This window comes from Bacillus rhizoplanae, from assembly GCF_917563915.1.
GTDB lineage: Bacteria > Bacillota > Bacilli > Bacillales > Bacillaceae_G > Bacillus_A > Bacillus_A rhizoplanae.
The window spans coordinates 1-44,319 of the sequence record NZ_CAKJTI010000029.1; the positions used below are offsets into that span (position 1 = coordinate 1).

The 44,319-nt window shown below is 36.2% G+C and carries 39 protein-coding genes, 3 tRNA genes and 1 pseudogene; 37 read left to right on the plus strand and 6 right to left on the minus strand.

Translation table 11 applies throughout. The features are described 5' to 3' along the window. Nucleotides 1-3 precede the first annotated feature (3 nt). The 3 genes from LRP84_RS18555 (at nt 4) to LRP84_RS18565 (ending at nt 255) form a co-directional block, all read left to right on the plus strand. Nucleotides 4-78 (plus strand) — tRNA-Asn (locus tag LRP84_RS18555). Between the two features lie 8 nt (nt 79-86). After that, nucleotides 87-177 (plus strand) — tRNA-Ser (locus LRP84_RS18560). A 6-nt stretch (nt 178-183) separates the two neighbouring features. Continuing rightward, nucleotides 184-255, plus strand: a tRNA-Glu gene (locus LRP84_RS18565). A gap of 151 nt (nt 256-406) precedes the next feature. Here the strand turns inward: LRP84_RS18565 and LRP84_RS18570 are convergent. Together LRP84_RS18570 and LRP84_RS18575 are read right to left on the minus strand one after the other, a co-directional pair. After that, nucleotides 407-706, minus strand: coding sequence for a hypothetical protein (locus LRP84_RS18570; protein ID WP_230576425.1), 300 nt, complete (start codon nt 704-706; stop codon nt 407-409). Between the two features lie 92 nt (nt 707-798). After that, entirely contained in the window at nt 799-1,023 is a 225-nt protein-coding gene (locus LRP84_RS18575; RefSeq protein WP_230576459.1) for a penicillin-binding protein, read from the minus strand. A gap of 614 nt (nt 1,024-1,637) precedes the next feature. On the opposite strand from LRP84_RS18575, the gene LRP84_RS18580 reads away from it, so the two are divergent. From LRP84_RS18580 to LRP84_RS18605, 6 genes are all read left to right on the plus strand, one after another. After that, entirely contained in the window at nt 1,638-2,582 is a 945-nt protein-coding gene (locus LRP84_RS18580) for an L-lactate dehydrogenase (RefSeq protein WP_230576426.1), read from the plus strand. A 361-nt stretch (nt 2,583-2,943) separates the two neighbouring features. Further along, on the plus strand, nt 2,944-4,881 hold the full coding sequence (gene glgB / locus LRP84_RS18585) for a 1,4-alpha-glucan branching protein GlgB (protein ID WP_437438792.1): 1,938 nt from the start codon (nt 2,944-2,946) through the stop codon (nt 4,879-4,881). Further along, entirely contained in the window at nt 4,829-5,959 is a 1,131-nt protein-coding gene (locus LRP84_RS18590; protein ID WP_230576427.1) for a glucose-1-phosphate adenylyltransferase, read from the plus strand. The genes glgB and LRP84_RS18590 overlap by 53 nt, the downstream gene beginning before the upstream one ends. A gap of 173 nt (nt 5,960-6,132) precedes the next feature. Further along, complete coding sequence (locus tag LRP84_RS18595; protein WP_230576428.1) at nt 6,133-7,164, plus strand: GlgC family sugar phosphate nucleotidyltransferase; 1,032 nt, start codon at nt 6,133-6,135, stop codon at nt 7,162-7,164. A gap of 84 nt (nt 7,165-7,248) precedes the next feature. Continuing rightward, entirely contained in the window at nt 7,249-8,757 is a 1,509-nt protein-coding gene (gene glgA / locus LRP84_RS18600) for a glycogen synthase GlgA (RefSeq protein WP_230576429.1), read from the plus strand. Nucleotides 8,758-8,892: 135 nt separating this feature from the next. Next, a complete protein-coding gene (locus LRP84_RS18605; RefSeq protein WP_230576430.1) occupies nt 8,893-11,301 on the plus strand; it encodes a glycogen/starch/alpha-glucan phosphorylase in 2,409 nt (802 codons plus the stop codon). 263 nt (nt 11,302-11,564) lie between these two features. Here LRP84_RS18605 and LRP84_RS18610 read toward each other — a convergent pair whose 3' ends face one another. Next, nucleotides 11,565-12,287, minus strand: a complete 723-nt coding sequence (locus LRP84_RS18610) for a lipase family protein (RefSeq protein WP_230576431.1) — start codon at nt 12,285-12,287, stop codon at nt 11,565-11,567. A gap of 150 nt (nt 12,288-12,437) precedes the next feature. Then, the gene (locus LRP84_RS18615; protein WP_230576432.1) at nt 12,438-13,220 is read right to left on the minus strand and encodes a TIGR00266 family protein; all 783 of its coding nucleotides are present in this window, start codon (nt 13,218-13,220) and stop codon (nt 12,438-12,440) included. Between the two features lie 288 nt (nt 13,221-13,508). On the opposite strand from LRP84_RS18615, the gene cspD reads away from it, so the two are divergent. Continuing rightward, entirely contained in the window at nt 13,509-13,709 is a 201-nt protein-coding gene (gene cspD / locus LRP84_RS18620) for a cold-shock protein CspD (protein ID WP_035432508.1), read from the plus strand. Nucleotides 13,710-13,989: 280 nt separating this feature from the next. On the opposite strand, the gene LRP84_RS18625 is transcribed toward cspD, so the two are convergent. Together LRP84_RS18625 and LRP84_RS18630 are read right to left on the minus strand one after the other, a co-directional pair. Further along, nucleotides 13,990-14,721, minus strand: a complete 732-nt coding sequence (locus tag LRP84_RS18625) for a yteA family sporulation protein (protein WP_230576433.1) — start codon at nt 14,719-14,721, stop codon at nt 13,990-13,992. Nucleotides 14,722-14,886: 165 nt separating this feature from the next. Further along, a complete protein-coding gene (locus LRP84_RS18630; protein ID WP_230576434.1) occupies nt 14,887-15,840 on the minus strand; it encodes a 1,4-dihydroxy-2-naphthoate polyprenyltransferase in 954 nt (317 codons plus the stop codon). Nucleotides 15,841-16,076: 236 nt separating this feature from the next. On the opposite strand from LRP84_RS18630, the gene LRP84_RS18635 reads away from it, so the two are divergent. The 27 genes and pseudogenes from LRP84_RS18635 to mnmH all read left to right on the plus strand — a co-directional run bounded on the left by LRP84_RS18635 (nt 16,077) and on the right by mnmH (nt 44,138). After that, nucleotides 16,077-17,471, plus strand: coding sequence for an isochorismate synthase (locus LRP84_RS18635; RefSeq protein ID WP_230576435.1), 1,395 nt, complete (start codon nt 16,077-16,079; stop codon nt 17,469-17,471). Then, nucleotides 17,468-19,222 (plus strand): 2-succinyl-5-enolpyruvyl-6-hydroxy-3-cyclohexene-1-carboxylic-acid synthase, encoded by a 1,755-nt coding sequence (menD, locus tag LRP84_RS18640; RefSeq protein ID WP_230576436.1) that lies wholly within the window; start codon nt 17,468-17,470, stop codon nt 19,220-19,222. Before LRP84_RS18635 ends, menD begins: the two co-directional genes overlap by 4 nt. After that, nucleotides 19,219-20,007 (plus strand): annotated as a pseudogene (menH, locus tag LRP84_RS18645) (2-succinyl-6-hydroxy-2,4-cyclohexadiene-1-carboxylate synthase); the annotation flags it as partial. The gene menD and the pseudogene menH, both read left to right, overlap by 4 nt. A 36-nt stretch (nt 20,008-20,043) precedes the next feature. Beyond that, entirely contained in the window at nt 20,044-20,862 is an 819-nt protein-coding gene (menB, locus tag LRP84_RS18650) for a 1,4-dihydroxy-2-naphthoyl-CoA synthase (RefSeq protein ID WP_098306808.1), read from the plus strand. 296 nt (nt 20,863-21,158) lie between these two features. Further along, nucleotides 21,159-21,455, plus strand: coding sequence for a WXG100 family type VII secretion target (locus tag LRP84_RS18655; protein ID WP_098306453.1), 297 nt, complete (start codon nt 21,159-21,161; stop codon nt 21,453-21,455). A 215-nt stretch (nt 21,456-21,670) separates the two neighbouring features. Then, nucleotides 21,671-25,156: a type VII secretion protein EsaA gene (esaA, locus tag LRP84_RS18660; RefSeq protein ID WP_230576437.1), complete on the plus strand. Its 3,486-nt coding sequence runs from the start codon at nt 21,671-21,673 to the stop codon at nt 25,154-25,156. Further along, complete coding sequence (gene essA / locus LRP84_RS18665) at nt 25,128-25,631, plus strand: type VII secretion protein EssA (RefSeq protein ID WP_230576438.1); 504 nt, start codon at nt 25,128-25,130, stop codon at nt 25,629-25,631. Before esaA ends, essA begins: the two co-directional genes overlap by 29 nt. Nucleotides 25,632-25,643: 12 nt before the next feature. Next, nucleotides 25,644-25,895: an EsaB/YukD family protein gene (locus LRP84_RS18670; RefSeq protein WP_230576439.1), complete on the plus strand. Its 252-nt coding sequence runs from the start codon at nt 25,644-25,646 to the stop codon at nt 25,893-25,895. 61 nt (nt 25,896-25,956) lie between these two features. After that, nucleotides 25,957-27,150, plus strand: a complete 1,194-nt coding sequence (gene essB / locus LRP84_RS18675; protein ID WP_230576440.1) for a type VII secretion protein EssB — start codon at nt 25,957-25,959, stop codon at nt 27,148-27,150. Nucleotides 27,151-27,353: 203 nt separating this feature from the next. Then, nucleotides 27,354-31,859: a type VII secretion protein EssC gene (gene essC, locus LRP84_RS18680; RefSeq protein ID WP_437438793.1), complete on the plus strand. Its 4,506-nt coding sequence runs from the start codon at nt 27,354-27,356 to the stop codon at nt 31,857-31,859. Beyond that, nucleotides 31,859-32,284: a YwqH-like family protein gene (locus LRP84_RS18685; RefSeq protein ID WP_230576442.1), complete on the plus strand. Its 426-nt coding sequence runs from the start codon at nt 31,859-31,861 to the stop codon at nt 32,282-32,284. The genes essC and LRP84_RS18685 overlap by 1 nt, the downstream gene beginning before the upstream one ends. Then, entirely contained in the window at nt 32,284-32,571 is a 288-nt protein-coding gene (locus tag LRP84_RS18690) for a TIGR04197 family type VII secretion effector (protein ID WP_230576443.1), read from the plus strand. The genes LRP84_RS18685 and LRP84_RS18690 overlap by 1 nt, the downstream gene beginning before the upstream one ends. 27 nt (nt 32,572-32,598) lie before the next feature. Next, a complete protein-coding gene (locus LRP84_RS18695; protein WP_230576444.1) occupies nt 32,599-34,077 on the plus strand; it encodes a T7SS effector LXG polymorphic toxin in 1,479 nt (492 codons plus the stop codon). Between the two features lie 32 nt (nt 34,078-34,109). After that, nucleotides 34,110-34,883, plus strand: a complete 774-nt coding sequence (locus tag LRP84_RS18700) for a hypothetical protein (protein ID WP_230576445.1) — start codon at nt 34,110-34,112, stop codon at nt 34,881-34,883. 109 nt (nt 34,884-34,992) lie between these two features. Beyond that, nucleotides 34,993-35,454, plus strand: coding sequence for a GyrI-like domain-containing protein (locus LRP84_RS18705; protein WP_230576446.1), 462 nt, complete (start codon nt 34,993-34,995; stop codon nt 35,452-35,454). Then, entirely contained in the window at nt 35,451-35,897 is a 447-nt protein-coding gene (locus LRP84_RS18710; protein WP_230576447.1) for a DUF5085 family protein, read from the plus strand. Before LRP84_RS18705 ends, LRP84_RS18710 begins: the two co-directional genes overlap by 4 nt. 133 nt (nt 35,898-36,030) lie before the next feature. Further along, the gene (locus tag LRP84_RS18715) at nt 36,031-36,495 is read left to right on the plus strand and encodes a hypothetical protein (RefSeq protein ID WP_230576448.1); all 465 of its coding nucleotides are present in this window, start codon (nt 36,031-36,033) and stop codon (nt 36,493-36,495) included. Nucleotides 36,496-36,797: 302 nt separating this feature from the next. Further along, complete coding sequence (locus LRP84_RS18720; RefSeq protein WP_230576449.1) at nt 36,798-37,043, plus strand: hypothetical protein; 246 nt, start codon at nt 36,798-36,800, stop codon at nt 37,041-37,043. A 7-nt stretch (nt 37,044-37,050) separates the two neighbouring features. Then, nucleotides 37,051-37,215, plus strand: a complete 165-nt coding sequence (locus LRP84_RS18725) for a DUF5085 family protein (RefSeq protein ID WP_230576450.1) — start codon at nt 37,051-37,053, stop codon at nt 37,213-37,215. A gap of 68 nt (nt 37,216-37,283) precedes the next feature. Next, on the plus strand, nt 37,284-37,736 hold the full coding sequence (locus tag LRP84_RS18730; RefSeq protein ID WP_230576451.1) for a hypothetical protein: 453 nt from the start codon (nt 37,284-37,286) through the stop codon (nt 37,734-37,736). Between the two features lie 119 nt (nt 37,737-37,855). Beyond that, on the plus strand, nt 37,856-38,632 hold the full coding sequence (locus tag LRP84_RS18735; RefSeq protein ID WP_230576452.1) for a hypothetical protein: 777 nt from the start codon (nt 37,856-37,858) through the stop codon (nt 38,630-38,632). 298 nt (nt 38,633-38,930) lie between these two features. Further along, complete coding sequence (locus LRP84_RS18740; RefSeq protein ID WP_230576453.1) at nt 38,931-39,713, plus strand: polysaccharide biosynthesis protein; 783 nt, start codon at nt 38,931-38,933, stop codon at nt 39,711-39,713. A 193-nt stretch (nt 39,714-39,906) separates the two neighbouring features. Then, nucleotides 39,907-40,254 carry a UCP033725 family protein gene (locus LRP84_RS18745; RefSeq protein WP_230576454.1) on the plus strand — a complete coding sequence of 116 codons (348 nt, stop codon included), beginning with the start codon at nt 39,907-39,909 and terminating at the stop codon, nt 40,252-40,254. A 337-nt stretch (nt 40,255-40,591) separates the two neighbouring features. Then, on the plus strand, nt 40,592-40,831 hold the full coding sequence (locus LRP84_RS18750; RefSeq protein WP_230576455.1) for a hypothetical protein: 240 nt from the start codon (nt 40,592-40,594) through the stop codon (nt 40,829-40,831). A gap of 271 nt (nt 40,832-41,102) precedes the next feature. Continuing rightward, complete coding sequence (locus LRP84_RS18755; protein ID WP_230576456.1) at nt 41,103-41,585, plus strand: UCP033725 family protein; 483 nt, start codon at nt 41,103-41,105, stop codon at nt 41,583-41,585. Between the two features lie 433 nt (nt 41,586-42,018). Continuing rightward, complete coding sequence (selD, locus tag LRP84_RS18760; protein ID WP_230576457.1) at nt 42,019-43,068, plus strand: selenide, water dikinase SelD; 1,050 nt, start codon at nt 42,019-42,021, stop codon at nt 43,066-43,068. A 32-nt stretch (nt 43,069-43,100) separates the two neighbouring features. Next, complete coding sequence (gene mnmH / locus LRP84_RS18765) at nt 43,101-44,138, plus strand: tRNA 2-selenouridine(34) synthase MnmH (protein WP_230576458.1); 1,038 nt, start codon at nt 43,101-43,103, stop codon at nt 44,136-44,138. The last annotated feature ends 181 nt before the right edge of the window (nt 44,139-44,319 follow it).

Here is a 44,319-nt window from a genome sequence, read left to right on the forward strand (position 1 = left end):
TATTCCGCAGTAGCTCAGTGGTAGAGCTATCGGCTGTTAACCGATCGGTCGTAGGTTCGAGTCCTACCTGCGGAGCCATATAATATAGAGAAGTACCCAAGTGGCTCAAGGGGCTCCCCTGCTAAGGGAGTAGATCGCTTACGCGGTGCGAGGGTTCGAATCCCTTCTTCTCTGCCAGAAATTGGCCCGTTGGTCAAGTGGTTAAGACACCGCCCTTTCACGGCGGTAACACGGGTTCGAATCCCGTACGGGTCATACGAAAAGAGATAGCATTATATGCTATCTCTTTTTTATTTGTCTTGTGTTAATGGATAATTAATCCTCAACCTTAATCACATGAGCATTAATTAAAGAAGATAGTTTTTTATTTAAAATACAATTCTTCGGTTTAATATCAATAATAATGCTAAAGCACAATTGCATCAATGCGCTCGCAATTAACGAGGATAATGCGCCCACGTCCATCTATAAATATAGCAAGACCCGTGTTAAAGTGAAATCCTGTGAAATTTGAAACGGCTAATGGTGTGCCATTAACTAAAATTTCGTTTACTTTTTTTCCTAAATTAAAGGTGTTTAAAAGGCAGCAAATACCTTCAAAATGTTTTTGTTTATTTTTTGTATTTGAAGGTTGTTTATGTGTGTCCTTTACTAAATTTGGATTGAATATGCTAGGGATAGCAGTATGATTTATGAGAATTGACATGTTTCTTCCCCTCTTCCTCTTTTGTTTATCTCGGATAGAAATATATTTTGAAATTATAAAAAAGAGCTTTTTTCAAAGCTCTTTTTTATAAACTAGTGTGCCTCAATTCGAAGTGCTTGAATATCACGGCAATCTATAAGAATTACTCCTCCTGCTTCTTCTCCTTCTGTATCTACGAAAGTTGCACAAAAGTTTTCAGGATTAAAATTAACAAAAGTAACATCTTCTATTACGTTTCCGTTTAGAAAAATATCTACTTCTGTACCAGGCTGTAAATCTTCTAATTGTTCACAGACGCATTTTGTATGCTTATTTATATAAACCAACTCCTTTCAAAATAAATTTTTGACTCAATATATTATATTGGTAAGCTGAAAAAAGGTGTGGACAACTTATATAAGGTATATAAACTAAAATAGCTTTCGGCTCTATTAGTTATCAAATTGAATTCCTATCAACGAGAGATGAAGAAATCCGTTATTGATAAAAATTACATTGTACTTATTATGGAACTATTTCCTAATGCTATAATGGGATAAAGGAACTAGATGTAACTGCGGCAACTATTCACTATTTAAACGCCAACTCGTTTTGAAGCGGTTGATTTAAACAGTTCTGGTTGTTTAGGCTCAATCCTTTGTATCCAATACGAACAGACTATAGTGGTGGATAGACTTATGATTTTGAAGGAAATAGTATGTGAATGTAGAATGTGTTTCGCTAAGATTGGGATGGATTCTACACTTGATACTATAATTTTCTCTCATCTGTGAAAAAGTTCACAAATAGGTCATAAATTGTGAATATATTCACAAACAAACGTGCTACAATATGTGTGTAAGGAAGTTAAACAATATAAAATCAGTATTTTAATTATATACTTAAATGACAATGATAATAATGAAATGAAAAATAGAGAGGGGATTTTACCATGAAAAAAGGTATTAACCGCGTAGTATTAGTAGGAACAGGAGCTGTAGGTTGCAGCTATGCATATTCTATGATTAACCAAGGTGTAGCTGAAGAGTTTGTTCTTGTTGACGTAAACGAAGCAAAAGCAGAAGGGGAAGCAATGGATTTAAGCCATGCTGTTCCATTTGCTCCAGCTCCAACAAAAGTTTGGAAAGGCAGCTATGCAGATTGTAAAGATGCAGATCTTGTTGTTATCACTGCTGGATTACCACAAAAGCCAGGTGAAACTCGCTTAGATTTAGTTGAGAAGAATACAAAAATCTTTAAACAAATCGTTCGCGGCATCATGGATAGCGGATTTGATGGTATCTTCTTAATCGCAACTAACCCAGTTGATATTTTAACTTATGTAACTTGGAAAGAATCTGGATTACCAAAAGAACGTGTAATTGGTTCTGGTACAACTTTAGACTCTGCTCGCTTCCGTTACATGTTAGGTGAATACTTAGATGTGGATCCACGCAACGTTCACGCATATGTTATTGGTGAACATGGTGACACAGAGCTTCCAGTATGGAGCCATGCTACTGTTGGTGTACAAAAACTAGAAACAATCTTAGCAAACAATGAAAAGTACAATCAAAGCGATTTAGATGAAATCTTTGTGAATGTACGCGATGCTGCTTATCATATTATTCAACGTAAAGGTGCAACTTACTACGGTATCGGTATGTCACTACTACGTGTAACTAAAGCAATTTTAAACAACGAAAACAGCGTATTGACAGTATCTGCATACCTTGAAGGACAATACGGACAACAAGATGTTTACGTAGGTGTTCCAGCAGTTATCAACCGCCAAGGTGTTCGAGAAATTGTAGAGCTTGAATTAAATGAAGAAGAAGAATTGAAATTTGATCATTCTGTAAAAGTGCTAAAAGAAACTATGGCACCAGTACTATAATCCAAATTGTATAAAACCCTTTCCGGCAGCCCCCTGTATATCCCCCTTTTGCCGGAAAGGGTTTTTTTATGTTTTGCTGAAAGTTAATTACTCTTTAAATGTAATATGTATTTTGCTCTAATAGGAAGTAATGAATCGTAGTAAAATTTCCCCTCTTTTTCACTTAAAAAAATTATTCTAAAATAAAGCGCTTACAATGAATATTCGTCAAAATTCGATATTTTCAGCGGAAATTTATAGAATTACCATGAATTTCCGCTGAAAAAACGTATATTTTTTTAAAAACTCGCAAGGATATTTACATTTATCGAAGAATAGTAATAACATATTTAAAATTCTGTCATCTTGTGAGGTGAACATAGTGATTGTAACAAATTGTAATGAGGAAAAAATGCTATTGTTTCATAAAGAGAAGTTTTACGATAGCTACGAAATATTTGGTGCTCATCTAACGAAGGAAGATGGGGTGCAAGGAACACGTTTTTCCGTATGGGCTCCTCATGCACAAGCTGTGAGTATTGTAGGAGATTTTAATGGATGGAATAATCAAATTCATAAAATGGTGCGAGTGACAGAGGATGGAATTTGGTCTTTGTTCATACCAAATGTAGCTCAGCTGGAATTGTACAAATATGCAATTAAAGCCTCAAACGGGCATACAATTTTAAAAGCTGATCCGTATGCAATGTATGCTGAAGTGAGACCAAATACGGCATCCGTTGTTTATGATATAAAAGGATATAAATGGAAAGATCAGAAGTGGTTTCAAAAAAAGAAACGAAAACCAATTTATAATGAACCGTTAGCAATTTATGAGCTTCACTTTGGTTCATGGAAAAAGAAAGAAGATGAGTCTTTTTACTCTTACAGAGAAATGGCAGATGAGCTTATTCCGTATGTAGTAGAGCATCAATTTACTCATATTGAAATTATGCCGCTTGTTGAACACCCATATGATCGTTCCTGGGGATATCAAGGGACTGGATATTATGCACCGACAAGTAGATACGGAGCACCGCAGGATTTTATGTATTTTGTCGATGAATGTCACAAATATGGGATCGGTGTCATTTTAGATTGGGTACCAGGGCATTTTTGTAAAGATGCTCATGGGCTTTATTTGTTTGATGGAGAACCAACGTATGAATATAGAGATCTTGATGTACAAGAAAACCACGTATGGGGAACTGTGAACTTTGATTTAGGAAAACAAGAAGTACGAAATTTTCTCATTTCGAATGCATTGTTTTGGATGAAGTATTATCATATCGACGGCTTTCGCGTTGATGCGGTTGCTAACATGCTATATTGGGAGCGAAATGGGGGGCAGGAAAGTAATGAACATGCTGTATTATTTCTGCAACAGCTGAATGAAGCAGTATTTGCGGAAGATCCAACTTTCTTAATGACTGCGGAAGATTCAACAGCATGGCCGCTCGTAACTGCACCAACATATGAAGGTGGACTTGGTTTTAATTATAAATGGAATATGGGCTGGATGAATGACATTTTAAAATATATGGAATGTGCGCCGGAGTATCGGAAGTATATTCATGACAAAGTAACATTTTCACTGCTTTACGCGTATTCTGAGAATTTTATTTTACCGTTATCACATGATGAAGTTGTGCATGGGAAAAAGTCACTATTAAATAAAATGCCGGGTGATTATTGGTCCAAGTTTGCTCAGCTTCGTTTATTGTATGGCTATTTATTTACACATCCAGGTAAGAAGCTGCTCTTTATGGGCGGCGAGTTTGGACAATATGACGAATGGAAAGACCTTGAAGATTTAGATTGGGACTTACATGATTTTGAAATGCATAATCGTACGCATGATTACTTTAAGGAGCTCATAGCATTGTATAAGCGCTCTAAGCCGCTTTGGCAGCTTGATCACACAGACAAGGGTTTTCAGTGGATTGATGCGGATAACCGTGAGCAAAGTATTTTTTCGTTTATTCGCCAAGGGGAGAGAGAAGAGGATGTTCTCGTTATCGTTTGTAACTTTACAAATGCGGTATATGAAAACTATAAAGTTGGCGTACCAGCATTTCGCTATTATAACGAAATTTTAAATAGTGATAGTTCTGCATACGGCGGTTCGGGACAAATCAATAATAAGCGATTAAAAGCGATTATGGAACCTTATCATAATCAGCTTGCTCATGTTGAAATGACAATACCACCATTTGGAATTTCAATTTTACGGCCAGTGAAAACACGAAAGGGGAGTAGTAAACAAGATGGTACAAAAGCAGACGTGCGTAGCAATGTTATTAGCAGGGGGAAAAGGTAGCCGTTTAAGCGCCTTAACAAAAAATTTAGCGAAGCCAGCTGTTCCATTTGGCGGTAAATATCGCATTATTGATTTTACATTAAGTAACTGTGCGAATTCTGGTATTGAAACAGTGGGGATTTTAACACAATATCAGCCGTTAGAATTGCATAGTTATATCGGTATTGGAGATGCATGGGATTTAGACCGTGTAAATGGAGGGGTTACTGTACTTCCTCCTTATGCGGAGTCTTCTGGGGTGAAATGGTATACAGGAACGGCAAGCGCCATTTATCAAAATTTGAATTATTTAAAGCAGTATGATCCGGAATATGTTCTCATTTTATCTGGCGATCATATTTATAAGATGGATTATGCAAAAATGCTCGATCATCACATGGAACGAGAAGCAGATGTCTCTATTTCTGTTATTGAAGTACCGTGGGATGAAGCAAGCCGCTTTGGCATTATGAATACGAATGAAGCGATGGAAATTGTTGAGTTTGAAGAAAAACCGCAGTTTCCAAAAAGTAATCTAGCTTCAATGGGCATTTATATTTTTAATTGGGCTATTTTAAAAGAGTATTTAGAAATGGATGCAAGAAATCCAGAATCTAGTAATGATTTTGGAAAAGATGTGATTCCGCTTTTATTGGATGAAGGTAAAAAGCTTGTTGCGTATCCATTTAACGGGTATTGGAAAGACGTTGGAACAGTGAAGAGCTTATGGGAAGCAAATATGGATTTGCTTCGCGAAGATTCAACGCTCAATTTGTATGACCGTGATTGGCGAATTTGTTCTGTTAACCCGAACCAGCCGCCTCAATATATTGCACCGTCAGCTAAAGTGGAAGAGTCGTTAATTAATGAAGGTTGTGTTGTAGAAGGTGATGTGCAGCATTCTGTATTGTTTCAAGGGGTAATCGTGGAGGAAGGCAGCAAGGTTGTAGATTCAGTTATTATGCCAGATGCCAGAATTGGAAAGAATGTTGTGATTGAGCGTGCCATTGTTGGGCCGGGAATGGTCATTGAAGATGGAGCAATCATTCGTCCGGAACGAAATATTGAAGACGTTGTATTAATTGCAGAGGAAAATTAAATGAAGTAAAACTAACGATTAGCAAGGGGAGCTTAATCTTTTCACAAATAGTTAGTGGAAACAATCGAAGCTTTTATGGATAGTGATTCTATTCCTATCTTCTTTGATTTTATAGAAGGTTACGGTGATAATTTTACTGTCTGATAGGGCGTGACGAAAAGGGGATGAGATGAGTGAGAGAATCAATGTTAGGAATTATTAATGCAACAGAGAACTTTCCATCTTTACAGCAAGTAACAAATCATCGATCATTAGCGGTATTGCCGTTTGGTGGGCGCTACCGTTTAATTGATTTTATGCTTTCAAATATGGTAAATTCTCATATTCATAGTGTAGCCATTTTCACAAGTCATAAAAATCGTTCGCTCATGGATCATCTCGGTTCTGGGAAACAGTGGGATTTAGATCGGAAACGCGATGGCTTATTTTTATTTCCTCCAAATTGCCAATGCGATCAGGATGAGTTTGGTTCGTTTGCTCATTTTGGAAGACATATTGATTACTTTTTACGTAGTAAAGAGCAGTATGTTGTGATTACAAACAGTCATGTTGTAACAGCGCTTGATTTCCAGGCTGTATTAGAGCGCCATTTATATACAGAGGCAGATATTACCGAAGTATGTCACCAAGGCGAGTCACTTCAGACATATGTATTAAAAAAGGAGCTATTATTACATTTGTTTGAGACGTATCAAGACATGGGATATTATAGATTACTTGATGTTGTAAAAGAAAAACGAAATACATCATTGCATATTGAAAGTTACGAGCATACTGGCTATGTGGCGGTAATAGATTCAATTGAAAGTTACTATAAACATAGTTTGGAAATACTGCAGCCGCATATTTGGAAGCAAGTGTTTAAGAAAGAAACGCCGATTTTTACGAAAGTAAAGGATGAGCCGCCAACAAGGTACGGAAAAGACGCGAGTGTACATAATGCGATGGTTGCGAATGGCAGCATTATTGAGGGAGAAGTAGAAAATAGCGTTGTCTTTCGTTCTGTAAAGATTGGAAAAGGTTCGATTGTTCGTAACAGTATTATTATGCAAAAGAGCCAAATTGGAGAGAATTGTATACTAGATGGTGTAATTATTGATAAGGATGTAAAAATTGAAGATGGGACGACGTTAACAGGCGGAGCCCATTCTCCATTTGTTGTAGAGAAAGGAACAATACAAAGCAGTAATATAACGATTTACTAAGATGTATATTTGAAAATTGAGAGGAGGAATCTGCAGCAGTAAGCATAGCTTGCCTATGCTTACTGCTGCAGAGAAACAATCGCAGTGAATATTTTATTTGCAGTATCAGAATGTGTACCATTTATTAAATCGGGTGGATTAGCAGATGTAGCTGGAGCACTTCCAAAGGCATTGCAAAAACTTGGAATGAACGTGCGCGTTATGCTTCCGTACTATAGTTTAATTCCAGAGCATGTACGAAAAGAATGTGTGCTTCATAAAGTGATTACGGTTCAGCTTGGTTGGCGTAATCAATATTGCGGTATTTTGAAAATGGAGCATGAAGGAATTACGTATTATTTTATCGACAATGAATATTATTTTAAACGCGATTCACTATATGGTCATTATGATGATGGCGAACGTTTTTCATTTTTCTCAAAGGCGGTATTAGAATGCATTCCGCATATAGATTTTGAAGTAGATGTTCTGCATTGTCATGATTGGCATACAGCGATGGCGAATTTTTTATTACGTGAAAAATATTGTGATCAGCCATTATACGAAAAGATAAAGACAGTCTTTACGATTCATAACTTGCAGTTTCAAGGCGTGTTTCCGCGCATCGTTATGGATGACTTATTGGAGCTTGGTAATGAGTATTTTCATAGTGAACAGCTTGAGTTTTACGGAAACATCAACTTCATGAAAGGCGGAATTGTCGCCTCTGATATGATTACAGCGGTAAGTCCGACATATAAAGAAGAAATTCAATATCCATTTTTCGGAGAGAAGTTAGATGGTTTATTGCGTAAATATAACGATAAACTTGTTGGGATTGTAAATGGAATTGACGGTGTTTTGTACAATCCGAAGAATGATAAAACGATAGCGGCAATGTATGATGCAAATTCACTTCATAAAAAAAGAGATAATAAACGTGCATTGCAGCGTTATTTTGGATTACCAGAAAAAGAAGAGGCACCTATTATTGCGATGGTTACACGTTTAACGCAGCAAAAAGGATTAGATTTGGTGCGTCATGTTTTTCATGAAATGATGCAAGAAGATGTGCAATTTATTGTACTTGGATCGGGCGATAAAGAATATGAACAGTTTTTTGAACAAATGGCATATGAATATCCAGATAAAGTGAAAGTGTATATCGGATTTCATGAAGAGCTGGCACATCAAGTGTATGCCGGGACAGACTTGTTTCTAATGCCATCTTTATTTGAGCCATGCGGCCTTGGACAGTTAATTGCCCTTGCATACGGAGCGATTCCAATTGTGCGGGAAACAGGCGGTTTAAATGATACAGTTCAATCGTACAATGAAGCTATAAATGAAGGAAATGGTTTTAGTTTTGCGAACTTCAATGCGCACGATATGCTGCATACGGTGCAGCGTGCACTGCACTATTATCATGACAAAAAGGTATGGCAGTCTCTTGTGAAACGAGCAATGACAGAGGATTATAGCTGGAAGCAGTCCGCACGTAAGTATAAGGAGCTTTATGAAAGCTTGTTCGAGTCAAATGAGGAACCACAATCTCATGAGGAACAAAAGGAGATTGATGAGAAGCAACCGATTCTTTTTGTTCATCAACAGTAGGAAAGCGTAATTGATACATGTTTCACTGAACGGGTTATATGTGTGAAGGATTCATTCGTTAGAACCGGATTTGGAGGGCTAACCAGCAGCGGGAAATCCACTGCTGGTAGTTTCATTTTGGGAGAGGTGAGAGAGATGTTTTCGAGTACAGAGAGTTTTAAAGCTGCTTTTTTAGAAAAGTTAGAAACGATGTATGGTAAAAGTTTTAAAGATTCGACTGTGCAAGATCAATATAATACGCTCGGACATATGGTACGTGAATATATTAGTCAGCGCTGGATTGAGACGAATGAACGATATCGGACAGACAATCAAAAACAAATGTATTACTTATCGATTGAGTTTTTATTAGGGCGTTTATTAGGAAGTAATGTATTAAACTTGGGAATACGTGATGTATGCGAGAGAGGATTAGAAGAACTTGGGATTTACTTACAAGACCTTGAAGAAATTGAAGCAGATGCTGGACTTGGAAATGGCGGTCTTGGTCGTTTGGCGGCCTGTTTTCTTGATTCTCTTGCTTCATTAAATTTGCCAGGACACGGGTGCGGTATTCGCTATAAGCACGGTTTGTTTGATCAGAAAATTGTGGATGGTTATCAAATCGAGCTGCCGGAGCAATGGCTGCGTCACGGGAATGTTTGGGAAGTACGAAGGCATGATCAAGCTGTGGAAGTTAATTTTTGGGGACAAGTTGATACATTTCAGTCAAAGGATCGTCTTGAATTTCGGCATATAAATGCGGAAACAATTATGGCTGTACCGTATGATGTACCTGTTGTTGGTTATCAGACAAATACTGTAAATACACTGCGTCTTTGGAGTGCAGAGCCGGTTCCATTTCCTCCAAACTGCAAGGATGTATTGAAATATAAACGGGAAACGGAAGCAGTATCGGAGTTCTTATATCCAGATGATACGCATGATGAAGGAAAAATACTTCGTTTGAAACAGCAATATTTTCTTGTGTCTGCTAGCTTACAAATTATTGTTCGGTTGCATCGTGAACGAAATGGCACGCTGCGCAATCTGCATGAGAAAATTGCTATTCATATTAATGATACGCACCCTGTCTTAGCAATTCCGGAATTAATGCGCATTTTGCTTGATGAAGAAAAGATGAGCTGGGAGGATGCGTGGTACATTACAACACATACGATTTCTTATACAAACCATACAACCTTATCTGAAGCGTTAGAAAAGTGGCCGATTCATATTTTTGAGCCGTTATTACCACGTATTTATATGATTGTCCAAGAAATTAATGAGCGTTTTTGTCGTGATTTATGGGAGCGGTATTCGTATGAGTGGGATCGCATTGAAAATATGGCAATTATCGCTCATGGGCTTGTGAAGATGGCACATTTAGCAATCGTTGGCAGTCATAGTGTAAACGGTGTTGCTAACATTCATACGGAAATATTAAAACAGCGAGAAATGCAATTGTTTTATGAGTTTTATCCAGAGAAATTCAATAATAAGACAAATGGAATTACCCATCGGCGCTGGTTATTAAAAGCAAATCCGCAGCTGTCGAAATTAATTTGTGAAACAATTGGCACAGATTGGATGAAGGAGCCAGATCAGCTGCAAGCTTTAGGAAATTATAAGTATGATGCAGCATTTCAAGATGCACTTCACAATGTAAAACAAGTACGAAAAGAATTGTTAATGAAGCGGATTGAAAAACAAACAGGTATTGTTGTTGATCCATATTCTATTTTTGATGTGCAAGTAAAGCGGCTGCATGCATATAAGCGACAATTATTAAATGTGCTGCATATTTTATATTTGTACAATCGTTTAAAAGAAGATTCTAGTTTTTCCTTTTATCCGCGTACATTTATTTTTGGTGCAAAGGCATCGCCTGGTTATTATTATGCGAAAAAGATTATTAAACTTATAAATGAATTAGCAAGAAAAGTGAATGATGATCCGTATGTAAATCAATATATGAAAGTTATTTTTCTAGAAAACTATCGCGTTTCTCTTGCTGAAGATATTTTTCCAGCGGCAGATGTGAGTGAACAAATTTCAACTGCAAGTAAAGAAGCATCAGGAACCGGAAATATGAAATTTATGATGAACGGTGCGATAACGGTTGGTACGCTAGATGGTGCTAATGTTGAAATAAAAGAAACTGTTGGAAATGATGCTATCTTTATTTTCGGTTTAACTGCAGAAGAAGTACTACATTATTATCAAAATGGCGGATACCGTGCTAGCGATTATTATCATCATGATATGCGCATTCAGAAAGTCGTCAATCAGCTGACAAATGGCTTTTTTGAGGATGCGGGTGATGAGTTTGAAGCTATTTTCGATTCCCTTCTTATTCAAAATGATGAATATTTTGTTCTCCGGGATTTTGCACCGTATGCAGATGTGCAAGGAAAAATTGGAAGAACATATGAGAATCGAAAAAAATGGCTTGAAATGAGTACTGTTAATATTGCAAAATCCGGTCATTTCGCAAGTGACCGAACAATCTTACAGTACAGTCGTGATATTTGGAGAATCGCAGAGGGCATGAGAGCGCGGTAAAAGAAAGTAGAGTTTCATCTAAATAGTTTCGAGAAGCGGAACAATTGTTTACTAAAGGAAAACGAAAAAAACGACTTGTAAATATTTCAAGTCGTTTTACTTTGTGGCAGAAGTAGGATAGAACGGTGCATATAATATACCGTGTCCATCGTATTCTGCTGTAGCAAAGTACGGAAATGTAAAGAAACCTGTAAAAACAACAAGCATAACTAGAAAGAATGTAACGATAGCTTTTACTATGTTCGGTCCCCAATATAGACCTTTTAAGAAAGAGCGGCAATTGACGTTTTATAAGTTGTAATGTGATGGTTTTTTGTAATGGAATTCATATTTTTCGTAAAGGTCATACTGCGATGAATATGGGAATATTCCCATTTATTTTCTTCGAATTGTACTTTACGAGGAGGAAGAAGCGGGACGACATCAAATAAATTTACGAAGCGAAAGCTGTTGGCCACTTGCATTTTATAATAATTTCGGAAGGCAATATCTCCGACTTTCGGGGAGCCGAAATTGTAGAGAGTGTAATGAGAGAATGAAGTGTTTACACGGGCGTCTAGTATGTGCAGGGTAGCAAGGGCTCCTCCTAAACTATGTCCAGTAACGAAAAGTGTTTTATGAGAAGGTAAGGAAACGAGGGTGTCCATTATTGTATCTCGACATGATTCGTAAATAGAAAGAAAGCCACTATGAACATTGCCGCTATTTACAGTAAATGGATATGGCTTTTGTTGGACCATCGAATCGGCCATCCAATCACGGTCGGATTGTGTCCCGCGAAAGGCTACAATAATTTGATCTTCTGATTCTAAAATAAATCCAAACCATGTTGTTGTTTGAATGGCTTTTGCCTGAAAGCCTTGTATATATCGAAAACCTTCGGGAATGGTGAAAATGCCATTTTGCTTATATTGCTCATATGTTAGTTCGCAGCATGTAGCTAACAACACAGCGGTATCCTTATGAAAGGATACAGAAGTTGGCATAGAAAAGTCCTCCTCATGATGAAATATAATTCAATATATGAGGAGGATATGGATTTCATTCTTTTACTTAACCCGCTCTAACGGGCAGTAAAGGCTAGGGAAGAACGGGGAAGAAAACTGCCCGTAAGAGCCCGATTGGTTAGTTAAACTTTACTCGTCGCCATCAAGAATGCGTCCAAGTCCACCGAGAATACTGCCTTCTCCAGAATTTTTTGCTCCTGGGCCAGCAATGCGCTGTGCTAAGCGGCTTAATGTTAAAGATTGAACCCAAACTGTTCCCGGCCCTTGTAATGTTGCGAAGAATAGGCCTTCACCACCGAAGATTGCACTTTTTACATTACCGACAAATTGAATATCATAATCAACATCTTGTGTCATGGCAACAAGGCAACCTGTATCAATTCGTAATTTTTCTCCTGGTTTTAACTCACGCTTATAAACCGTTCCGCCGGCATGCATAAAAGCAAGGCCGTCACCTTCAAGTTTTTGCATAATAAATCCTTCGCCACCGAAGAAGCCGCTACCAAGCTTTTTTGTAAATTCAATGCCGACAGAAACACCTTTTGCAGCACATAGAAAAGAATCCTTTTGGCAGATTACTTTCCCGCGATACTCAGTTAAATCAACAGGGATAATTTTCCCAGGATACGGAGCTGCAAATGAAACATGACGTTTTTCATGTCCTGTATTTGTAAATACAGTCATGAATAAGCTCTCACCTGTCACGAGACGTTTCCCAGCACCGACAAGCTTGCCGAAAAATCCACCTGTTTGTGCAGCACCGTCACCAAATACTGTTTCCATTTCAATATTGTCTTCCATCATCATCATAGCACCAGCTTCAGCAACTACGCTCTCTTGCGGATCTAACTCAATTTCAACAAATTGCATATCATCGCCGTATAATTTGTATTCGATTTCATGTGATTTCATGGTTTCACCTCAATTATAAATATGTATATCCATATTTATATTGTACCGAAACATTTTCAAATAGAAAATACAAGTTTTGTTAATTTTCAAAAAAGATATTTCTGTTTTATTTGACGTTTTATTTCGGGCATGATATAGTAAAAGAACTATTGAGCTGCATAATGTGGTACGGAAATAAAGCGTGTTTGTTTCAAAGCATTAGCTTGTGAGGAAATCGTGATGTTTATCTCGACCTTTGTATGTAGTTTCCAATAGATAGATTTCTTTTTTATTTAGGAGGTACATGCAATGCAAACAGGAAAAGTAAAATGGTTTAACGGCGAAAAAGGTTTCGGTTTCATCGAAGTTGAAGGTGGCGAAGATGTATTCGTACATTTCTCTGCAATTCAAGGCGAAGGCTTCAAAACTTTAGAAGAAGGTCAAGAAGTTTCTTTCGAAATCGTTGAAGGTAACCGCGGACCTCAAGCTGCTAACGTTACTAAAAAGTAATGAAGGCAAAAGAAACATTCCTGAATAAGGAATGTTTCTTTTTTTTTATCCCGCTCAAAGGAACAGTAAAGGTGTAAGAGATACAGGGAAGAAACTGTTCCTAAGAGCCCGATTGGTTCAACTAACCATCGGAGAAAGGACACTCCGATGGAAGTTTCACTTTATCCCGCTCTAACGGGCAGTAAAGGCTGGGAAAGAGCGGGGAAGAAAACGGCCCGTCAGAACCCGATTGGTTCAACTAACCATCAGTGAGAAAAGCGTCACTGATGGAAGTTTCACTTTATGGTCTTGAACTTGACTCATCTGAAGAAAGTTCACCGTTAAAGGTTCTTCTTTCGTGGTCATCTAGCATTTGTTCATATTCTTCATGTGCTTCTGTGGCATATACTTGTACGTTTTTTCCGTACATATCTGTTCCAATAAAGTTTTCAAAATCCTCAACATATCCGCGCGGTTCTTCTGCATCTACATACATCTCATTAAAATTTTTAGAGTCGCGGCGCTCTAAATCAGCAGGAGTTTCTGACGTTCCATATAAAGCAACATCTTGCCAAGCATCTTCAGCATCATAACCAATAGCACTATCCATATCATATTTACCAAAAGGAGGCTCAATAAGTTCTTCCTCAATAGGACGTGCACCAAGGATTAGTTTATTATGTGTATGTTCGATACAAGTTGTTGCAGTCGGCATTGCTTCTAAACGTTCAAGTGGAATTGGTTCACCTGATACTTCGCAAATCCCGTATGTTCCAGCTTCTATTTTTTGCAGGGCATGCTTTACATCCGTAAGTTGTTTATGCCAAAATTCGACTAATCCTAAGTCTTTTTCACGTTCATACAATTCTGTTCCCATGTCTCCAGGGTGATTATCATACGCAGAGAGTTCGCCAACTGAATCACGTTCAGAAGCTTGCCCTCGATTTTCATGATTTTGCAGCGTTTGTTCAAGCTCCTGTTTTTGTTTTTGTAGTACAGATTGAAAATGATCCATTTGTTGTGGAGTTAGCATAAAATCCACCTTCCTACAATTCGGTTTCTTTAAGTAGTATGAGCTCAATTACAGGAATTATTACGTCAATATATCGGCGTTTCGACACAGTATAAAGACCCTTTGACAACATGTGACATGAATCCACCACAAAAAAGCGCAAGTGCTTCCACACTTGCGCTTTTCTTATAGGAAATATCCAAGTAATAACCCAATTCCCATTAAAAATCCGAAAATTGTATTCGTTTTTGCTGTGGCAACCATCGCAGGTGCCATTTCCATTGGGATGCTCTTTCCGATAAAACCTTTCGTTGCTTTAAATGCTTTTGGAACGCTTAGAAAGACTACAAGCATCCACGGTGAGGCAATACCGACAATAATAAGGGCAATCGTCCATATATAAGAAATGATAAACATGGATGCTAACACGCTAATTGCATTGTTTCGTCCGACTAAAATGGCTAATGTTTTTCGTCCGTTTTCTTTGTCGCCATCTAAATCGCGAATATTATTGGCAAGTAGAATGGCTCCAATTAAAATAGCGTTTGGAATGGATAGTAATATAACTTCTGATGTTACAGTTCCAGTTTGAATAAAGAATGAAATTCCAATAATAATAACACCCATAAATAATCCAGCTGTTAATTCTCCAAAAGGTGTATAGGCAATTGGAATTGGACCGCCTGTATATAAGTAGGCAACAGCCATACAAACAAGACCGATTGCCGCAAGCCACCAACTGGAGCTCATACAAATGTAAACTCCTAATAAAATTGCGATGCCAAAGAATCCAAACGCTAAGTTTAATACTGTTTTCGGCTGAATACCATCGCGAACAATTGCACCGCCAATCCCAACGGATCCTTCATGATCGAGCCCTCTTTTATAATCGAAATATTCATTAAACATGTTTGTTGCTGCCTGTATGAGAAGGCAAGCAAGAAGCATGCTAAGGAAAAGGGGAAGATTTATTTTGTTAATACCTTCAACATGCATGGCATAAGTTGTTCCAATAAAGACGGGAACAAAAGCTGCAGTTAATGTATGAGGACGTAATAAACTCCACCAAATACGCCAGCCTGTTTGTTTACTTGGCTTTGGCTGCATGGAAGAGGAATTCGTTTCAGCTTTTACTTCCATATGGAATCCTCCTATCTGTCTATAGTGTAAAATAAAATGAGTCCTTAATGCCCATAAGAGCGGGCGAAGTACACAATTAAGTGTAGGAAAAGCGTCATATAGTGTCAACGTTTATTTTCTAGGAATGTGCTCGGATTTTCTCAGAAATGCTAAACATTGACACACCTTTCATTTGAGGTGTATCTTAAAATCAAGCGTATTTATGACTATTTTTCGCCCATAGGGGGGGAGACTGTGTGATTCAAACGAAACAACATGATGTAAAAGATGTGATTCTTACTGCGATTCAGCGCGCGGCTGACGGGCAAGTACTCGTTAGTTTTGTGAAGCAAGTGGAATGGATTGATCCACTCCTTTTTTATGCAGCAGGAACACAATTTGGATATAGAGACAGATGTTATTTTGCAGATCCATCGCAGCACGTTATCTTTGCTGGAGTAGGTTCTGCCTTTACTATAGCAAATTCTTCTAATAAGCGCTTTCAAAATGCTCGTCAAGAGTGGACGCGATTGAAAGACGAAGCAGTAATTCATCGTGATACTTACGAATTTGGAACAGGACCGCTTTTATTTGGTGGTTTTGCTTTTGATCCACGAAAAGAAAGAACAGATTTATGGAAGTCATTTCACGATACAACACTGCAATTGCCAGTCTTTTTGTTAACGGTAAAGAATGAAAAGGCATGGTTAACAGTAAATCGTTTTGTTTCCGGAAATGATTGTGCAGAAAAGATTTATGAGGAATTGCAAAACGCTGAGGAGCAATTGTTGCAGCAAAGCAAGGATTCCTTCGTGGAAGAGCATGTGACCATTCTTTCGAAAGTAGAGGTAGAGCCCGAGAAGTGGCTGCGAGCAATTGAACAAGTACAGAAAGAAATGAAGCGAGGAGCTGTTCAAAAAGTTGTGTTAGCTCGTGAGATGCAACTTGTTATGGATAAAGATGTTGATTCGGCTTCTGTTTTGGCAACACTTCGCATAGGACAACCGGATTGTTATGTATTTGCGTTTGATTATAAAGGAACATGCTTCTTAGGAGCAACGCCAGAAAGGCTTCTTCGTAAAGAGGGAGAAACATATACATCCATGTGTCTTGCCGGTTCGATTGGACGAGGTGCTTCAGAAGAGGAAACGAAAGAGAATGGATATGAACTTTTGCATGATGAGAAAAATTTAGCAGAGCATGATTATGTTGTAAACATGATTCGCAGTGTGTTAACAAGGCATTGTGAAACGGTCGATATTCCATATGAACCGCAATTATTGAAGACGAAAAATTTACTTCATCTATATACACCAGTACAAGCAAATGGAAATGGTGATTTATTATCGATGATTGAAGAACTTCATCCAACACCAGCTCTTGGAGGAACACCGCGAGAAGAAGCGCTGAAATTGATTCGTGAAGTAGAGCTATTAGATCGAGGGTTATACGGAGCGCCAATGGGCTGGGTTGATGAACAAGGAAACGGAGAATTTGCCGTAGCACTTCGCTGCGGATTATTGTCTGGTAAACAAGCTTCGTTATTTGCTGGATGCGGCATTGTCATTGATTCGAAGCCGCATTTAGAGTATGAGGAAACAAGGCTGAAATTTAAGCCGATGCTTTCTGCTTTGGAGGGACTATCTAGATGAGCAATCATATAGAAGCATTATCATATTACTTAGGCGCGTTTGTTGATGAATTGGCGCGCCTGCATGTGCAGGATGTTGTCATTAGCCCGGGGTCGCGATCAACGCCGCTTGCCTTATTAATGGCGCAGCATGAACAAATCCGCACATATTTACACGTGGATGAAAGATCAGCGGCCTTTTTTGCTCTTGGCATTGCGAAGGCAAAAAAACGCCCTGTTGCCTTATTATGTACATCAGGTACAGCGGCAGCAAACTATTATCCAGCTATATGTGAAGCATTTCATTCGCGCGTTCCGCTTCTCGTACTGACAGCGGATCGTCCGCATGAATTGCGAGATGTTGGTGCACCGCAAGCAATGAATCAATTTCATTTGTTCGGTTCGTTTGTAAAACAATTTATTGAAATGGCACTTCCAGAAGCAGCAGAATCAATGTATCGATATGCACGGATGACAGCGGGACGAGGGGTAGCAGCGGCATTACAAACGCCGAAAGGACCCGTTCATGTAAACTTTCCGCTTCGCGAGCCGTTAATTCCGAATTTCTCTTTAGAAAATTTATGGGAAAAAGGCCGCGGAGAATACGAAACAATCGTTCATCAAGGGAAAATAGCGGTGATGGATGAATATGCAGCATCTTTACGAGAGCGCCTTTCGCATATGAAAAAGGGGCTTATTGTATGTGGTGATGATAGCCATCCAAATATTGCAGAAGCTGTCGTGGCTTTTTCAAAAGCATATGGTTATCCGATTCTTGCAGATCCGCTTTCTGGGCTTCGCAGCGGTCTTCACGATAAAGAGACGATTATAGATTGCTATGATACATTTTTACGAAATGAACAACTTCGCGATAATTGTAAGTCAGATGTAATTATTCGCTTCGGCGGCATGCCAGTTTCTAAAGCACTTACGCAATATTTGAAAAAACAAACGGAAGCATTGCACATTGTTGTTGATGAATCTGGAAATTGGCGTGATCCAGCGCTTATGTCCACAGAAGTTGTGTATGCCGATGACGCTAAATTTTGTGAGCAGCTTGTAAATGACGTCAAGCAGCAAAGCAACTATGACTGGCTTCATACGTGGCAACAAATGAATGCCTTAACAAAAGAGAAACTTGTCCAAGTTGAATCGTATGAGCATGCATTTGAAGGAAAAGTGATTACAGAGCTTGTAGATGTTCTGCCAAATGATGCAACTTTATTTGTAAGTAACAGTATGCCAATTCGTGATACAGACACGTTTTTCTTCACAAATGATAAAAATATTGAAGTATTAGCAAATCGCGGTGTCAACGGCATTGACGGCATTGTTTCGACGGCGCTTGGGGTAAGTGTAGCACGTGAGCCGCTCGTATTAGTTGTGGGGGATTTATCGTTCTACCATGATTTAAATGGATTGTTAGCGGCAAAGCTACATGATTTAAATGCGACTATTGTTGTTGTGAACAATGATGGCGGTGGTATTTTCTCATTTTTACCACAGTATGAGCAGAAAGAACATTTTGAAGCGTTATTTGGCACACCGCTCGGACTTGATTATGAACATGTCGTCAAGATGTATAACGGTTCATTCCAGCGCGTAAAAACATGGGAAGCGTTTCGAAATGAAGTGGACAAAGGTACGAGAGAAAATGGACTGCATGTCATTGAAATCCAAACAGATCGTGAAGAGAACTTACAGCTTCATCGTGACATTATGGCAGAGGCAGCAGCCATTGTTTCAGAAGTATTGCAAGGTGAAGGGAAATGAAAGTAAACGTACATGGTGTTTCTTACGAATATGAAGTAATCGGAAGCGGCGAGCCGCTTCTTGTACTTCATGGTTTTACAGGCAGCATGGAAACATGGCGTTCGTTTGTTCCTACATGGAGCGATCAGTTTCAAGTGATTTTAGTCGATATAATCGGACACGGTAAAACGGAAAGTCCAAAGGAAACCCGGCACTATAACATAGAAACGGTAGCTGGGCATCTCATTGCCTTGCTCGATCATTTACAAATTGAGAAAGCGCATATGTTAGGTTATTCTATGGGCGGGCGCCTTGCGCTTACGCTTGCTTGTTTATATCCAGAGCGTGTCTTGTCTCTTTTGTTAGAAAACTGTACAGCGGGACTGATAACAGAAGAAGAACGTGAAGAGCGTAGACAAAAGGACGAACAGCTTGCTGAAAAGATTGAACGAGACGGTGTTGCTGCTTTTGTTGAAAAGTGGGAGAACATTCCGCTCTTTGCCACGCAAAAAAAGCTACCGCTTCATGTACAAGCTCGTGTACGTGAAGAAAGGTTAGCTAATCATCCTGAGGGTCTTGCGAATAGCTTGCGGGGCATGGGGACAGGAGCGCAGCCGTCTTGGTGGCATGAATTGCAACACTTGCAAATGCCGGTCTTACTCATGAGCGGAGAATATGATGAAAAGTTCTTTCACATCTTAACAAAGATGAAAAAACATCTCCCTCATGCTGAATTTGTACAAATTATTGGAGCGGGCCATGCAATTCATGTGGAACAAACGCAAAAGTTTGATACAATAGTAAGGGGCTTTTTGCAAAACATAAAAGGAGGTAGAGACAAAATGACGATTGAATGGGTAAAAGAAGGCAATTACGAAGATATTATTTACTCCACATACAATGGAATCGCAAAGATTTCGATTAACCGTCCTGAAGTACATAATGCATTCCGTCCGAAAACGGTAATGGAGTTAATCGACGCTTTTGCACATGCACGAGATGATGAAAATGTTGGCGTTATCATTTTAACAGGTGAAGGTGGCCGTGCATTCTGTTCTGGCGGTGACCAAAAGGTTCGCGGTCATGGCGGATATGTTGGTGAAGATCAAATCCCACGCCTAAACGTATTAGACTTACAACGTTTAATTCGCGCGATTCCAAAACCAGTTATCGCAATGGTAGCAGGTTATGCAATCGGCGGTGGACATGTTCTTCACATCGTATGTGATTTAACAATCGCAGCAGATAACGCAGTATTTGGCCAAACTGGTCCAAAAGTAGGTAGCTTTGATGGCGGATACGGTGCTGGTTATTTAGCTCGTATGGTTGGCCATAAGAAAGCACGTGAAATTTGGTACTTATGCCGTCAATACAACGCGCAAGAAGCACTTGATATGGGCTTAATCAATACAGTTGTACCATTAGAACAGCTAGAAGAAGAAACTGTGAAATGGGCAGAAGAAATTCTAGCAAACAGCCCGATGGCACTTCGTTTCTTAAAAGCTGCATTTAATGCAGATACAGATGGCCTTGCAGGTATTCAGCAACTAGCTGGCGATGCAACGCTACTATACTACACAACAGACGAAGCAAAAGAAGGCCGCGATGCGTTTAAAGAAAAACGCCGTCCGGACTTTGGACAATTCCCTCGATTCCCTTGATCGGGAAGAGGAACAAAAGAGACTTGAGGAAATTTCCTCAAGTCTCTTTTTTTATGCTTAGCTAGCTTTCTAACATGATTTTCAAAAATCTGTAATAGCTTACAGTCATTATTGAAAAATAATTTATTATTTTATTATATTTATATATAAATTAATAAAACTTTCTAATATTGGATAATTATTTACAAAAAGGTAAATTTTCCTTCTCATAATTTTATCATTATTGTTATAATAGAAATAGTAAAATTAAAATGGTTAATTTTACAATTTTCGCATATTGATAGGGGGAATATTAAATGTCTGGACAAATTCGTATGAGTCCTGAGGAACTTAAAGCTAAAGCAGCTCTATATGGTAGAAGCTCTCAAGAAATTGATAGTATTTTACGCAAGTTGGAAGGGTTACAAAATGAATTAAGAGGTGAATGGGAAGGCCGTGCTTTCCAAGGGTTTGATCAACAATTTAATGAATTAAAACCGAAAGTACAAAGTTTCTCTCAATTATTACATGAGATTAACGTTCAATTAGACAGAACTGCACAAGCTGTTGCAGAACATGATGAACAGTTATCACGTAATTTTGGCTTGAAATAAGAAAGCTTGAATAGTAGAAGATTGATAAATGAGCCATGCGACTTTTGTTGTATGGCTGATTTATATATAAGTGGTTTAATTTTGAAATTTTAATGATAATCATTCTCTCCATTGCAATTATGTTGATGCAGTGTAAGGCTATACATTTGAAAGACAAAAATAAGCTGCATTCTAACAATGGATAAATTATTTCATATTCACAGGAGTGGTAAGTATTGAAGAAAATTCAATGGAGGATTTTGTTGTTTATTGTTTTAGCTCTTGTACTAGCAACGGGAACTTCCTATTTAGCATTAAATCATAAGGTTAAAAAAGAGGATGAAACTAGTGCTAAAAAAATGGCAGTTGCCGTAGTAAACGAAGATCAAGGAACGACGTTTGAAGGGCAGAAAATAAATTTTGGAGATCAGTTTATAAAAAACATTAGTAAAAATGATAAACAACAATGGTATGTAGTAAGTCGCGGAATAGCGGAAAGTGGTTTGAAAAATAATAATTATAACATGATGATTGTTATTCCGAATGATTTTTCGCAGAAAGCTGTTGCTATTAATTCGGATTCGCCAGAAAAAGTAACGATAAGTTACAAAATTAATGCTACTGGTAATAAAGATTTGAAGGCAGAGGCAGAAAATACTGCGGCTTCTATTTTAGAAGAGTTTAATAAGCATATAGTAGATGTTTATTTTGCTAGTATTATTGGGAATTTACAAGGTGCACAAGATAATATACAGGCAATCACCAACAAAGAACAAGCTCAATTGAATGTATATAAGACAGATGTACATAGCCCTTTAGCAAACTATACACAACAGTTTAAAACAGTGCAAGATTATACAGGAGTTTCAATAGATACGTTTAAAGGATTTCAAGGTGTCTTGAATGGGTTTGAACAAAATATTGATGGGACCTCACAATCTAATTTAGCTTTCCAAAATAGTTTTGGTAATTTCCAAAAGACACAAGGGGAAAATAGTTTAGCTGCAAATAATTTCTCTAACCAACTGAATCAATTCAATAGCGATTTAAGTACAGAGGATGTATTAAAAAGGTTAGAAACTTTGGAGTTAACTAACAAAGCGATAGCTGATCAATTCACTCTTGCAGATAAAAATGCTAATATTTTATCAGATTCAGCTGCTATTAAAGATTACTTAACAGATGTTAATGGTAAAATTCGCAGCTACGATGCAGATTTAGCAGAAAAATTAAATTCGGATATTCAAGCGGCGACTCGTGAGAAATTAAAGAAAGACATTTCTGATGAGGATCAAAAAGCTGTATACCTAAATACACTTATGCAGCAACCGAACGATGAAATTAAGAAAAAAATTGAACAGCTAATCAATCACTTACCGAGTGTGAGTATGGAAGAGATAGATCAGCTTTCTTTACCGGATGAAACAAAACGAGAGTTAAAAAACGTTATTCAAGTTACTGGAAAGTACAATACAGAGAATCAATTTAATCCTGAAGGTACAGGACAAACCCCTTTAGGAAATACAATAAAAACCATTAAAGAGGGCCTTGCAACAAATGGAGTCATCTTTAACGATGTCAAAAAAGTACCGAAGATGGATGCTGCTCAAACGTTCACTTTAAATCTTCCGAGTGAGTTTGGTCTATATTCAAATAGTCAGTCATTATTAATTAATGGCAAAGATTATACAGAAGAATTTTTAAGTAAAGGTACAGTTACTTTACCAGCGCGAGAAGAAGGAAATTTAGATGTTCGTGTACATGTTAAATTACTAGATCCGAATGCAAATATAGATGTGTTTACTCCAGTAAATTGGCAGTGGAATTTAGATCATAAGTATGAGAAGAAAACAACTACTGAATCAGGAAAGCCTTCCAATCCTAATGGAAAAGAAGAGGCCGGAAAAACTGGTAATACATCGATAAGTGCAGCCTCACAAAAAGTAACGAAAACAGAACAAACAACGGATACAAATTCAAACAATCTACCTAAAGATTCAAATAACCCTAACAAAGGTGATGGAACGAAGCCAGCTGATCCTAATAAAGGCGATGGAACGAAGCCAGCTGATCCTAATAAAGGCGATGGAACGAAGCCAGCTGATCCTAATAAGGGCGATGGAACGAAGCCAGCTGACCCTAATAAGGGTGATGGAACAACCCCAAGTGATCCTAATAAGGGTGATGGAACAACCCCAGGTGATCCTAACAAAGATAAAACTAAGCTAGAAACAATTGAACGCACGAATGATCGAATCTCACATCAAAAGGCAGAGTATTTATATCCAGATTCAACAAATGTATTAATTAGTGATTCTGTTAAAACAGTACAAGCTTATGAGCAATTGTTAAGTTTGTATGAATTGTATTATGGCTTTGATATGAAGGCAGAAGATTTAGCAACAAAGTTAGAAGAAGGAACATTAAGTGATCAAGCGGCGCCAGATTCTCTTTATTACATTTTAAATAAGCAAGATATCGTAGATGTAATGGCAACCTTTATTGCAAATGAGATTACTGCTGAAATAACGGCAGAAACAAATGATTTAAAGCAAAAAGTCGATACGTATATGCAGTTAGTAGATAATGCAGATCAAAATTCAGAACACTTGGCAGAAGTATTAAAACAAACAACAGAACAAGCTCAAGTTATGAATGCAACTTTAGGAGAATACTTAAAAAATGTAGCAGCATGGCGTGAAAATAGCTTGAAATTAGCAAATGAACAAAAAGTAGTGGCAACTAATCGTGATGGTGAACAAACAGCCGTGTTAGGATTAGATTCCGAGTTTAAATCATTGTTAACGCAAAGCCAAGCTTTAGGTGATATGTCTAAAGGAAATCTATTAGCGGCAGATAACGTGTATAAAACGTTTGATGAAATTAATAATCAGGCAAAAGAAATTCAAGATAGTGGTGTAACGGTTGTATCGAAAGCGAATACATTACTAGATGATTATAGTGAAAAAGTAGCAGATGACAAGGATTTCTCCAAAAACTTTGCGAAAGTACTGTCAAATAGCCGTGTTGGAGAGCGCCAAAATGAAGACTTATATCAATTTTTAGCAAGTCCAGTTCAGAAGCAAAATGATGGTACGATTACAGCTGGAGATGCGTTTACACCGTACTTAATGGTATTGGTATGCTTTATTGTTGCTTTATTTACTTCTTATGCAATCGCACATCAAGAGAAAAGACGTAGTCAAAAAGATGATTTTGCAGAAGAATTGTCTACGATGCTTTCAAATGTACCAATTACTGCAATTACTTTAGGAATTGCAATTGCAGAAGGGATAACTATTGGTATTATTTCAGGACATTTACTAGAATTTGATCAGACACGTAATTTAATGTGGATTGGTTCTATTACAATGATTATGGCTGCTTTAGTTCTTATTTCCACATACTTATTACGTCAGGTAAAAATGATTGGGATGTTTGTATTATTAACGTTCTTTAGTATGTATTTGTTCTTAACAAATGCAGTGGGAATGAATATAGATAAGATGTCGTACTTTGGAAAAATACGTAAATTCTCACCACTTCAGTATCTTGAAACATTTTTAAATAACTTTATAAGTGGTAAAAATAGTGAGCCTGCTATTTTTGGATTTATTATTGGCTTAGCTATTTTTGGATTTATTATCAATCTCTTTGTATGGCATAGAAGAAGAGGAGAGGGACAAGAGTTAGATGATCAAATCACGGAAAGTATTAGTTAATTTATCATTGTTTCTTTTCCTTGGCTCATTTGCCGCGTTACCGATGAGGTGCGCGGCAGAGAGCTACCTCAATGATAATGGGAAAATGGAGTTTAAAGTAGACCGAATAGAACAAACAGATCAAGAGAAAGTGAATAAAGGGGAACAAGAAACGGAATTAGATAAGGCAGGAATAGAATTATTTAATCCAAAAGTAGAAAAAGAAATTGAAGAAAAACAAAAGAAAGAAAAGAAACAGATGCAAGAATTAAGGGAATCCTTATTTCTCAATACAAAAACAAATGATGATATCAAAGATACAAAAGAAAGTTTATTCCAGAAAAACTATGTGGCGCAAATGAGTTCAAGTGAAACAAATAATAATCAAACCACAAAGGAAACACCAATTAGTACAACGATGACGGTACTATTCATCGGTGGGATTCTATTCATTTGTAGTGGTATTTATATCATTATTCGAAAAACTGGGATATAAGGAGAAATATGAATGGCTGTTCAAACACATATTAATGTCAGCGTAGATTTTAGTAAATGGAATGGGGAAACATATGATTTACGCATTCCTAATCATCAATCTATTAAATATTTGTTGAAGAATTTAATAGAAACTTTAAAAATTCAAACTCATGATGGGTCACATTATGTCATAAAAGTTGTTAATAAATCGCTATTACTAACAGACAATGATCGGTTAATAGATTATGAAGTAACTGATGGAGATATTTTACAAGTACTATAACTACTTGGATAAATAGTTTAAGTATGTAGAAATTTATGTATACGATCAAAAGGAGAAGAACATGGTGGAGAAAACGATTCAGATTGATTCGATGAATTATCGATTTGAAATAGGCGAAGGGACTTGGAAATTAGAACTTGCCCAGTCACAAACTCAAGTAAAAGATTTTCGTCAATTTGATTTATTAATGGAGAAGTCAGCAATCTTTGTTCCGGTAGCAGTAGAAGAAACAGAGGATGCCTTTGTCTTTTCATACGAAGTTAGTAAGAAATTAAAGAAGTGGGACGATATAAAAGATTTAGAGAGAAATGAAAAATTACGATTGCTTCGAAATGTCGCTCGTTTTAAAGAGTATTTACATAGAAGAATAACGTTCTTTTTACACCCGGAAAATCTAGTTTTCGATGCTAATTATTTACCTTTTATTGTTCATCGTGGAATTCGAGAGATTGTCCCGCCAACCCCCATTACAGAAGAAAAATTCTTATTACAATATAAATGTTTAATTATTGCATTGTTTTCTAAAAAATATAGCTATGATGAATTGTATAATGGCGTCTTGAAAAATGCAAAAGACACAACATTTGAGCAAAATGTTGTTAGTATGAACAGTTTAGACGAATTAATCCAATTTATTGAAGATAGCTTTGAAAAAGAACAAATAAAAACAGAAAAGAATATGCAAATTGTTCCTAAGAAAAACTTTAAAAGGTTCAAATATATGACATACTCTTTTGTGGCAGCTACGGTTATTTTAGTAGCACCATTATCGTATTACGCGTTTATGAAAGTACCTTATCAAAATACATTGTTAGAAGCAAATAAAAACTTTTTAGCTACTGATTATGATCAAGTCATTAGTAATTTACAAGATGAAGATGCTGAAGGACTCCCCTTAGCTTCTAAATATGAGCTGGCATATTCCTACGTTAAGGGTGAGAAATTAGGGGAACAGCAAAAAGCATCTATTATGAAGAACATCAGTTTAAAGAGTGATGAAAATTATTTGCTGTATTGGATTTATAACGGTAAAGGAGATTTTAACAAATCACTAGATATAGCAAAGCAGATTGATGATCCACAATTAATCATGTATGGCTTAATCAAACAAATAGAGGCTGTGAAAAATAATCCAAAATTGTCGGGAAAAGATCGAGATGAGAAGTTAAAAACATATCAGCAACAGTTAGATGAGTATAAAAAGAAATATAGTGATACATCTGATGAAAAAGATTTATCTAATACGAACAAATAAACAAACTAAGAACGTTAAAAGAAGGAAACTTCTTTTACTTCATGTATCCTGCTCTAATGGATAGTAAAACTCTCACCTCAAAACGTAAAGAAAAGAATCTAGGTGGGAGTTTTACTATCTTTAAGAGAAACAGTACACATATTTTTTTACTATAGAAGCTAACAAAGGAGTAGTGGAGAAGGGTGAAGCAACAACTTCTAGCAGTGAGCTATGGCGATAAATTGTATAAATGTCGCCTAAATCCATCTGAACGTCCCGTTGTAACAATTGGGAATGAGTGGTCAAATACAATTACGAATCTTGATTTAGAAGAATCGCTTACGATGAATTGGGATCTTGAGAATAGTGTATGGAAAATAAAAGATAGAACGATCCATGTTAACAAGGAGAATCAAATTGAACTGAAAAATCATAAATCCCTCCATATGTGGATTACATATGTTGAAGAGGTTGCTGTATATGATATAGCGACGAAGTATTCCATCACGCTTAGCGAACGTGAAGGTGATGATATTACCATTGATGGAACAGGTGCAGACCTCGTATTCATTCGTGACTCATTAGATGAACCATTCAAAGTTAACGTACACGGAGGGCGTGTATTTCATAACCATCAAAAATTAGAAGGTAGTGCTATTTTAGAAAGTGGAGATCAATTATTTTTTGATGGTGTAACAATTCAAATTGGACATGAAGATATTCAATTTGTAACAACTAAAGACAAAGTACAATCAACATTACCTCGTTTACTTGAAGCAGATAGCTATTTTCGTGATGAATATCCAGACTACCATCGTTCACCACGCATTATTTATCGCGAGCCAGTTGACAAAATGACAATTGCAAAGCCACCAAGTGAACCATCAAAACCAACAGAACATTTAGTGCGAATGATCGCTCCGTCCCTTGTTATGATCGTGGTCACTGTACTATTGGCAATCTTTATGTCAAATGGCTTATATATATTTGCCTCATTAGCGATGACTGTAGCAACAGTAATTATATCGGTCACATCGTATATTAAAAGTTTAAAGCAATACAAAATTGATATTGTAGAGCGTGACACAAGTTATAGAGAGTATTTAAAACAAAAGACAAAAGATTTATATGAAGAAACTGAAAAGCAGCGTCATGCACTTCACTATCATTATCCAGATGTTGCAGAAATTCGCAACATGTCTATGCAGGTAAACTCACGCATATATGAAAAAACGATGCTTCATCATGACTTCTTAACATATCGTGTTGGAACAGGTCAGGAAAATACTAGTTTTGAAATTCAATTTAATGAAGAAGAATTTAGTCAAAAGAAAGATGAATTAATTGATGCAGCACGTGAACTAAGACAACAATACCTCTCACTACAAGATGTTCCAGTCGTGACAGATTTAATGAATGGACCAGTCGGATATATTGGACAACGTTCTTTAGTGTTAGAACAACTGCAACTTTTAGTTATGCAAACTTCATTATTTCATAGTTACTATGATTTGCAGTTTATTACATTGTTCCCTGAAGAAGAAAAGAATAAATGGGATTGGATGCGCTGGCTGCCGCATGCAAGTGTACGCGATATTAACGTACGTGGTTTTGTGTACCATGAACGCAGCCGTGACCAAGTACTAAACAGTCTGTATCAAATATTAAAAGACCGCAAAATGAAAATAGAAGAAAAAGGTTCTTCTAATGAAAAATTATATTTTGCACCGCACTATGTTGTACTCATTACAGATGAAAAACTGATCTTAGATCACATTGTAATGGAATTCTTTAATGAAGATCCAACGGAATTAGGGGTATCACTTGTCTTCGTACAGGATGTGATGCAAAGTCTACCAGAACATGTGAAGACAGTCATCGATATAAGAGATTCGAAGAAAGGGAATATCATCTTAGAAAAAGGTGAACTTGTTAACCGTCAATTCGCACTCGATCATTTTTCAAAAGACTTTAACTTAGAAGATGTATCCCGTGCATTAGCACCGCTGAATCACTTGCAAAACTTGAAAAATAGTATTCCAGAAAGTGTAACTTTCTTAGAAATGTATGGTGTCGAGAAAATTCAAGAATTAAACATTACAGCAAGGTGGGAAAAAAATGCAGCCCACAAATCATTAGCTGTACCACTTGGATTACGCGGTAAAGAAGATATTGTAAATCTAAACTTACACGAAAAAGCACATGGGCCACACGGGTTAGTGGCAGGTACGACAGGTTCTGGTAAATCAGAGATTATTCAATCGTACATTTTATCTCTTGCGGTTAATTTCCATCCGTATGAAGTAGCATTTCTACTCATTGACTATAAGGGCGGCGGAATGGCGAACTTATTCAAGGACTTACCGCACTTACTAGGAACCATTACGAACTTAGACGGTGCACAAAGTATGCGTGCTTTAGCATCTATTAAAGCGGAATTACAAAAGCGTCAACGCTTATTTGGCGAACACGATGTAAACCATATTAATCAATATCAAAAACTATACAAACAAGGTAAAGCGAAAGAACCAATGCCGCACTTGTTCCTAATTAGTGATGAATTTGCGGAATTAAAAGCAGAACAGCCTGACTTTATGAAAGAGCTAGTATCAACAGCACGTATCGGTCGTTCCCTAGGAATTCACTTAATCCTCGCAACGCAAAAACCAAGCGGGGTTGTCGATGACCAAATTTGGAGTAACTCGAAATTTAAATTAGCACTAAAAGTACAAAACACATCCGACAGTAACGAAATCCTAAAAACACCAGACGCTGCAGAAATCACGCTGCCAGGACGAGCTTACTTACAGGTCGGAAATAACGAAATCTATGAATTGTTCCAATCTGCATGGAGCGGCGCTGATTACATAGAGAACAAAGACGATCAAGAGCATTTAGACGCAACGATTTATGCGATTAATGATTTAGGGCAGTATGAGATTTTGAGTGAGGATTTGAGTGGGCTTAACAGCAGTAAAGAAATTGCTACTGTACCGACAGAACTTGATGCAGTCATTGATTATATCCATGATTACGCAGAAGAAAAACAAATTGAAGCATTACCAAGACCATGGTTACCACCGCTTCCAGAGAAAATATTCCTGCAAGACTTGCATCCAGTGAACTTTAAAGAAGCGTGGAAACAGGAAAAGAAACCATTACAAGCAACAGTTGGTTTACTAGACCAGCCTGAACTACAAGCCCAAACACCGCTCACATTAGACATAAGCAAAGACGGTCATGTTGCAGTCTTCTCAAGTCCAGGCTACGGAAAATCAACTTTCTTACAATCGGTCATTATGGATGTGGCGCGTCAGCATAGTCCAGAGCATTTGCATGTGTATTTGCTTGATTTCGGTACAAATGGATTAATGCCGTTAAGAGCATTACCTCATGTAGCAGATTTGGTGACGTTAGACCAAGAAGAAAAATGTGAGAAATTCCTTCGTCGTATAGAAGAAACGTTGAAAGAGAGAAAGCGATTATTAAGTAAATATGGTGTTGCTAGTCTTGAAATGTATGAACGAGCTAGTAATGAAATATTACCGACAATATTAATTACGTTAGATAATTATGATGCGGTGAAAGATGCAGGATTTGGAGATGATTTCGAACGTCTTATTGCCCAAGTTGTTCGTGAAGGTTCAGCAGTAGGGATTCATCTCATGTTAACTGCTACACGCCAAAATGCATTACGAGTACAAATAAATGCGAATATTAAGCTGCAAATTGCTCTTTACATGATAGACGAAACAGAAGCGAGATCAATTGTAGGGCGTACTGACTTGAAAATTGAAGAAATCGCTGGCCGCGGTTTAGTGAAACTAGAAGAGCCAACAGTATTCCAAACTTGTATGCCAGCGGAAGGTGAAGATGTGCTGAACTTAATTCAGCATATACAAGCTGAAGGACGAGAAATGGAGGCCTATTGGGCTGGTAAAAAACCGAAAGCGATTCCGATGGTACCAGAAGTATTCGAATATAAAGAATTTATTGCATGGCCAGAAACGAGAGGGATTATTGAAACGGGTAAACTTTCCTTTGGCGTTGAGACTGAGAATGTTACACCAATGGAATTAGACTTAGTAGAAGCTTCAAATATTGTTGTAGCCGGAATTAAAAAAGAGGAAATTGAAAATGTAATTTATCAATTTATGCAACAATTAATTGAAAGTCAAAAATTTGATACTGGTCTTGTAGATACAAGAGCACAAACGTTTTCGAACTTTAAAGGCCAAACAGCTTTATATGTAGCTGAAAAAGTAGGAGTAGAAAAAACGATTAAACAAGTTGCAAATGCTTATCGATCAAGGGAAGCTGCATTTAAAGAGGAGCAAGAAGCTTCTAATGAAACAATGAATCCAGCAGACTTTATTAAAAAGTTCAAGCCGATTGTTATCGTAATTGCAGACTTAAACGACATTGTTAGCAGCCTAGGGGATAGTGAATTATTTAGCTTATCTGAATTAATTACGAATGGTGCGTATATGGGAATCCATTTTGTTATTGGTTGTGATGTGGATGCAATTGATAGTCGCTACGATTCAGTTTCAAAAGCAGTTAAAGCACAATCTCATGTTATCTTGTTAAGAAAATCATCTGGACAAATGGTGTTTGATGTATCCAATAAAGATTTAACTAGTACGAAGTTAAATCCTTTTGAAGGATATTTTGTAAAAGATAGATATGCAACAAAAATTAAAGTACCAGTTATGCAGGGGGGATATTAATGGAGTTATCTCAACTTAATAGTCAGAAAACAAATTTACTCAGTAGTATTAGTCAACAGCAGAGCCAATTAGCGGCTCTGCAATTAAAAAGGCAGCGATTAATACAAGCGAAAGGACAATTTGTAAATAATATTGGATCCATTCGGGAAAATCATGAACAATTTAAATCGCTAGAAGTTAATGATAGTTTGTGGAAAGGAAAAACGGCAACTACTTTCAAATCCACTTACGAACAGCAAGTCATCTTAAATTTAGGAAGATTTATAGGCGAGTTAGATCGAGTAAAAGAAGATATTGAACATGCGATTCAACAAATTGAAAGACAAATTGATTCATGTGAATCAAGTATTTCCTCATTAAATAGAAGTTTTTCAATTGTGAACGATAATATTCAAATTGAAAAACAGAAGAAGGAGAATGGATAATGGGTGAAATTAAGTTAAATAAAGCTGTCTTTGATTCGAAAGTAAATGAACTAAAAAGCGGTGCGAGTGATTTAGGGAAAGTAAAGTTTAATGATATGAAGTTGAATCGTACCAATTTAACTAGATTAACTCAATTTTGTGAAGCAATAGAAGAGTTATCGAAAAAAGTGCAGCAGTATGAACAATTACTACAAAAAGATATTAATAACATTCAACAAGCCGGGAAAGAAATGGTTGAGAAAGATGAAAAACTTGGAAAAGATTTGAGAGACATTTTCACTCATTAGGCTATGTAAAGAAATAGGGGGAGAAACATGGGTAAAATCATTGAGCTACAGGAAGTGAAAGAACTTCAAACTCGCTTTAATTCAAATGCTGAAGAGTTAAATCAACATTTTGAATCGTTAATGCAAAAAATAGAGGATTTTACACAAATTAACTCTTTTCAAGGGAAAACTGCTGATAATATTAAGAAGTATTTATCAGTTCATGTAGCGGTTATCTCTGGATTTACGGCTACAACGGAAGGATTAAAAAGTCAATTTCAAAAAGCCGTAGAGGAGTTTAACAGTGAGGTTGACAGTGATGCAGATACAAAAATTCATGGGAGCTATTTAGGTGATATAAAGAAAAAAGTTAATGGATATAGTGAAGGATTTAGCCACTCTAATGAAGCAGCAAGAAAAACAGTGGATAAGATTAATGACATCGTCGCAATTCAATATCCATCATCAGCAAGCATCACTGAAGGAGCTGTAAAAAGTCAAAAAGAAATCAGTGATACATTAGAAAAATTAGAGGCTTATAATAGTAAACAAAGTGATCTGCAAGAGTTTCATGAACGGATGCATAAGATAGATGAGGGAATGAAAGAAATAAAAGAGAATAATGGGAATTTATCTAGTGCTTCAATAGAGAAGATTATTTCTAGCTCAGCAATTGGAAATATAATTAAGGTAGCAGCGGATGGAATGACCAAATTTGACATTGGAAATAAGGGGATTAAGGCGATTTTAGGTGCCTACATACGTACGCATTATATTAAAAAGAATTATGATTTTGACGTCCTTTTTGATCCTGAAGGTCGAAAAGGAAAAGGAGCATATAAATTATTGACACGTAAGAATGAGGACTTGGTTAAAGTAGCAAAAATACTTACGATGGATAATAATGATGATGATTTATTTCAATTTGTCAAGAATAAATTGAAATTTAAATTTGATAATTTAAAAACAACAAACGCACAAATAAAAAAAGCAAGAAAAACCATTTATAAATTACCAGAGTTTCAAGATTATCAAGAATTCAAACTTGATAGGAAGACTAAAGGATTGCCTACTGCGATTGGGAAAAGAGCATTGAGTTCATTTAAGACTGCTTATGCAGACGGTTTAAAGGATTTACATCCTGGGAAATGGAAAGAAATGTTTAAGGGTATGGGTAAGCCGGCCACAGCATTGAAAGGAGCAAGTATTTTTGGAGCGGTTGTGTCAGTTGGAGGTAATGTTGTAGATGCTAAAGAAGGTGGTTGGCATTTAAACGATGTAGTTGATATAGCAACAGATTCAGCTGTAGATATTGGAGCAAATGCTGGAGCGATGGCAGCCGGTGCTGCAGTGGGCACGCTTATCCTTCCGCCTCTTGGAACTGTGGTCGGAGCTAGTACTGCGGTAGTTGCTTCATTTGTAATGAATATAAAATGGAATGGGGAAGACAGTGCCATTGATTATGCTAAAAAGGGAGTTAAAAACGTAACTAAAAAGGTAACAGAAAAACTTAAATCTGTATTTTGATAATTAGAATACACGAAAGGTGCAAATAGGTAATGTGGAATATAAAAGAGGAAGATTTAGGTAAATTTAAAATGACATGTAGAGATCGCTTAGATCCTGAAGGTGCTACGGGATTTATGTTTGGAGGAATACTATATAGTTCAATCATTATTTTTTCTATTATTTTATCTGGTGGTCGGGATTACTGTGCGGCTCTCTCTGAAATAGGGATTGTTAAGCTAGAAGTGTTGTTATATGTCGTGCAAGTAATCTTTTTCATTCTATATTTATTTCCAAAAGCTCGTTTTAAATTTCAAAAGTTACAAACACTTGTCATATTATTATATGCATTTCAATTAGGTACGATAGGATGTACAGTTGTTATTGTTTCTAAAATGGTTGATTCTTCAATTGATTGGATTACATTAATGTATGCAGGTTTATTATTGTTAGGAGCAGTGATTGTTCATATTGTGACAACGCTTGATACGTTTAAACAAGCGAGTGAAGGTGCGTTTAGTATGGATGAAAGATCCACTTCATTTTTTAGTAATACAAAAGGAACTATGATGAAGTGGGTTGCAATATACGCACTAATTCTTCTTATTTTGACTTATTTTCATACCGATTATGCGTTGGATATTTTTGGTATGTATGTGGTGGGAACTGTTTTAATGTATGCAGTAGCTATTGGTGCAGCGGAATTTCAGTTATTAGTGTATTGTAGGTTTAAATTCCCTTCTTTTAACATATCGTGGGAGGAACATCAAAGACAAGTTCAAAGATACCGAAAGAAAAATAAAAAAAATAAATCGAAACGTAGATAATAAAGCTGGATCTGAACACAGATTATTAACTTGTGGGCGCTAGGCTAAAAGATTTGATTGTTTTTCATCTTGCAATATGTAAGAGATCATTTTAAAAGGAGTAGTTTATATGAAAGTACAATATAAAGCATTATCACTTTTAAATTTAATTAGTATTACTCAAATTGTGAAAAAAGAAGATTGGTTATTACCTGCTATCGCGCTGAGAAATCAGGTTGTTCATAATGGAATATATGCGGTAGGGCCTGTTCTTTTTAAATATACACCACTTGAAAATGAACCAGAATACGGTGAATATACATACTGTGTTCCAGTAAATGAACGTGTTAAATTGGGGGAAGATTCTGCATATGAATACAGTGATGCTCTAATTATTGAAGGTGCATTAAGTATTCGGTTTACGGACGAAGATGGTGATATTGAGGAGGCCTATAATTTCATACACGAGTTTGCAGAGCAGCATCATATTAAATTAGATAACAGTTTTTATCACGTATGTTTAGATGTATACGGTGATACATGGCTAGATATTTATGCTCCTATTATAGAAGTAGGTGAAACGGTAAAATGATAATTGAAGGGCAAAGTATTGCGTATACAAATGTTGTTTCGAAAGAATACTATTTTCATTACACAGATATGGAAGAAGCAATTGAAGATTTTATGTCAGAAATTGCAAAAGCGAATTTAACGGTAAAAGGTCCAATGTTTTATGCTTTGAAAAATGTACCAACAGATGAAAATATGTATATTGAATTATTTATGCCAGTAAATGAAGATAAAATTCCAGCTTCGGAAACAATTCAATTTAGAAGCTATTACTATGTTGATGAGATGCTTATGAAACGATATACGGGAGATTATGAAAAATTAACAGAGTATGTGTATGCTGAGATGCTTCAGTATATGGAAGATAATCAACTTGATATGATTTCACCTATTTATCATATATTTAGTGGTGATGAAAGCCTACAGTATGTTGAAGTGAAAATTGCAGTAGATATTCAAGAATAATATACGAAGCTTGTGATTGTAAAACTATGAGAACTAGAAGCAAAAAGATAGTGTCATAGAAGAACAATTTGTAGATGATTTTACTCAGAGAGTTTCAAGTGTTATTTTTGTGTTGAAAAGGGGGAACGAATTTATGGGGTTATTTTCAAGAGAAAAAAAGGTATACTTTCAACAAGAGTGTAAAGAGAAAAATGATGAAATTATTAAGCAAAAAGTATTGAACAAAGTTTCAGAATCTGATTGTATAATACCTGCTGAAATAATTGATAAAATGGTTGATGGTTCGCCTTTATACCCTGAATTTGCGAAAGAACTTTCAGAGATTTTATCTCTCAGTAACCGAGAGTTTTTCGAAATGATTGTTATTTTTGTTGGCACGTTTGAAATTCCTGTAAAAGTATCAAACACGACGAAAGTGATTATTCAATTTGAACCAGTGGATGAAGAGATAAGAGATGCAGCGTGTTCCGATATTAAAGTGATTGGTTTTATATATAAGAAAAAGTCCACTGATCAAGAAATAGAAGAAATATCAGAGTGGATGTTAGAGTTTAAAGCATTGTGCGATAAAATAGGAGAATATAATGAAGTATCTTAAAAGAGATAGGTTTGAATAATATAAGGATATATGGCATGAATAAAACCTTCTCTTTTCGTTAGAATGAGGAGGTTTTTCGTTCTTAGTCTATATGTCTGACTTATAATTTCGACATACGATTTTTCAGTTGAATCAGGCTGTATCGGCAGTAGTTAGGTCTTGTAATTGACCTTGTTCCTATTTTGTATACGCCGAAAAAGTTAATCAGTTATATATAGTTTATTTCAAGTACTTAATACAGTTTTGAAGATAGAATGAAAAATTATTCATAAGTTAATCTGTACAGGGAGGAAGGTGTTCCTTTGAATAAAGACCAAAAAACTGTAAAAACAGAAAAAGGTTTTTTTGAAAGTATAATAGTTCCTATCTATAAAGCGTTAGAATTTATAATGAAATATATACTCATTTTAATAATAATAATGTCAATCTTAGTAATAATTGCTGCTATTTTCTTTAAAATATATGAGGGTATAGGGGCTGGTGTATTCCTTTTAATCTCGTCAGTATCAGCATATTGGGTATTTTTTAAGAAAAGTAAACAGGACTAAATGAATATTGAATATAAAAATTGAAAGATTAACCGAGTATATGTATGCTGGAATGATGCATTACATAGAAGACAATCAACTTGATATGATTTTCACGATCTATCATATATGTAGTGATGATGAAGGTCTGCAGTATGTTGACGTGAAAATTGCAGTAGATATGCAAGGATAATCTATGAAGGTTTTTGTTTTAATTTTCATAATAATGATTCTACTATTATCTTGATTCGGAGGGATTTCATGGGGTTATTTTCGAGAGAAAGAAAGGTGTTTTTCAATCACAAGTGTGCAGATGAAAATGGTGAGCTTATCAAGCAAAAAATATTGAGAAAAGTCTCAAACTCTGATTGTGTAATAACTGCTGAAATGATTGCTAATTTGCCATCATATCCTGAACTTGGGAAAGAGATTCTTAAACTATTACCTGTGCCAGATTTATTCACAATGATTACCACTGATTTCGCAAAAGTTACATTTTTTATTAAAGCATCAAAAACAACGAAAGTGCTTATTCACATTGTCCCGACAGATGTAGAAAGGGGCCTACCGTTTTCTGATATTAAAGTAATTGGTTTTATATATAAGAAAAAGTCCACTGGCCAAGAGATAGAAAAAATATCAGAGTGGATGCTGGAATTTAAAACGCTATGTGATCAAATGTCAAAACATAATGAGTTGCTTCAAAAGGGATAGTTTTGAATATGATAAGAACGTATAACAGCAAGAAAGCCTTCTCTTTTCGTTAAAATGAGGAGGTTTTTATTTTTAATCTAAATGATTGAAGAGAATGTAGCCAAAGGTGGGACAATTAGATGTGGAAAATACAAGAGAAAGATTTAGATAAATTTAGAATAACATGTAGAAGTCGTTTAAGTCCTGAAGGTGCTACAGGATTTATGCTAGGAACGATAGTTTATATTTCATTAATTATGTTTATTATTTTGATAGGAGGTTTGGATTACTATACCACTTTTTTTGCTAAAACAATTGTTAAAACTGAAATTGTGTTATATAGCTTACAAATAATCTTTTTAATCCTATATCTATTTTTCCCAAAAGCCCAATTTAAATTTCAAAAGTTGCAAACGCTTGTCGTATTATTATATGCATTTCAATTAGGTACTATATCATTCATACCCTTGGTTCTTCCTGGAATGGCTGATTATTCAATTGATCGAATTACGCTAATATATGTAGGTTTATTATTTTTAGGAGCAGTCATTGTTCATATTGTGACAACGATTGATACGTTTAAACAAGCGAGTGAAGGTGCGTTTAGTATGGATGAAAGATCCACTTCCTTTTTTAGTAACACAAAAGGAACTATGATGAAGTGGGCTACAATATACGCACTAATTCTTCTTATTTTGATTTTTTTTCATAATGATTATGAGTTTGATGTTTTAGTTATGTATGTGGTAGGAGCTGTTTTAATGTATACGATAGCCATCGGTGCAGCGGAATTTCAGCTATTAGTGTATTGTAGATTTAAATTTCCTTCTTTTAACATATCGTGGGAGCAACATAAAAGAGAAACTCTAAGATACCGAAAGAAAAATAAAAAAAATAAATCGAAACGTAAGGCATAAAAAAAATGAGTCTTGTTTAGGATAAGATCCATTCAATTGTAATGTGCTAGATTCAAAATGCTAAAATTCTTTAGTGCTTAATTAGGAAAAGGTTGGCTGATAGGACGGAAAATTAGATATTGGAACATCTACTACAGCATTGTGAATGAGTACTTATCTTAAAGTATTCATCACAGTTCTATCAGATTGAATGAATTTGTTGTAGTATCTTCTGTGCCTAGTTACTGGTACAAAAAAATAACCAAAAACTTAGAATTGTATTTTGGTAATTAGACTATATGAAAGGTTTAGATAAGTGATGTGGAATATAAAAGAAGAAGATTTAGGTAAATTTAAAATTACATGTAGAAATCGTTTAAGTCCTGAAGGTGCTACGGGATTTATGATAGGAACAATAATTTTTGTTTCATTAATGATGTTTTTTCTTATTGGTACTTTAGTAACGTTTGGTTGGGATTATTATACTACTTTCTTTGAGAAAACAATCGTTAAAATTGAAATTGTCCTATATAGCTTGCAAGTAATTTTTTTAATTCTATATTCATTTCCAAAGGCTCGTTTTAAATTTCAAAAGCTACAAACACTTGTCGTATTATTATATGCATTTCAATTAGGTACGATATTATTCACAGCGTTAGTTCTTCCTGGTATGTCGGATTATTCAATTGACAGAATTACGTTAATATATGTAGGCTTCTTATTTTTGGGAGCAATCATCGTTCATATTGTGACAACGATTGATACGTTTAAACAAGCAAGCGAAGGTGCGTTTAGCATGGATGAAAGATCTGCTTCATTTTTTAGTAACACAAAAGGAACTACGATGAAGTGGGCTGCAATATACGCACTAATTCTTCTTATTTTGATTTATTTTCATAATGATTACGCGTTTGATACTTTCTTTGGATATATAATAGGAACCTTTTTAATGTATACGATAGCCATCGGTGCAGCGGAATTTCAGCTATTAGTGTATTGTAGATTTAAATTTCCGTCATTTAACATATCGTGGGAGCAACATAAAAGAGAAACTCCAAGATACCGAAAGAAAAATGAAAAATATAAATCAAAAAGTAGATAATAAAGCATGGTCTGAACACAAATTATTACTTGGTAGGGACTAGACTTAGAGATTCGCTCATTTTTAATTTTTTAATGTGTAAAATGGAGAAATCATTTCTAATAAAGGTTTCTTTATTATTTATAGAAATAGAAAATCTTAGAAGAATCTCTATAGGAAAGTGAATGCTAGAATAAATAGAGAGGAGTTATTTATGTTACTTGGTACATATACTTTATATATGGGTAAACAGTATCAAGTTCTTAATTATGATAAAGAAAGTAAAAACGTTAAACTACAATTAGATGATAAGATAAATTATAAAATTGTAAAAAGGGATGCTGTTGGAGAAATATATTATATACAGACCAACTGTTTTTATAAAGGTTACGAATTTCAAGTTATATCAGAAAGAGAGGATAGTATATTAATTTATACTCCTAATTATGAAGTAGGAGCTGAGTTAAATATGGAATTTGTAGAACGCTCTGTATTTCATAAATGGATAAAAAAGAATGAAGTAGATAGAATAGTAGAAGAAAAAACGGTATTAGATTTATAAGATTTGGAGTTAGTATAGTCATAAGGACACAGCTTAGTTAAGTTCTTACAATGGGGGTCAAAGTGTAGTCGTGAAAATAAAGAATTAAGCAAAAAAATTATATAAATCCATCAAGATAGTGGACAGTATGATGGTGCTCCCATTCATCAAAATCAACTGTAGAGGAACATACAAACCTAGCTAAAGAAGTAGCTTAGATTTAACTTTTTTGCATTCAAAATATTAGCTGAAATCCCAAATGGCCAGTTAATTACTAGTTACAGGACAAATTAATACACCAATTAATGTGAAGGCATTCGAAGATATGGGATAGTACAAAATATAAGAGGCTGGTTATATGAAGCAAAATGAATATGAAAATAAAATAAAAGTGTTAGATATAAATTTGGAAGAACTGAATATTGTTATTGGAAGAAAAACAAATGTACCAATCTCAACAGGTTGTTATTTTGAAGATGGAAATTGGATTTTGTATGATGTGGATGAAAGACAAAATTTTTCCGTTATTGAAAAGGGCGATGAAGATCGTATTTTTAAATTTTTATATATGATAACTATGAGCAAAATAGGTAAATAATATTATAGGTGGGACTCCATTAATTAAATATGAGTTAAGTTGAGTAGTAATAAAGTATTTGTATAAAGTAAGAGCAGAATGCTGTTTGTACTTATTAAAAAATATAAGACAATCAACATTCTGAAAAAAATGAATGGATACGATAATAAATCAGGCGTGTTCTCTCCTTCTAGTTATGATTAGATTTGTGTGGTGGCTTATCTATAACATAGGAAGGTGGATATGTCTTTTTTATTTTTTATGGTTGATTAGGAGGGAAGTATAATAAATTATGAGTGACTATGCTATTTATAAAAATAATTTGTATAGATTAAATGTATCGGATAATAAACTGAAGCTTATAAGTAATTCAAATGAATCTATAAAATATGGGTTTAAAGAATTAAAATTTGAACAAGGATTCGTTTCAAAAGTAATATATATAAAAGAGGTTGATATTAATGAAGTAGAGATGGCTTATAAATTGAAATACAAGGTAATATATAAAGAAAAAGAATTTGTTCCATGGGCAATAGGTAAGTTTATACTAGAAATAAATAAAATTTCGCTAGGTACAAATGATGAACAAGAAGCTAGGAATTATGGATTTGAAAAGATGGAACAGTTTGTTTTTAAAAAAGAGGTTCCAATAGATGAAGTAGATGCTTTAATAGAAATTAAGAAGCCTATTTTAAAATTCCAAAATACGGATGAAAAATTTACTAGAATTGAACAAAAGGATATAAGAAGTTATTTAAGGAACCTTTTAGAATAGATTATATTTAATTGTATCGTATTAAAAGGAGAAAAATGAACATGATTAGTGTATCTATGAAACTATAGTTACCACGTTAATAAAACGAAAATAATAAAAGAATCCTATAAATTTGAGGGCACTAAAAAAGTCCATTTAAATAGAAAAAGAAGCAAATTATCTACTATATAGTTGATAATTTGCTTCTTTTTGTTGCATGCCCTGCTAAGCTAGGCACTGCTTACTGGTGATAGGTAAGAGCCAAGCCAACTAGCAGCTAATAGGTAACTATGGAGAAGCCCTAAGAAAGTAATTTCTAGTACGAGTGCCAGCGAAGCAGCAGACCATAACATAAAGTGAAGTGTTTATGCTTGTATATCAATAATTATGTATTTACAGCACCGTGTTCTATAATGAATATATATAAAACCTTAAGGAGAAGGGTTGGTATCTCATGACAAAATCTAATGTAGTTAAACTTACTTCACTATCATCCAAGGGAGGGTGTGGCTGTAAAATTGGTCCAGCAGATTTAGCGCAGGTGATTCGTACACTTCCTCCAGCAATGCCAAATCCTGATTTGCTTGTGGGGCTTGATACGAGTGACGATGCGGGGGTATACCGCCTTAACGATGACTTGGCGATTGTACAAACTGTTGATTTCTTTACGCCAATCGTGGATGATCCGTATTCGTTCGGACAGGTGGCGGCAGCTAATGCCATTAGTGATATATATGCGATGGGCGGTAAGCCGCTGACTGCACTTAATATTGTTGCTTTTCCTATTACGACATTGGATAAGCAGATTTTGGCGGATATTTTACGCGGTGCTGGTGATAAGCTTAAAGAAGCGGGAGCGACGCTTGTCGGTGGCCATTCAATTGATGATAAGGAGCCGAAATTCGGGCTTGCTGTAACTGGAATCGTTCATCCGAATAAAGTACGGACTAATGCGGGGGCGAAGCACGGGGACAAACTTATCTTGACAAAACCAATCGGTGTCGGTATTTTGACGTCTTCTATTAAGCGTAATTTGCTGAATGATGAAGAAATTGCCCGCGTTACACAGGTAATGACAACATTGAATAAAACGGCGGCGGAAACGATGGAGTCTTACAATGTACATGCTTGTACTGATGTTACTGGGTTCGGATTGCTCGGACATGCATCGGAAATGGCTAAGGGTAGTGACATGGGACTGCACATTGTTAAAGATCAGGTACCTGTCCTGCCGCGAGTGAGGGAGCTTGCGGAAGCGGGCGTAATTCCTGGAGGAACGAAAAATAATTTTGTTCATTTGCAAGGAGCGGTAAATTTTCCGGAGACGATGGATCAAATAGACCAATGGATTTTGTGTGATGCGGTTACATCTGGCGGACTTTTGATGTCCGTGACTGGGGAAGAGGCGGAATTGCTTCTGGCGGATCTGCGGAAAGCTGGCGTGGAAGCTTGCATAATCGGTGAAGTGACAGAAGATCATCCAGGTCAAATTGTTGTTATATAAGCAATCTATATTGCAGAAAGGTGGAAGGATCAGTGTTCCAAGATATCACTATTGATGAGTTATTGGCTTTGCATGATAAAAAGGAGCTTGTGCTGGTCGATGTTCGGTCACCTTCGGAATATAAGGATGCTACAATCCCCGGCAGCTTAAATATTCCACTGTTTAATGATGAGGAAAGAGCTGAAATTGGAACGATTTACAAACAAGTTAGCTTTCAAGCGGCTAAAGAACGCGGTCTTGAAATTGTTTCGGCGAAGTTGCCGGCTTTCGTTAAGGAGTTTGGCCAAATTGATGGACAAAAGGCTGTATTTTGCTGGCGTGGGGGCATGCGCAGCAGGACGACGGCCACTGTTTTAGATTTAATGGGAATTCAAGTTTATCGTCTACAGGGAGGCCTCCGGGCTTATCGCAAGTGGGTTGTTGAAACTCTTGATCATCTAGAGCTCAAGCAGGAAACTTATGTTTTGAACGGTTATACGGGGTCAGGGAAGACTACTATTCTACGACGTCTGAGAAAGGAAGGATACCCTATTCTTGATTTGGAGGGGATGGCTAACCATAGAGGTTCCATCTTCGGGCAGGTTGGACTTGAACCGCACAATCAGAAAACGTTCGAATCTCTTCTTGTTCAAGAGGCCCTTCATTTACAGCAATCTCCATATATGTTAGTTGAAGCGGAGAGCAAGCGAATCGGGAAAGTAATGATCCCCGATTGTATTTTTGAGAGGAAAGAACAGGGAATACAATTATTTATTGATATGCCTGTAGAAGAACGAGTCCAACATATTTTGGAAGATTATTGCCCTTGGGAGCATCAAGAGGAATGCATTGAGGCTTTCCAAAAAATCAAAAGACGTATTCACACACCGGTCGCAACAAAGATTAACAATGATTTACAATCAGGTAATTTTGATTCAGCGGTGCAATTGTTGCTTGAACATTACTATGATCCTCTTTATGAACATACGGCGAAACACTATCCAGAGGAACGTAGGCTCACTATAAAAGTGCAGAATGTGGATGAAGCGATGGAGGCTATTCGGGATATTCTCTCGATTCCGTTCAAGTAAATGTAAAGTAGAGAAGATGGTTCTAGTATTCTGTTAAAAAATAGTTGTAGACTGAAAAGGTGCTTTCTGTACATGAAAGCGCCTTTTGTTAACATAAAATCAATGTATCACAAAACCTTTAAAAGTTCCTTCAGAAGAACTGAAGGAACTTTCCATTCACATAATCAATGTTATCGGAAGT

What these genes read in the sequence shown, in the direction of transcription:
- LRP84_RS18570 (WP_230576425.1), bottom strand. Translation starts at nt 706, where the DNA reads ATGTCAATTCTCATAAATCATACTGCTATCCCTAGCATATTCAATCCA.
- LRP84_RS18580 (WP_230576426.1), top strand. Translation starts at nt 1,638, where the DNA reads ATGAAAAAAGGTATTAACCGCGTAGTATTAGTAGGAACAGGAGCTGTA.
- LRP84_RS18590 (WP_230576427.1), top strand. Translation starts at nt 4,829, where the DNA reads ATGGTACAAAAGCAGACGTGCGTAGCAATGTTATTAGCAGGGGGAAAA.
- LRP84_RS18605 (WP_230576430.1), top strand. Translation starts at nt 8,893, where the DNA reads ATGTTTTCGAGTACAGAGAGTTTTAAAGCTGCTTTTTTAGAAAAGTTA.
- LRP84_RS18610 (WP_230576431.1), bottom strand. Translation starts at nt 12,287, where the DNA reads ATGCCAACTTCTGTATCCTTTCATAAGGATACCGCTGTGTTGTTAGCT.
- LRP84_RS18615 (WP_230576432.1), bottom strand. Translation starts at nt 13,220, where the DNA reads ATGAAATCACATGAAATCGAATACAAATTATACGGCGATGATATGCAA.
- cspD (WP_035432508.1), top strand. Translation starts at nt 13,509, where the DNA reads ATGCAAACAGGAAAAGTAAAATGGTTTAACGGCGAAAAAGGTTTCGGT.
- LRP84_RS18625 (WP_230576433.1), bottom strand. Translation starts at nt 14,721, where the DNA reads ATGCTAACTCCACAACAAATGGATCATTTTCAATCTGTACTACAAAAA.
- LRP84_RS18630 (WP_230576434.1), bottom strand. Translation starts at nt 15,840, where the DNA reads ATGGAAGTAAAAGCTGAAACGAATTCCTCTTCCATGCAGCCAAAGCCA.
- menD (WP_230576436.1), top strand. Translation starts at nt 17,468, where the DNA reads ATGAGCAATCATATAGAAGCATTATCATATTACTTAGGCGCGTTTGTT.
- menB (WP_098306808.1), top strand. Translation starts at nt 20,044, where the DNA reads ATGACGATTGAATGGGTAAAAGAAGGCAATTACGAAGATATTATTTAC.
- LRP84_RS18655 (WP_098306453.1), top strand. Translation starts at nt 21,159, where the DNA reads ATGTCTGGACAAATTCGTATGAGTCCTGAGGAACTTAAAGCTAAAGCA.
- essA (WP_230576438.1), top strand. Translation starts at nt 25,128, where the DNA reads ATGATCAAATCACGGAAAGTATTAGTTAATTTATCATTGTTTCTTTTC.
- LRP84_RS18670 (WP_230576439.1), top strand. Translation starts at nt 25,644, where the DNA reads ATGGCTGTTCAAACACATATTAATGTCAGCGTAGATTTTAGTAAATGG.
- essB (WP_230576440.1), top strand. Translation starts at nt 25,957, where the DNA reads ATGGTGGAGAAAACGATTCAGATTGATTCGATGAATTATCGATTTGAA.
- LRP84_RS18685 (WP_230576442.1), top strand. Translation starts at nt 31,859, where the DNA reads ATGGAGTTATCTCAACTTAATAGTCAGAAAACAAATTTACTCAGTAGT.
- LRP84_RS18690 (WP_230576443.1), top strand. Translation starts at nt 32,284, where the DNA reads ATGGGTGAAATTAAGTTAAATAAAGCTGTCTTTGATTCGAAAGTAAAT.
- LRP84_RS18695 (WP_230576444.1), top strand. Translation starts at nt 32,599, where the DNA reads ATGGGTAAAATCATTGAGCTACAGGAAGTGAAAGAACTTCAAACTCGC.
- LRP84_RS18700 (WP_230576445.1), top strand. Translation starts at nt 34,110, where the DNA reads ATGTGGAATATAAAAGAGGAAGATTTAGGTAAATTTAAAATGACATGT.
- LRP84_RS18705 (WP_230576446.1), top strand. Translation starts at nt 34,993, where the DNA reads ATGAAAGTACAATATAAAGCATTATCACTTTTAAATTTAATTAGTATT.
- LRP84_RS18710 (WP_230576447.1), top strand. Translation starts at nt 35,451, where the DNA reads ATGATAATTGAAGGGCAAAGTATTGCGTATACAAATGTTGTTTCGAAA.
- LRP84_RS18715 (WP_230576448.1), top strand. Translation starts at nt 36,031, where the DNA reads ATGGGGTTATTTTCAAGAGAAAAAAAGGTATACTTTCAACAAGAGTGT.
- LRP84_RS18730 (WP_230576451.1), top strand. Translation starts at nt 37,284, where the DNA reads ATGGGGTTATTTTCGAGAGAAAGAAAGGTGTTTTTCAATCACAAGTGT.
- LRP84_RS18735 (WP_230576452.1), top strand. Translation starts at nt 37,856, where the DNA reads ATGTGGAAAATACAAGAGAAAGATTTAGATAAATTTAGAATAACATGT.
- LRP84_RS18740 (WP_230576453.1), top strand. Translation starts at nt 38,931, where the DNA reads ATGTGGAATATAAAAGAAGAAGATTTAGGTAAATTTAAAATTACATGT.
- LRP84_RS18745 (WP_230576454.1), top strand. Translation starts at nt 39,907, where the DNA reads ATGTTACTTGGTACATATACTTTATATATGGGTAAACAGTATCAAGTT.
- LRP84_RS18750 (WP_230576455.1), top strand. Translation starts at nt 40,592, where the DNA reads ATGAAGCAAAATGAATATGAAAATAAAATAAAAGTGTTAGATATAAAT.
- LRP84_RS18755 (WP_230576456.1), top strand. Translation starts at nt 41,103, where the DNA reads ATGAGTGACTATGCTATTTATAAAAATAATTTGTATAGATTAAATGTA.
- selD (WP_230576457.1), top strand. Translation starts at nt 42,019, where the DNA reads ATGACAAAATCTAATGTAGTTAAACTTACTTCACTATCATCCAAGGGA.